53 protein-coding genes and 4 tRNA genes (2 of these 57 cut by a window edge) are annotated in these 56,755 nt (G+C 71.2%); 34 read left to right on the top strand and 23 right to left on the bottom strand.

Annotation, left to right across the window (positions count from 1 at the left end):
* On the bottom strand, positions 1-106 hold the start of the coding sequence (locus tag ACWGUG_RS09100; RefSeq protein ID WP_336396956.1) for an AI-2E family transporter. Its footprint begins 962 nt before the window's first position; the window shows 106 of its 1,068 coding nt (coding positions 1-106); the start codon lies at positions 104-106; its stop codon lies beyond the left edge, outside the window.
* Between the two features lie 174 nt (positions 107-280).
* Here ACWGUG_RS09100 and ACWGUG_RS09095 point away from each other — a divergent pair, with 174 nt between their 5' ends.
* Both ACWGUG_RS09095 and ACWGUG_RS09090 read left to right on the top strand, forming a co-directional pair.
* Positions 281-2,200, top strand: coding sequence for a glycosyl transferase (locus ACWGUG_RS09095; RefSeq protein ID WP_452324471.1), 1,920 nt, complete (start codon positions 281-283; stop codon positions 2,198-2,200).
* On the top strand, positions 2,197-3,141 hold the full coding sequence (locus ACWGUG_RS09090) for a tetratricopeptide repeat protein (RefSeq protein ID WP_452324470.1): 945 nt from the start codon (positions 2,197-2,199) through the stop codon (positions 3,139-3,141). The genes ACWGUG_RS09095 and ACWGUG_RS09090 overlap by 4 nt, the downstream gene beginning before the upstream one ends.
* A 39-nt stretch (positions 3,142-3,180) precedes the next feature.
* Here ACWGUG_RS09090 and glgB read toward each other — a convergent pair whose 3' ends face one another.
* The 3 genes from glgB to glgX all read right to left on the bottom strand — a co-directional run bounded on the left by glgB (position 3,181) and on the right by glgX (position 9,623).
* A complete protein-coding gene (gene glgB / locus ACWGUG_RS09085; RefSeq protein ID WP_452324469.1) occupies positions 3,181-5,358 on the bottom strand; it encodes a 1,4-alpha-glucan branching protein GlgB in 2,178 nt (725 codons plus the stop codon).
* On the bottom strand, positions 5,355-7,439 hold the full coding sequence (locus tag ACWGUG_RS09080) for a maltotransferase domain-containing protein (protein ID WP_452324468.1): 2,085 nt from the start codon (positions 7,437-7,439) through the stop codon (positions 5,355-5,357). Before ACWGUG_RS09080 ends, glgB begins: the two co-directional genes overlap by 4 nt.
* Positions 7,440-7,535: 96 nt before the next feature.
* The gene (gene glgX / locus ACWGUG_RS09075) at positions 7,536-9,623 is read right to left on the bottom strand and encodes a glycogen debranching protein GlgX (RefSeq protein ID WP_452324535.1); all 2,088 of its coding nucleotides are present in this window, start codon (positions 9,621-9,623) and stop codon (positions 7,536-7,538) included.
* A gap of 109 nt (positions 9,624-9,732) precedes the next feature.
* Here glgX and ACWGUG_RS09070 point away from each other — a divergent pair, with 109 nt between their 5' ends.
* The 4 genes from ACWGUG_RS09070 to ACWGUG_RS09055 are packed head-to-tail and all read left to right on the top strand — an operon-like array spanning position 9,733 to position 14,739.
* On the top strand, positions 9,733-10,917 hold the full coding sequence (locus ACWGUG_RS09070) for a cysteine desulfurase family protein (protein WP_452324534.1): 1,185 nt from the start codon (positions 9,733-9,735) through the stop codon (positions 10,915-10,917).
* 9 nt (positions 10,918-10,926) lie between these two features.
* Positions 10,927-12,024, top strand: a complete 1,098-nt coding sequence (mnmA, locus tag ACWGUG_RS09065) for a tRNA 2-thiouridine(34) synthase MnmA (RefSeq protein WP_452324467.1) — start codon at positions 10,927-10,929, stop codon at positions 12,022-12,024.
* 57 nt (positions 12,025-12,081) lie between these two features.
* Positions 12,082-14,415 carry an NAD-dependent DNA ligase LigA gene (gene ligA / locus ACWGUG_RS09060; RefSeq protein ID WP_452324466.1) on the top strand — a complete coding sequence of 778 codons (2,334 nt, stop codon included), beginning with the start codon at positions 12,082-12,084 and terminating at the stop codon, positions 14,413-14,415.
* 15 nt (positions 14,416-14,430) lie between these two features.
* Entirely contained in the window at positions 14,431-14,739 is a 309-nt protein-coding gene (locus ACWGUG_RS09055) for a YciI family protein (protein WP_452324465.1), read from the top strand.
* Between the two features lie 40 nt (positions 14,740-14,779).
* On the opposite strand, the gene ACWGUG_RS09050 is transcribed toward ACWGUG_RS09055, so the two are convergent.
* Positions 14,780-16,480, bottom strand: a complete 1,701-nt coding sequence (locus ACWGUG_RS09050) for a long-chain-fatty-acid--CoA ligase (protein WP_452324464.1) — start codon at positions 16,478-16,480, stop codon at positions 14,780-14,782.
* A gap of 60 nt (positions 16,481-16,540) precedes the next feature.
* On the opposite strand from ACWGUG_RS09050, the gene gatC reads away from it, so the two are divergent.
* The 6 genes from gatC to ACWGUG_RS09020 all read left to right on the top strand — a co-directional run bounded on the left by gatC (position 16,541) and on the right by ACWGUG_RS09020 (position 22,224).
* Positions 16,541-16,840 carry an Asp-tRNA(Asn)/Glu-tRNA(Gln) amidotransferase subunit GatC gene (gene gatC, locus ACWGUG_RS09045; protein ID WP_336396965.1) on the top strand — a complete coding sequence of 100 codons (300 nt, stop codon included), beginning with the start codon at positions 16,541-16,543 and terminating at the stop codon, positions 16,838-16,840.
* Between the two features lie 9 nt (positions 16,841-16,849).
* Positions 16,850-18,370, top strand: a complete 1,521-nt coding sequence (gene gatA, locus ACWGUG_RS09040; protein WP_452324463.1) for an Asp-tRNA(Asn)/Glu-tRNA(Gln) amidotransferase subunit GatA — start codon at positions 16,850-16,852, stop codon at positions 18,368-18,370.
* On the top strand, positions 18,370-19,893 hold the full coding sequence (gene gatB, locus ACWGUG_RS09035; RefSeq protein WP_452324462.1) for an Asp-tRNA(Asn)/Glu-tRNA(Gln) amidotransferase subunit GatB: 1,524 nt from the start codon (positions 18,370-18,372) through the stop codon (positions 19,891-19,893). Before gatA ends, gatB begins: the two co-directional genes overlap by 1 nt.
* Positions 19,894-19,990: 97 nt before the next feature.
* Positions 19,991-21,253, top strand: a complete 1,263-nt coding sequence (locus ACWGUG_RS09030) for a DNA polymerase IV (protein WP_452324461.1) — start codon at positions 19,991-19,993, stop codon at positions 21,251-21,253.
* A gap of 82 nt (positions 21,254-21,335) precedes the next feature.
* Complete coding sequence (locus ACWGUG_RS09025; RefSeq protein WP_336396969.1) at positions 21,336-21,656, top strand: hypothetical protein; 321 nt, start codon at positions 21,336-21,338, stop codon at positions 21,654-21,656.
* Positions 21,631-22,224: a hypothetical protein gene (locus ACWGUG_RS09020; protein ID WP_452324460.1), complete on the top strand. Its 594-nt coding sequence runs from the start codon at positions 21,631-21,633 to the stop codon at positions 22,222-22,224. Before ACWGUG_RS09025 ends, ACWGUG_RS09020 begins: the two co-directional genes overlap by 26 nt.
* A 9-nt stretch (positions 22,225-22,233) precedes the next feature.
* On the opposite strand, the gene ACWGUG_RS09015 is transcribed toward ACWGUG_RS09020, so the two are convergent.
* From ACWGUG_RS09015 to ACWGUG_RS08990, 6 genes are all read right to left on the bottom strand, one after another.
* Complete coding sequence (locus ACWGUG_RS09015; protein ID WP_336396970.1) at positions 22,234-22,728, bottom strand: DUF2017 family protein; 495 nt, start codon at positions 22,726-22,728, stop codon at positions 22,234-22,236.
* Complete coding sequence (clpS, locus tag ACWGUG_RS09010; RefSeq protein WP_378881163.1) at positions 22,725-23,033, bottom strand: ATP-dependent Clp protease adapter ClpS; 309 nt, start codon at positions 23,031-23,033, stop codon at positions 22,725-22,727. Before clpS ends, ACWGUG_RS09015 begins: the two co-directional genes overlap by 4 nt.
* Entirely contained in the window at positions 23,024-23,374 is a 351-nt protein-coding gene (locus ACWGUG_RS09005) for a metallopeptidase family protein (RefSeq protein ID WP_336396972.1), read from the bottom strand. Before ACWGUG_RS09005 ends, clpS begins: the two co-directional genes overlap by 10 nt.
* Before the next feature lie 55 nt (positions 23,375-23,429).
* Positions 23,430-23,505, bottom strand: a tRNA-His gene (locus ACWGUG_RS09000).
* A gap of 37 nt (positions 23,506-23,542) precedes the next feature.
* Positions 23,543-24,169 (bottom strand): oligoribonuclease, encoded by a 627-nt coding sequence (orn, locus tag ACWGUG_RS08995; RefSeq protein WP_452324459.1) that lies wholly within the window; start codon positions 24,167-24,169, stop codon positions 23,543-23,545.
* A 77-nt stretch (positions 24,170-24,246) separates the two neighbouring features.
* Positions 24,247-24,319 (bottom strand) — tRNA-Arg (locus tag ACWGUG_RS08990).
* Positions 24,320-24,426: 107 nt separating this feature from the next.
* On the opposite strand from ACWGUG_RS08990, the gene ACWGUG_RS08985 reads away from it, so the two are divergent.
* Positions 24,427-24,639, top strand: coding sequence for a methyltransferase (locus ACWGUG_RS08985; protein ID WP_378881159.1), 213 nt, complete (start codon positions 24,427-24,429; stop codon positions 24,637-24,639).
* Between the two features lie 39 nt (positions 24,640-24,678).
* Here the strand turns inward: ACWGUG_RS08985 and yczE are convergent, their stop codons facing one another.
* Complete coding sequence (yczE, locus tag ACWGUG_RS08980) at positions 24,679-25,284, bottom strand: membrane protein YczE (protein WP_452324458.1); 606 nt, start codon at positions 25,282-25,284, stop codon at positions 24,679-24,681.
* 61 nt (positions 25,285-25,345) lie between these two features.
* On the opposite strand from yczE, the gene yczR reads away from it, so the two are divergent.
* Complete coding sequence (gene yczR, locus ACWGUG_RS08975; RefSeq protein ID WP_452324457.1) at positions 25,346-26,770, top strand: MocR-like transcription factor YczR; 1,425 nt, start codon at positions 25,346-25,348, stop codon at positions 26,768-26,770.
* An 18-nt stretch (positions 26,771-26,788) separates the two neighbouring features.
* On the opposite strand, the gene ACWGUG_RS08970 is transcribed toward yczR, so the two are convergent.
* Complete coding sequence (locus ACWGUG_RS08970) at positions 26,789-27,052, bottom strand: hypothetical protein (protein WP_452324456.1); 264 nt, start codon at positions 27,050-27,052, stop codon at positions 26,789-26,791.
* Positions 27,053-27,279: 227 nt separating this feature from the next.
* Between ACWGUG_RS08970 and ssb the strand changes: the two genes are divergently transcribed.
* From ssb to ACWGUG_RS08950, 4 genes are all read left to right on the top strand, one after another.
* Positions 27,280-27,831, top strand: coding sequence for a single-stranded DNA-binding protein (gene ssb / locus ACWGUG_RS08965; protein ID WP_452324455.1), 552 nt, complete (start codon positions 27,280-27,282; stop codon positions 27,829-27,831).
* Positions 27,832-27,872: 41 nt separating this feature from the next.
* A complete protein-coding gene (locus ACWGUG_RS08960) occupies positions 27,873-28,427 on the top strand; it encodes a DUF6993 domain-containing protein (protein WP_452324454.1) in 555 nt (184 codons plus the stop codon).
* A gap of 137 nt (positions 28,428-28,564) precedes the next feature.
* Entirely contained in the window at positions 28,565-30,244 is a 1,680-nt protein-coding gene (gene ettA, locus ACWGUG_RS08955; protein ID WP_336396980.1) for an energy-dependent translational throttle protein EttA, read from the top strand.
* Positions 30,237-30,764, top strand: a complete 528-nt coding sequence (locus ACWGUG_RS08950) for an acyl-CoA thioesterase (RefSeq protein ID WP_336396981.1) — start codon at positions 30,237-30,239, stop codon at positions 30,762-30,764. The genes ettA and ACWGUG_RS08950 overlap by 8 nt, the downstream gene beginning before the upstream one ends.
* A gap of 1 nt (position 30,765) precedes the next feature.
* Here the strand turns inward: ACWGUG_RS08950 and ACWGUG_RS08945 are convergent, their stop codons facing one another.
* On the bottom strand, positions 30,766-31,653 hold the full coding sequence (locus tag ACWGUG_RS08945) for an acyl-CoA thioesterase (protein ID WP_336397135.1): 888 nt from the start codon (positions 31,651-31,653) through the stop codon (positions 30,766-30,768).
* Between the two features lie 83 nt (positions 31,654-31,736).
* Here ACWGUG_RS08945 and ACWGUG_RS08940 point away from each other — a divergent pair, with 83 nt between their 5' ends.
* Entirely contained in the window at positions 31,737-32,414 is a 678-nt protein-coding gene (locus ACWGUG_RS08940; RefSeq protein WP_452324453.1) for a hypothetical protein, read from the top strand.
* A 35-nt stretch (positions 32,415-32,449) separates the two neighbouring features.
* Here ACWGUG_RS08940 and ACWGUG_RS08935 read toward each other — a convergent pair whose 3' ends face one another.
* From ACWGUG_RS08935 to ACWGUG_RS08910, 6 genes are all read right to left on the bottom strand, one after another.
* A complete protein-coding gene (locus ACWGUG_RS08935; RefSeq protein ID WP_336396983.1) occupies positions 32,450-34,114 on the bottom strand; it encodes an FAD-binding dehydrogenase in 1,665 nt (554 codons plus the stop codon).
* Positions 34,115-34,143: 29 nt separating this feature from the next.
* Complete coding sequence (locus tag ACWGUG_RS08930) at positions 34,144-34,656, bottom strand: globin (protein WP_378881140.1); 513 nt, start codon at positions 34,654-34,656, stop codon at positions 34,144-34,146.
* Positions 34,653-35,774, bottom strand: a complete 1,122-nt coding sequence (locus ACWGUG_RS08925; protein WP_336396985.1) for a mechanosensitive ion channel family protein — start codon at positions 35,772-35,774, stop codon at positions 34,653-34,655. Before ACWGUG_RS08925 ends, ACWGUG_RS08930 begins: the two co-directional genes overlap by 4 nt.
* A gap of 67 nt (positions 35,775-35,841) precedes the next feature.
* Complete coding sequence (gene pepN, locus ACWGUG_RS08920) at positions 35,842-38,388, bottom strand: aminopeptidase N (RefSeq protein ID WP_452324452.1); 2,547 nt, start codon at positions 38,386-38,388, stop codon at positions 35,842-35,844.
* 112 nt (positions 38,389-38,500) lie between these two features.
* Positions 38,501-40,267: a SulP family inorganic anion transporter gene (locus tag ACWGUG_RS08915; protein WP_452324451.1), complete on the bottom strand. Its 1,767-nt coding sequence runs from the start codon at positions 40,265-40,267 to the stop codon at positions 38,501-38,503.
* On the bottom strand, positions 40,264-40,626 hold the full coding sequence (locus ACWGUG_RS08910) for an ArsR/SmtB family transcription factor (RefSeq protein WP_452324450.1): 363 nt from the start codon (positions 40,624-40,626) through the stop codon (positions 40,264-40,266). The genes ACWGUG_RS08915 and ACWGUG_RS08910 overlap by 4 nt, the downstream gene beginning before the upstream one ends.
* Positions 40,627-40,680: 54 nt before the next feature.
* On the opposite strand from ACWGUG_RS08910, the gene ACWGUG_RS08905 reads away from it, so the two are divergent.
* The 7 genes from ACWGUG_RS08905 to ACWGUG_RS08875 all read left to right on the top strand — a co-directional run bounded on the left by ACWGUG_RS08905 (position 40,681) and on the right by ACWGUG_RS08875 (position 47,855).
* The gene (locus ACWGUG_RS08905) at positions 40,681-41,880 is read left to right on the top strand and encodes a ferrochelatase (RefSeq protein WP_336396989.1); all 1,200 of its coding nucleotides are present in this window, start codon (positions 40,681-40,683) and stop codon (positions 41,878-41,880) included.
* Between the two features lie 42 nt (positions 41,881-41,922).
* The gene (locus tag ACWGUG_RS08900) at positions 41,923-42,471 is read left to right on the top strand and encodes a ribose-5-phosphate isomerase (protein WP_336396990.1); all 549 of its coding nucleotides are present in this window, start codon (positions 41,923-41,925) and stop codon (positions 42,469-42,471) included.
* 4 nt (positions 42,472-42,475) lie between these two features.
* Positions 42,476-43,474: an Fpg/Nei family DNA glycosylase gene (locus tag ACWGUG_RS08895; RefSeq protein WP_452324449.1), complete on the top strand. Its 999-nt coding sequence runs from the start codon at positions 42,476-42,478 to the stop codon at positions 43,472-43,474.
* Between the two features lie 50 nt (positions 43,475-43,524).
* The gene (locus ACWGUG_RS08890; protein ID WP_452324448.1) at positions 43,525-44,166 is read left to right on the top strand and encodes an FMN-binding negative transcriptional regulator; all 642 of its coding nucleotides are present in this window, start codon (positions 43,525-43,527) and stop codon (positions 44,164-44,166) included.
* Positions 44,163-45,668, top strand: a complete 1,506-nt coding sequence (locus ACWGUG_RS08885; RefSeq protein WP_336396993.1) for an amidohydrolase — start codon at positions 44,163-44,165, stop codon at positions 45,666-45,668. The genes ACWGUG_RS08890 and ACWGUG_RS08885 overlap by 4 nt, the downstream gene beginning before the upstream one ends.
* 109 nt (positions 45,669-45,777) lie before the next feature.
* Entirely contained in the window at positions 45,778-47,175 is a 1,398-nt protein-coding gene (locus ACWGUG_RS08880; protein ID WP_452324447.1) for a sensor histidine kinase, read from the top strand.
* Positions 47,172-47,855 carry a response regulator transcription factor gene (locus ACWGUG_RS08875; protein WP_378881113.1) on the top strand — a complete coding sequence of 228 codons (684 nt, stop codon included), beginning with the start codon at positions 47,172-47,174 and terminating at the stop codon, positions 47,853-47,855. The genes ACWGUG_RS08880 and ACWGUG_RS08875 overlap by 4 nt, the downstream gene beginning before the upstream one ends.
* A 49-nt stretch (positions 47,856-47,904) precedes the next feature.
* Here ACWGUG_RS08875 and ACWGUG_RS08870 read toward each other — a convergent pair whose 3' ends face one another.
* The gene (locus ACWGUG_RS08870; protein WP_336396996.1) at positions 47,905-48,387 is read right to left on the bottom strand and encodes a Dps family protein; all 483 of its coding nucleotides are present in this window, start codon (positions 48,385-48,387) and stop codon (positions 47,905-47,907) included.
* 166 nt (positions 48,388-48,553) lie between these two features.
* On the opposite strand from ACWGUG_RS08870, the gene ACWGUG_RS08865 reads away from it, so the two are divergent.
* Together ACWGUG_RS08865 and ACWGUG_RS08860 are read left to right on the top strand one after the other, a co-directional pair.
* Positions 48,554-50,701: an acyltransferase family protein gene (locus tag ACWGUG_RS08865; RefSeq protein ID WP_452324446.1), complete on the top strand. Its 2,148-nt coding sequence runs from the start codon at positions 48,554-48,556 to the stop codon at positions 50,699-50,701.
* Positions 50,698-51,237, top strand: coding sequence for a gamma carbonic anhydrase family protein (locus ACWGUG_RS08860; protein WP_452324445.1), 540 nt, complete (start codon positions 50,698-50,700; stop codon positions 51,235-51,237). The genes ACWGUG_RS08865 and ACWGUG_RS08860 overlap by 4 nt, the downstream gene beginning before the upstream one ends.
* Positions 51,238-51,254: 17 nt before the next feature.
* Here the strand turns inward: ACWGUG_RS08860 and ACWGUG_RS08855 are convergent, their stop codons facing one another.
* Positions 51,255-52,187, bottom strand: coding sequence for an alpha/beta fold hydrolase (locus ACWGUG_RS08855; RefSeq protein WP_452324444.1), 933 nt, complete (start codon positions 52,185-52,187; stop codon positions 51,255-51,257).
* Between the two features lie 100 nt (positions 52,188-52,287).
* Positions 52,288-52,358: transfer RNA gene (locus ACWGUG_RS08850), tRNA-Gly, on the bottom strand.
* Between the two features lie 96 nt (positions 52,359-52,454).
* On the opposite strand from ACWGUG_RS08850, the gene ACWGUG_RS08845 reads away from it, so the two are divergent.
* The 6 genes from ACWGUG_RS08845 to clpX form a co-directional block, all read left to right on the top strand.
* Positions 52,455-52,832, top strand: coding sequence for a nuclear transport factor 2 family protein (locus ACWGUG_RS08845; RefSeq protein ID WP_452324443.1), 378 nt, complete (start codon positions 52,455-52,457; stop codon positions 52,830-52,832).
* 78 nt (positions 52,833-52,910) lie between these two features.
* Positions 52,911-52,984: transfer RNA gene (locus ACWGUG_RS08840), tRNA-Pro, on the top strand.
* 84 nt (positions 52,985-53,068) lie between these two features.
* On the top strand, positions 53,069-54,562 hold the full coding sequence (gene tig, locus ACWGUG_RS08835; protein ID WP_452324533.1) for a trigger factor: 1,494 nt from the start codon (positions 53,069-53,071) through the stop codon (positions 54,560-54,562).
* A 165-nt stretch (positions 54,563-54,727) separates the two neighbouring features.
* Positions 54,728-55,312, top strand: a complete 585-nt coding sequence (locus ACWGUG_RS08830; protein ID WP_336397001.1) for an ATP-dependent Clp protease proteolytic subunit — start codon at positions 54,728-54,730, stop codon at positions 55,310-55,312.
* Positions 55,313-55,343: 31 nt separating this feature from the next.
* Positions 55,344-56,018, top strand: a complete 675-nt coding sequence (locus ACWGUG_RS08825; protein ID WP_336397002.1) for an ATP-dependent Clp protease proteolytic subunit — start codon at positions 55,344-55,346, stop codon at positions 56,016-56,018.
* A gap of 187 nt (positions 56,019-56,205) precedes the next feature.
* Positions 56,206-56,755, top strand: the start of a protein-coding gene (clpX, locus tag ACWGUG_RS08820) for an ATP-dependent Clp protease ATP-binding subunit ClpX (protein ID WP_336397003.1). It continues 719 nt past the right edge of the window; 550 of the gene's 1,269 nt are visible here — the first part of the coding sequence; the start codon lies at positions 56,206-56,208; its stop codon lies off the right edge, out of view.

Raw genomic sequence — 56,755 nt, 5'->3', positions numbered from 1 at the left:
ACAGCAGGATCGTCTGGAGGTTCTGGATGCTCCCGATGAGAAGCAGCCCGAGACCGACGCCGAGGGTGGCGAGCAGCGCGGTGCGGAACGGGTTGTGCAGCTTCATCGAGATCCCCTCCCATCGACGACCGCCGATGCACCAGTCCGCTAAGGATACGCATTCGCGGGCCCTGGACCCGGGAACGGCACCTCCCACGCGCCTCACAGGTCGTGTTCGCTAGTCTGAAATGTCGAATCGAAGGGTGCGGAGTGTCCGCGCACCCCGGAAAGGTGTTTCTTCGTGCGTTTCGTGTGGGCCGTGGCGGCCTTCGTGCTCGCCACCGTGATGATCGGGGCGGGCATCGCCCAGCGGACGATCTTCCAGGGACCCCGGACCGAGACGGCGGCGATCTCGGTCGAGGACGAGGCTCCCTACCTCCTCATCGACGGCGCCGTGCTCAATCAGCTGCCCGGCACCCAGACGCTGCGCGCGCAGGGGGAGGGCGAGCTCTTCGCCTCCTACGGCCGCACCGCCGACATGCAGGCCTGGCTCTCGGATGCCGAGTACACGCACGTCACGCTGGGCGATGAGGGAGTGCTCGACTCGACGCTGGTCGAGCCGGCTCCCGATGCCGTCGCCCCCGACGACGAGGCCGCCGCCGAAGACGCAGCCACCGACGAGGCCGCCGCTGACGAGGCGGCCGCCGCAGACGCGGCGGACGATGCCGCGGCGGACGATGCCGCGGCGGATGACGCGGCTGCCGAGGAAGCGGCGACCCCGGGGCGCAGCCCCATCGGGTCGGACCTCTGGCTCGACGAGTACCAGCAGACCGACCTCCTCATCGCCCCGCTGCAGCTCCCGGAGGGCATGAGCGTGCTCGTCGCGGCGGACGGCACGGCACCGGCACCCGACCGGGTGACGGTGACCTGGCCGCTGCAGACGTCCACCCCCTGGGCGGGCCCGCTCATCGTGTTCGGCGGCCTCCTCATGGCCGTCGGCGTCTTCCTCTACATCCTCGGCATCCGCCACGCCCGGCGGAAGCGCGGGCCGCGCCGCAAGGGGCTTCCGCTTCCGGTGACCGAGCCGATCAACATCGCCATCACCGATCCCGACGGCAAGGGCGTCATCAGCAACGGCCAGGCCACGACGCGCCGGGCCGTCTCCAGCGGTCGCCGCGCGTTCGCCGTCGTGCCGGTCGTCGCGGTCTCCGCGCTGCTGTTCAGCGGCTGCTCCGCCGACGCCTGGCCGCAGTTCGCGGCGTCGCCGACGCCGTCCCCGACCGCGACGGTGATCGCGCCCGAGGGGCAGCAGGCGCCCGCTGTGACCAAGGCGCAGGCGGAGCGCATCCTCACCCGCATCGCGGCGACGGTCGCGGACGCGGATGCCGCGATGGACGGCGATCTCGCCGAGACCCGTCTCGAGGGCGCGGCCCTGGCCGCGCGAGACACGAACTACAAGCTGCGCTCGGCGATCGCCGACTACGCGGTTCCCGCACCGATCCTCGCGAAGCCGCTCGAGATCATTCTTCCCCAGGCGTACGACGGCTGGCCGCGCTCGGTCATCGCCGTCGCCGACGACGAGGAGTCGAAGACCTCGAGCATCATGGTCATGACCCAGAAGGACGCCTGGGCCGACTACAAGCTGTCGTACATCGCCAGCCTCGAAGCCTCGACGACGCTTCCCGACCTCGCACCCGCCTACATCGGGGCGCCGCAGGTGGAGCCTGATTCGCCGTTCCTGCTTCTCGCGCCCGACCAGGTCGCCGCGGCGTACTCCGACGTGATCAACAAGGGTGAGGACAGCGAGTTCTACGACCTCTTCGAGGTCGAGGGCGACCAGCTCCGCGCCAGCATCACCGCCGATCGTCAGCGACGCCTCGATGAGTTCAACAAGACCGCGTCCTCCACGGGAAGCCTCACATTCAGCTCGGCTCCCGGGCCGCAGGCGCCGTTCGCGCTGCAGACGGTCGAGAGCGGAGCGATCGTGGCGGTCAACGTCAACGAGATCGACACCGTGAAGCCGACGAACGAGGATGCCGTGATCAAGGTCGACGGCAACCTGACCGTCAAGTCGCTGGCCGGCGTCGACCAGTCCGCGACCGGCTTCGCCACGACGTTCAGCGATCAGGTCTTCTTCTACGTGCCCGGCCCGGGCTCCAGCGAGAAGATCCGCCTGCTGGGCTACTCGTCCGACATCCTCGATGCGAAGGTTCTCTCGTGACCGATCCCACCCTGGGCGCCGCGGTGCGCGGCGCCGTCGATCTCTCGGCTCTCCGCAACCGCCCCACGACCGGCGCTCCCGATGGCGAGCAGGCCGCCGACGGCGCCGGTGGAGTCGTCGTGCCGTCCCTCGTGCTCGACGTCACCGACGAGACCTTCCCGCAGGTGCTCGAGCTGTCGCGCACCGTTCCCATCGTGATCGACCTGTGGGCCGAGTGGTGCGGACCGTGCAAGCAGCTGAGCCCCGTGCTCGAGCGCGTCGTGACCGAGCTGGGCGGCCGCCTCGTCCTGGCGAAGGTCGACGTCGATGCGAACCCGCAGCTGTCGCAGGCCTTCCGGGCGCAGTCCATCCCCATGGTCGTCGCGCTCGTCGGCGGCCAGCCGGTCCCGCTGTTCACCGGCGCGGTGCCCGAGCAGCAGGTCCGCGAGGTGTTCGCACAGCTGCTCCAGCTCGCCGCGCAGAACGGCGTGACGGGCACGGTCTCCGTCGACGGGGAGCGCGCGGAGGAGGCGCCTGCCGAGCCGCCCCTGCCGCCGCTCCACGCGGAGGCCTTCGACGCGATCGAGGCGGGCGACTACCCCCGCGCGATCGCGGCGTACGAGAAGGCTCTCGCCGAGAATCCGCGCGACGCGGAGGCGCGCGCGGGACTGGGGCAGGTGCGCCTCCTCGACCGCGTGCAGGGCCTCGATCTGCAGGCGGCCCGCGCCGCGGCGGCCGCTGCACCGACGGACGTCGCCGCGCAGCTCGCGGTCGCCGACCTGGACGTCGCCGGCGGGCACGTCGAGGACGCGTTCGGCCGCCTCCTGGACCTGTTCGCCCAGCTTCCGTCGGACGCGCGCACGCCGGTGCGGGAGCGGCTCCTCGAGCTGTTCGCCCTCATCGGCGACGGTGATCCCCGCGTCATCGCGGCCAGGGGTCGCCTGGCGTCGCTGCTCTTCTGAGCAGCCCCGGCGCCGGGAGCCCCGGCGCCGAGGGCGAGGTCAGCCCTGCGTCGGCGAGGGGATGTGCGCCTGCGTTCCGTGACGCAGCCAGAGCACGCCCAAGGGCGGCAGCACCAGTGAGGCGCGGCCTCCTGCGCCCGCATGCACGACGCCCAGGTTGCCGACCCCGGATCCGCCATATGCCTCGGCGTCGGTGTTGAGGATCTCGTGCCACACCCCGCTCTCGGGCAGGTCGAGCTCGTACGAGCCGATCGTCGAGCCCGAGAAGTTCGCCACGACGACGACGGTGTTCCCGTGCCAGTCGCGCCGTGCGAACGCGATGACGTTGGGGTTCCACTGCGGGCCGCCGAGCCGCGCGAAGGCGGCGCCGTCGCTGTCACGCGCCCAGAGCGCGGACTGGTCGCGGTAGACCCGGTTGAGCGTGCCCACGAAGTACTGCAGCTGGGCGTGCGCCGGCTGGTCCAGCAGCCACCAGTCGAGGGAGCGACCCTCGGACCATTCCGAAAGCTGCCCGAACTCCTGTCCCATGAACAGCAGCTGCTTGCCCGGGTGCCCCCACATGTAGGCCAGGAACGCCCGCATGTTCGCCAGCTGCTGCCAGTGATCGCCTGGCATCCGGCCGAAGAGGCTGCCCTTGCCGTGGACCACCTCGTCGTGGCTGATCGGGAGGACGTAGTTCTCGCTGAAGGCGTAGACGAACGAGAACGACATCTCGCCCTCATGGTGGGAGCGGTAGAGCGGATCGCGCGCGATGTACTGCAGCGAGTCGTTCATCCAGCCCATGTTCCACTTGAACCCGAAGCCGAGACCGGCCTGGCTGGTCGGGGCGGTGACGCCGGGGAAGCTGGTCGACTCCTCGGCGATCATCGCGATGCCCGGGTAGCGCTTGTAGGCGGTGGCGTTGACCTCCTGCAGGAAGCGGATGGCCTCGAGGTTCTCACGCCCGCCGTGCACGTTGGGCGCCCATTCGCCCTCGTTGCGGGAGTAGTCGAGGTAGAGCATCGAGGCGACGGCATCCACCCGCAGACCGTCGACGTGGAACTCCTCGAACCAGTACAGGGCATTGGCGACGAGGAAGTTGCGGACCTCGTTGCGGCCGTAGTCGAAGATGTACGTGCCCCAGTCGCGGTGCTCGCCGCGCCGCGGATCCGGGTGCTCGTACAGGGCCTCGCCGTCGAAGCGGGCGAGCGCGAAGGCATCCTTCGGGAAGTGGCCGGGGACCCAGTCCATGATCACCCCGATGCCCGCCTGGTGCAGGCGGTCGATCAGGTAGCGCAGGTCGTCGGGGTCGCCGTACCGGCTCGTCGGCGCGTAGTACCCGGTGACCTGGTAGCCCCAGGAGCCGCCGAACGGATGCTCGGCGAGGGGGAGGAACTCCACGTGGGTGAATCCCTGCCCGGTGACGTAGTCGATCAGCTGGTCCGCGGCATCCCGGTACGACAGGCCCTGCCGCCAGCTGCCGAAGTGCAGCTCGTAGACCGACATCGGCCGCGACACCGGGGTGGTCTTCGCGCGCTGCGCGAGCCACGCGTCGTCGCCCCACGTGTACGAGGAGCGAGTGACGACGGATGCCGTCGCCGGCGGCACCTCGGCGAACCGCGCCATCGGGTCGGCCTTCAGCACCCACTGCCCGTTGCGGCCGAGCAGCTCGAACTTGTAGGCGGTGCCCTGGCCGATGCCGGGGACGAAGAGCTCCCAGACGCCGCTGTCGCCCATGGAGCGCATCGAGTGGCCCTGTCCGTCCCAGCCGTTGAAGTCGCCGACGACCCGGACGGCGCGGGCGTTGGGGGCCCACACGGTGAACGCCGTGCCGGATGCGCCCTCGTGGTCGCGCTCGTGCGCGCCCAGGACGCGCCAGAGCTCCTCATGCCGGCCCTCGCGGATCAGGTGGAGATCGAGCGCGCCGATCGTGGGGGAGTGCCGGTAGGGATCCTCGGCGACGTAGTCCGGGCCGTCCTCGTATCCGGCGACGAGCTGATATCGGCCCGGCGCCCCGGTGCGCGTCCCCTCCCAGATCCCGGCGCGGACATGCTCGAGGGGAACCCGCGTGCCGTCCGCGAAAACGGCCGTCACGCTCCGCGCCAGAGGTCGCCGCGTACGCACGATCCAGGTTTTCGTGCCCTCGGCATCCGTGTCGGGGTGGATGCCGAGCACGGCGTGCGGGTCGTGGTACGAGCCGGTGGCGACGGTGTCGAGGAGCTCGTCGGAGGGCATCATCGGGACTCCTTCACGTGGAGGATGTGGACCGGCTCGGTGAACGCGTCGAGCATCACGAAGTTGTGATCCGACCACGTCCACGTCGCGCCGGTGACGAGGTCCTCGACCTCGTACGGAGTGCCCGGCTCGACTCCCCACACGCGGGTGTCGAGGTGGACCATCGTCTGACGCACCGAGTGGGGGTCGGTGTTGACCACGACGATGACGGTGTCGCTGCGTCCGTCGGGGGACACCGCCGCATCCAGGTGCTTCGCGTAGACCAGGATGGCGTCGTCGTCGCTCCAGTGGACGCTGAGGTTGCGCAGCTGCCGGAGCGCGGGATGGGCGCGCCGGATCTCGTTGAGCCTGGTCAGGAAGGGCGCCAGCGAGTCGCCCCGCTCGACGGCACCCGCCCAGTCGCGGAACTTGTACTCGTACTTCTCGTTGTCGATGTTCTCTTCCGACCCCGGCCTGGCGACGTTCTCGTAGAGCTCGTAGCCCGCGTACACGCCGTACGTCGGGGCGGCCGTCGCCGCGATGGCGGCGCGGATCCGGTACGCCGGACGGCCGCCGTACTGGAGGTACTCCGTCAGGATGTCGGGCGTGTTGACGAAGAGGTTCGGGCGGAGGAAGTCGGCGGTCTCGTGGGCCAGCTGCGAGAGGAACTCCTCGAGCTCGGCCTTGGTGTTGCGCCACGTGAAGTACGTGTAGCTCTGCTGGAAGCCGGCCGATGCGAGGCTCTGCAGCGGAGCGGGCCTGGTGAAGGCCTCCGCCAGGAACACGACGTCGGGGTTCTCCGCGTTGACCGTCCGGATGAGCCACTCCCAGAACTGCAGGGGCTTCGTGTGCGGATTGTCCACCCGGAAGATGCGCACGCCCTGGGCCACCCAGTGCCGCACGATGCGCAGCACTTCGGCGCGGATGCCGGCGGGGTCGTTGTCGAAGTTGACCGGATAGATGTCCTGGTACTTCTTGGGGGGATTCTCGGCGTACGCGATCGAGCCGTCCGGAAGGGTCGTGAACCACTCGGGGTGCTCGGCGACCCACGGGTGGTCGGGTGCGGCCTGCAGTGCGAGATCCAGTGCGACCTCGAGGCCCTCGGCCCCGGCAGCCCGGACGAACGCCCGGAAGTCCGCGAGCCCGCCGAGGTCGGGATGCACCGCGTCGTGGCCCCCCGCCGCCGAGCCGATCGCCCAGGGGGACCCCGGGTCGCCGGGTCCGGCGTCGAGGGTGTTGTTCGGTCCCTTGCGGTTGAGCGTGCCGATGGGGTGGATGGGCGGCAGGTAGAGCACCTCGAACCCCATGGCCGCGACGCCCGGGAGCCGCTTGGCGGCAGTGCGGAACGTGCCGCTCTTGACGGTGCCGTCCTTGAGCCGGCGCGCGCCCTCCGAGCGCGGGAAGAACTCGTACCACGCGCCCACTCCGGCACGCTCGCGCTCCACGAGGAGTTCCAAGTCGTCCCCGAGCGTGACGAGCGACATGACGGGGCGTTGACGGAAGAAGCCGGCGATGGTGGCGTCGGTCACGATCTCCAGCGCGCCGGCGTCGTCGACGCCGGCGTCACGGAGCGACGCGGCAGCAGTCGCCAGCGCCTTCCGCTCCGCCGCCGGGCGGTCCTTCTCGGCGCGCGCACGGTCGAACAGGAGCGCCCCGATCTCGCGCATGAGCGCCGCATCCACCCCGGCGGCGATCTTGAGGGCGGCGGCGTGCTCCCACGTGGCGAACTCGTCGCCGAACGACTCGAACCGGAAGCGCCAGACGCCCTGCTCCAGCAGCGCGACCTCCGTCCGCCACCGGTCGAATCCGTCTTCGAGGGGGTCCAGGCGGTGCAGCGACTCGTCGCCGGAGGGCGAGAACAGGCGCAGCTGCACACCGATGCGGTCATGCCCCTCGCGGAACGACGTCACGACGAACGGGACGACCTCGCCTACGAACGCCTTCGGCCGGTAATCGCCCCACGGCACCGCCGGGGACGGCTTGGCGAGCGGGACCCGGCGCGACGCCGTGTCGGACTCCGGCTGCCGGGCGGGGACAGGGCGGACGGGAAGGGCTGCGGCGCTCCGCCACGGGCGGGGGCGCTCTGAGCGCGTCGACGTGACCACGAGTCGAACCTATCGCGCGCCCGTCGAACAGCACAGCGAGGTGACGACCGGCGCCGGATGCGGTAGCGTGCGTCCCCGCCGCGGGCGGGAGCTCGTCTACTCGGCGCGGAAGAGGCGCATGGACGTCCCGGGGAGCCGGACGATCTCGCCCGGCGCGTACGCGGTCTCCGTGGCCGCGGAGGGGACCTCGTCAGCGCTGGACCACAGCGACGTGAACCTCGTCACACCGTCGATGTCGGGCAGCGTCACATCGATCGGCCGCTCGGTCCCGTGCACCATGAGCAGCACGCGGTTGAAGCCCTCGAACTCCGGCGTCGAGGCCGCGACGTACTGGAGCGTCCGGTGCGCGGGGTCGGTCCAGCGCTCGCCCGACATCGTCCGGCCGTGCTCGTCGTACCACTCCATGACGGACGCCGACGGCGTGTGCTCGCCGAGACGGGCGAAGCGGCTCGGGCGAAGGGCCGGATTGTCCCGCCGCAGTCGCAGCAGGTGGCGCACGTGCGCGTAGAGGTCGCGCTGCCACGGCGCGTGCTCCCAGGACAGCCACGTGAGCATCGAGTCGTGGCAGTAGGCGTTGTTGTTCCCGCGCTGAGTGCGCGCGAACTCGTCGCCGGCGGTCAGCATCGGGACGCCGGCGGACAGCAGCAGGGTCCCCAGCAGGTTGCGCATCGCCTTGCGTCGCGTGGCCAGGATGGCCTCGTCGTCGGTGGGTCCTTCCGCGCCGTGGTTGAACGACCGGTTGGTGTCGGCGCCGTCGCGGTTCTGCTCGCCGTTCCCGTGGTTGTGCTTGACGTCGTACGACACCAGATCGCGCAGGGTGAAGCCGTCGTGCGCGGTGATGAAGTTGACGCCGGCGAGGGGGCCGCGCTCCTCGACGAAGGTGTTCGCGGATCCGGCGAGGCGGGTGGCGAATCCACCGACGCCGACCGGCGAGGTCGACGCGCGACGGGCGTAGTCGACGTCGCTGAGCCAGAAGTTGCGGACGCGGTCGCGGTAGCGGTCGTTCCACTCGCTCCAGCCTTCGCCGAAGCCGCCGGTCTGCCAGCCGCCCAGGCCGACGTCCCACGGCTCGGCGATCTTCTTCACGCCTTCGAGGGCGGGGTCGTCGAGGATCGCGCGCAGGAGCGGGTGATCGGGGGTGAACGTATGCGCCGCGTCGCGCCCCAGCGTCGCGGCGAGATCGAAGCGGAAGCCGTCGACCTGGACGTCGTCTGCCCAGTACCGCAGCGAATCCAGCACGAGCCGGGCCGCGGCATCCGTCGACGTGTCCAGCGAGTTGCCGCAGCCGGTCACGTCGATGTAGGCGCCGTCCGCCTGCTGCCGGTAGTAGGCGCGGTTGTCGATGCCCCGGAGGCTGGACCGCGGACCGCCGATGCCCTCTTCGGCGGTGTGGTTGTACACGACATCGAGGATGACCTCCAGGCCCGCCTCGTGGAGCAGCTTCACCATGCCCTTGAACTCGCGCAGCACCGCGTCGGGTCCCTGGCGGCGGGCGTCCTCGGTGGCGTACGCCGCGTGCGGCGTGAAGAAGTTCAGGGAGTTGTAGCCCCAGTAGTTGGTGAGGCCGTGCTGGAGGAGGCGGGGCTCCGTCGTGAAGGCGTGCACCGGAAGCAGCTGGATGCTCGTGACCCCGAGGTCGAGGAAGTGGTGCACCATCGCCGGGTGCGCAAGTCCCGCGTACGTGCCGCGCAGCGCGCCCGGGACATCCGGATGCCGCTTGGACAGGCCCTTGAGGTGTCCTTCGTAGATCACCGTGCGGTCCATGGGCACCCGCGGCTTGCTTGCGCCCGCCCAATCGAACGATCCGTCGACCACCGCCGATCGCCAGCCGTCGTAGCCCGTGCGCACGAGGCCCCGCGTGTACGGGTCGAGCAGGAGCGCGCCGTGATTGAACATGTTGCCCGGCCCCTGGGGGCCGTCGACGCGGATCGCGTAGCGCACGCCGGGGCGGAGCAGGGGAGAGGTGACCTCCCAGACGCCCCCTCCGACGTGAGCGAGGGGCTCGGTCGCGGTGATCCAGTCGAGGTCGGTGTCGTCGAAGATGACGAGATCCACTGCGTCCGCCGCTCCGGACCACACGCGCAGCCGGCCGCCCCCGGGCACGAGCACCACGCCCAGCCCGTCGAGCTCCGGGCTGAGCAGTCCCGGGACGGGAGGCGAGATGACGGACTCCGGGCTGACCATGCGGACTACGATAACCATGGTCGGAGTCGGGGATGTTACGGGACTCGGTCCCATGTCCTCCGGCACTCGGGCGCACGACGACCGCAGATCGATCGCGAAGGAGGTCCGCGTGCAGATCTACCTCGACCACGCCGCGACCGCTCCGCTGCGACCGGAGGTGCGCGAGGCCTGGATCGACGCCGCCTCGAGCGTCGGGAACGCCTCGTCGATCCACGGTGCCGGCCAGCACGCCCGGCGCCTGCTGGAGGAGGCGCGAGAGCGACTGGCGGCGGTCCTTGACGCCGACCCGATCGAGGTGGTGTTCACCTCGGGGGGCACCGAGGCCGTCAACCTCGCCGTCAAAGGCCTGTGGTGGGCTCGCGGCCCGGAGCAGGACTCCGTGGTGCTGCCCGACGCCGAGCACCACGCCACGCTCGATGCCGTGGCGTGGCTGCAGTCGCAGGGTGCGCACGTGCGCCACGTGGGCGTCGACGCCGAGGCGCGCATCCGCCTCGACGAGCTCGCCGCGCGCATGCCGGGGGCGGCGCTGGCGACCGGCCTGGTCGCGAACAACGAGTGCGGCACCGTCAACGACGCCGCCTCGATGTCGCGAGCGGCGCTCGACGCCGGGGTTCCCCTGCACCTGGACGCCGTCGCGGCCTTCGGTCACGTGCCGGTGTCGTTCCGTGCGTGGCGAGCGGATGCCCGGGGAAGGGCGGGCCTGGCAGCCCTGAGCGTCTCGGCGCACAAGATCGGCGGGCCCGCCGGCGTCGGCGCCCTCCTGGTCGCCCGCGGCGCCGAGCTCACCCCCCTCATTCACGGGGGAGGCCAGCAGCGGAGCCTCCGCCCCGGCACGCAGGACGTGCCGGGGGCCGTCGGCTTCGCGGTGGCGGCCGAGCTGGCCGAGGCCGAGCGCGAGGCCGAGGCGGGGCGGCTGGCCGCGCTGTTCGGACGGCTGGTGGGCGGCATCCGTCACTCGATCCCGGACGCGGTGCTGCTGGGCGACCCCGTCGACCGCATCCCCGGGAACGCGCATGTCCTGTTCCCCGGAGCATCGGGCGAGACGCTGCTCTTCCTGCTGGACGTCGCCGGCATCGCGGTCTCGACCGGGTCGGCGTGCCAGGCCGGCGTACCGGAGCCGTCGCACGTCGTGCGGGCGATGGGGCGGACGGATGCCGAGGCCCGGCAGGTGCTCCGCTTCACGATGGGTCGCACCACGGCCGACGAGGACATCGATGCGGTGCTGGCCGCACTGCCGGACGCGGTCGAGCGCGCCCGGGCCGCGTCCGGGTCCCGGTCAGGCTCGCGTTCGTAGACTGGACGCATGCGAATCCTTGCGGCCATGAGCGGTGGCGTCGATTCCGCCGTCGCGGCCGCGCGCGCCGTGGACGCGGGTCACGACGTCGTCGGCGTGCACCTCGCGCTGTCCCGCGCCGGCGGCACGCTGCGCACCGGCAGCCGCGGGTGCTGCACGATCGAGGACGCGATGGATGCGCGACGCGCGGCCGACCGGCTCGGGATCCCCTTCTACGTCTGGGACTTCTCGGAGCGCTTCCGCGACGACGTCATCGACGACTTCGTCGCCGAGTACCGCGCCGGGCGCACCCCCAATCCGTGCATGCGCTGCAACGAGAAGATCAAGTTCGCCGCGCTGCTCGAGCGTGCGCTCGAGCTGGGCTTCGACGCCGTCTGCACGGGCCACTACGCCACGCTCGTCGAGGGACCGGGCGGACGGGAGCTGCACCGCGCGTCGGATGCCGCGAAGGACCAGTCGTACGTGCTCGGCGTGCTCACTGCCGAGCAGCTCGCGCACACGTACTTCCCGCTCGGCGCGACGCCCTCCAAGGCGGTCGTACGCGCCGAGGCGGAGACCAGGGGGCTCACGGTCGCGCACAAGCCCGACAGCCACGACATCTGCTTCATTCCCGACGGCGACACGCGCGGCTGGCTGGCGGAGAAGGTGGGCGCCGAGCGCGGCGACATCGTCGACCGGACAGGCACCGTGGTCGGCGCGCACGACGGTGCGCACGCCTTCACGGTGGGCCAGCGCCGCGGCCTTCAGCTCGGCATGCCCGCGCCTGACGGCAAGCCCCGCTTCGTGCTGGAGGTCCGACCCGTCACCAACACGGTCGTGGTCGGTCCGAAGGAGGCCCTGGCGACCGCCGAGATCGCCGGAGAGCGCTACACCTGGGCAGGGCGCGCGCCCGGGACCGGCGCGTTCGCGTGCGATGTGCAGATCCGTGCGCACGCCGACCCCGTGCCGGCCGCCGCCGTTCTCCGCGAGGGCGTGCTGACCGTCGTGCCGACGACCCCGTTCGACGGCGTCGCGCCCGGCCAGACGGCCGTGCTCTACGACGGAACCCGCGTCATCGGGCAGTTCACGATCGACCGAACCGTGTCGGCCGTCCCCGTGGGCGCCTGAGCGGCGGAAGATCCGCAAGCACCTCGTGCTGTCGGACCCCACTCCTAGACTGACGGGGTGACGGATGCCGTACTTCCCGCAGACGCCGGTCTCGAGGCCGCGCGAGCCGAAGCCCAGGAACTGACGGATCGCATCCTCGACGCGCGGGACGCGTACTACGGCCGCAACGCCGAGATCGTCGACGACGCGACGTACGACGCCTGGATGCGGCGCCTCGAAGAGATCGAGCACATGCACCCCGAGCTGCAGGGGCAGGACTCGCCCACGCAGACGGTGGGCGCGGCCGAGAGCTCGATGTTCGCCCCGGTCGAGCACGCGGAGCGCATGCTGAGCCTCGACAACGTCTTCAGTCCCGACGAGCTGCACGACTGGTGCGTCAAGACCGAAGCGGCCGCCGGGCGCAGGGTGCGGTGGCTCACCGAGCTCAAGATCGACGGGCTCGCCATCAGCCTCCGGTACGAGCGCGGAGTGCTCACCTCCGCCGCCACCCGCGGCGACGGCCGGATCGGCGAGGACGTCACGATGAACGCGGCGCGTGTCGCCGGCATCCCGCACCGCCTTGCCGGCACCGGGCACCCCGACCTCGTGGAGGTCCGCGGCGAGGTGTTCATCCCCGTTGCCGCCTTCGAGCGGCTCAACGCGTTGCAGGCCGAGATGCGCGATCGCGCCGTCGGCGAGACGCGCGCCCGGAGCCGGGCTTTCGACGAGGCCAAGGCCCGCATCAGCGCGGAGCGTCGCTTCCCCTCGTTCGCCAATCCCCGCAACGCCGCCTCCGGCGGCCTCCGCCAGCAGCTCGACAAGAAGGACGGCCTCGAGCGCGAGGCCGGTCAGGCGAGGCTGGACTCCCTGCGCCTCTTCGTCCACGGCATCGGCGCGTGGAGCGACCCGCCGGTCGGCTCGCAGAGCGAGACGTACGCCCTCCTGGCCGAGTGGGGCCTGCCCGCGAGCCCGTACTTCCGCACCGCCGACGACGTCGACGGGGTGCTCGACTTCGTCGCCCACTACGGTGAGCACCGCCACGACGTGGAGCACGAGATCGACGGGGTCGTGGTCAAGATCGACGAGCTCGCGCTGCATGACGAGCTGGGCGCGACGAGCCGTGCGCCGCGCTGGGCGATCGCGTACAAGTACCCGCCCGAGCAGGTGAACACGAAGCTGCTCGACATCGTCGTGTCGGTGGGGCGCACCGGGCGCGCCACCCCGTTCGCGGTCATGTCGCCCGCACGCGTCGCCGGCTCCGTGGTGCGACAGGCGACGCTGCACAATCAGGACGTGGTGCGCGCCAAGGGCGTGCTCATCGGCGACACCGTCGTGCTGCGCAAGGCCGGCGACGTCATCCCCGAGGTCCTCGGCCCCGTCGTCGAGCTGCGCGACGGGTCCGAGCGCGAGTTCGTGATGCCCGCCCACTGCCCGGAGTGCGGATCGCCGCTCGCGCCGGCCAAGGAGGGCGACATCGATCTGCGGTGCCCCAACACCCGCGCCTGCCCGGCGCAGGTGCGGGGCCGGGTCGAGCACATCGGCTCGCGCGGCGCCCTCGACATCGAGGCGCTGGGCGAGGTGACCGCGGCGGCCCTCACGCAGCCCTCAGTGCCCGAGGAGCCCCCGCTCGACACCGAGGCGAGCCTGTTCGACCTCACCCTCGATCAGCTCGTGCCGATCGAAGTCGTGGTGCGCGACGCCGAGACGGGCGAGCCCCGCGTCGACGAGAAGACCGGCGAGCTCGTGCGGCGGGCGCCGTTCCGCCGCAACCCCTCGGCGGCCGAGAAGAAGGCGGGCCTGACCGGCCCGCAGCCCTCGTCGCAGGCCCTGACCCTGCTCGATCAGCTCGAGCGGGCGAAGACCAAGGAGCTCTGGCGATTCCTCGTGGCACTGAACATCCGGCATGTCGGTCCCGTCGCCGCGCGCGCGCTCGCCCAGTGGTTCGGCTCGGTGGCGGCCATCCGCGCAGCGTCGCGCGACGAGCTGGCGGGGGTCGAGGGCGTCGGCGGCATCATCGCGGACTCGCTGAGCGACTGGTTCGCCGTGGATTGGCATCGCGAGATCGTGGAGCGCTGGGAAGCAGCGGGCGCGCGGCTGGCCACGCCCGGTCACCCCGGGCCCGGCGGCGCGGTGGCCGGCGGCGGGGTGCTCGACGGTCTCACCGTGGTCGCCACCGGCTCACTGGAGGGGTACACGCGTGAGGGAGCGCAGGAGGCCATCATCCAGGCCGGCGGGAAGGCCGCCTCCAGCGTGTCGAAGAAGACCGACTTCGTCGCGGCGGGTCCCGGCGCAGGCTTCAAGCTGGCCAAGGCCGAGGAGCTCGGCATCCGGATCCTCGACGCCGCGCAGTTCCACGTGCTCGTCACCCAGGGGCCCGAGGCGCTGGAGCCGCTCGCCCCGGATGCCGGATGAGGGCATGATGGCGCCATGGCCCAGTGGCTCTACCGCATCGTGCCCTCCCGACCGGAGATGGTCGCCGACGCGACCGACGACGAGCAGCGCATCGTCGCGGACCACTTCGCGTATCTGGTCGACCTGCGCGACCGCGGCATCCTGATCCTCGCCGGGCGCACGCAGGAGGGCGAGGGGACGTTCGGCGTCACGATCTTCGAGGCCGACGACGAGCAGGCCGCCCGGGCGGTCATGGCGGCCGACCCAGGGATCTCGGGGGGAGTGTTCCTTGCGACCCTCCACCCCTATCGCGTCGCTGTGGCGCGGGACGGCCTCGCCGACTGACGCCGGATCTCCCGGCGACGGAGACCGACCCCTCTGCTGATCAGGAGCCGCTGTTGAGCGCCAGCAGGCGTTCGCGCACCTGACGGCGGAGCACCTTGCCGATCAGCGACTTCGGCAGCTCATCGACCACGAAGACGCGGCGCGGCACCTTGTAGGGCGTGAGGATGCCCCGGGCGAACTCGCGCACGGCGTCCACGTCGACCTCCTGACCGGGAGCGGCCACCACCGCCGCGACGACCTCCTCGCCGGAGTGGTCGCTGGGAAGGCCCACGACGGCGGCATCCTCGATCTGCGGGTGCTGCCGCAGCGCGTTCTCCACCTCGGTCGGGGCGACGTTGAAACCGCCGGTGATGATGAGCTCCTTGATGCGGTCCACGATGCGCACGAAGCCGGCGTCGTCGATGGTGACGATGTCGCCGGTGCGGAACCAGCCGTCGGCGAAGACGGCCTCGGTCTCCTCCGGCTTGCCGTAGTAGCCGCTGAAGACCTGCGGGCCGCGGACGACGAGCTCGCCCCGCTCGCCTGCGGGGACGTCGGCCGTCGGGTCATCCGGGTCCACGACCCGGCACTCGGTGCCCGGCAGCGGAAGGCCGACGGTCCCCGGCACGCGGTTCTCGGCGACGGGATTCGCCATGAGCACGGGCGAGCACTCGCTGAGGCCGTAGCCTTCGACGAGATAGCCGCCGGATGCCTCCTCGAACGGGACCACGAGCTCATGCGGCAGCGCCATCGCCCCCGAGATCGCGACCTGCGTGCCCGCGAGCGAGACGCCCTTCTCGCGCGCCGCCGCGAGCAGGCGGTCCGCGATGGGCGGCACCAGCGGGAGGAACGTCGCGGGATGCTTCTTCGTGACCTCGAGCACCATGTCGGGGTCGAAGCGCGGGAACAGCACGAGACGCGCGCCCATGGACATCGCGAAGGTCAGGCACAGCGTGAGCCCGTACGCGTGGAACATCGGCAGGACCGCGTAGACGACGCATCCGTCGCCCCGCACGATCGACGGCACCCACGCCTGGGCCTGCGCCGCGTTGGACAGGAGGTTCCGATGGGTCAGCGCCGCGCCCTTGGGTGCGCCCGTCGTGCCGCTGGTGTACTGGATCAGGGCGAGGTCGTCGGTGCCCGGGCGCGGGTGCGATGCGGGCAGCGGCGACGCGCCCACGACCTGCGCCCACGGCACGGTGCCCGAGACGCGCTCGGCGAGCGCCCCCCGCGCCTCGCGGGCCTTGGCGATGGGAAGCGTCAGGGCCACGCGCATGCGCAGCGGCATCGCCTTGACGACGTCCACCGAGATCAGGCTCGACACGGCGACGTCGGCCGGGAACTCCTGCACGGTCTTGACGACCTTGGTCCACACGATGGCGTGCTTGGCGCCGTGGTCCTCGAACTGCTTGCGCAGCTCGCGCGGCGTGTAGAGCGGATTGTGCTCGACGACGACGGCCCCGAGTCGCAGGATCGCATAGAAGGCGACGATGTGCTGGGGGCAGTTGGGCAGCACGATCGCGACCGGGTCTCCGGCCTTCACGCCGAGGTCGCGCAGCCCCGCGGCCGCGCGCTCGATCTGCTCGTGGAGGGAGCGGTACGACGTCTCGCGACCGAAGAACTGCAGGGCCGCGGCATCCGGATAGTCCCGCGCCGACGCGTCGACGATGTCCACGAGCGATCCGGTCACGGGAGCGAGGTCCTCCGGAACCCCCTCCGCATAGCTGGCGATCCAGGGGCGAGGCGGGTCGTACGTCGTCACGCGCTCAGCCTACGCCGCACGCGCCACGGGCCGGGGGTGCGGCCCCGGTAGGCTGTGGGGGTGTCTGAAATCACCCCCGATCTCGTGCGCCATCTCGGTGTGCTCGCCCGGATCCAGCTCAGCGACGAGGAGGTCGGGCGCCTGACAGGGCAGCTCGACGCGATCGTCGACAACATCGCCAAGGTCTCCGAGGTCGCCACCCCCGACGTCCCGGCCACCAGCCACCCGATCGCGCTGCAGAACGTGTTCCGCTCGGACGTTGCCGGTGAGCAGCTGACCCGCGCGCAGGTGCTCCAGAACGCACCGGATGCCGCCGACGGCCGCTTCCGCGTCACCGCGATCCTCGGCGAAGAGCAGTAAGGGGCCCCCGTGACCGATCTCACGAAGCTGAGCGCCGCCGCGCTCGCAGACAAGCTCACCGCCGGCGAGGTCTCCAGCGTCGAGGCGACGCAGGCCCACCTCGACCGCATCGCCGCGGTGGATGCCGACATCCACGCCTTCCTGCACGTCAACGCGCGCGCGCTCGACGTCGCCGCCGACGTCGACCGCCGTCGCGCCTCCGGCGAGGAGCTCGGCCCGCTCGCGGGCGTGCCGCTCGCGATCAAGGACGTGCTGGTCACGACCGACATGCCCTCCACCAGCGGATCGAAGATCCTCGAGGGGTACATGTCGCCGTACGACGCCACCGTCGTCGCACGGTCCCGCGCCGCCGGACTCGTCCCGCTCGGCAAGACGAACATGGACGAGTTCGCCATGGGGTCCTCGACCGAGCACTCGGCGTACGGACCGACCCGCAATCCGTGGGACCTCGAACGCATCCCCGGCGGCTCCGGCGGTGGCTCGGCCGCGGCTGTCGCCGCCTTCGAGGCGCCGCTCGCGCTCGGCTCCGACACGGGCGGATCGATCCGTCAGCCGGCGCACGTCACGGGGACGGTGGGGATCAAGCCCACCTACGGGGGCGTGAGCCGGTACGGTGCCATCGCCCTCGCCTCGAGCCTGGACCAGGTCGGTCCCGTCACCCGCACGGTGCTCGACGCCGGGCTCCTTCATGACGTGATCGGCGGCCACGACCCGCACGACTCCACCTCGCTCGCGCACGAGTGGCCGTCGTTCGCCGCGGCCGCGCGGGAAGGCGCGAGCGGCGACGTCCTCAAGGGACTCAAGGTCGGCGTCATCCGGGAGTTGCCCGACAGCGGCTTCCAGGCCGGCGTCTCGGAGTCCTTCCGGTCCGCGCTGGCGGCGATGGAGGCGCAGGGCGCCGAGATCGTCGACATCAGCGCACCGCACTTCGAGTACGGGGTCGCCGCGTACTACCTGATCCTCCCGGCCGAGGCGTCCAGCAACCTCGCCAAGTTCGACTCGGTGCGCTTCGGGCTCCGCGTCGACGTGCCGGGCGGCACGGTCGAGGATGTCATGGCCGCGACCCGCGACGCCGGCTTCGGCGACGAGGTGAAGCGTCGCGTCATCCTCGGCACCTACGCCCTCTCCGCGGGGTACTACGACGCGTACTACGGATCGGCGCAGAAGGTGCGGACCCTCATCCAGGGCGACTTCGCCGAGGCGTTCTCGCAGGTCGACGTCATCGCCACGCCGTCCGCTCCGACCACCGCCTTCAAGCTCGGCGAGAAGATCGACGACCCGCTGCAGATGTACCTCAACGACGTCACCACCATCCCCGCCAACCTCGCCGGTGTCCCGGGCATCTCGATCCCGTCCGGCCTGGCCCCCGAGGACGGCCTGCCGGTCGGCATCCAGTTCCTGGCCCCCGCCTACGAGGATGCGCGCCTGTACCGCGTCGGCGCGGCGCTGGAGGCCCTGCTCGTCGACTCATGGGGCGGTCAGCTCCTCGACAGGGCGCCCGCGCTCGGTGTGAACGGAGGAGCCCGCTGATGGCGAAGGACAAGCTGATGGACTTCGACAGGGCGCTCGAACTCTTCGAGCCGGTGCTCGGATTCGAGGTGCACGTCGAGCTCAACACCGAGACCAAGATGTTCTCCGGCGCGGCGAACCCGGCGAACTCCGCCAACCACGGCGCCGAGCCGAACACGCTCGTGGCGCCGGTGGACATGGGCCTGCCCGGCTCGCTCCCTGTCGTGAACGAGACTGCGGTGCGGTACTCGATCAGCCTGGGTCTCGCGCTCGGCTGCTCGATCGCACCCTCCAGCCGGTTCGCGCGGAAGAACTACTTCTACCCCGACCTCGGCAAGAACTACCAGATCTCCCAGTACGACGAGCCGATCGCGTTCGAGGGGCAGGTCGAGATCGAGCTGGCCGACGGCACGGTCGTCGAGGTGCCCATCGAACGGGCGCACATGGAGGAGGATGCCGGCAAGCTGACGCACGTCGGCGGCGCCACCGGTCGCATTCAGGGCGCGGAGTACTCGCTCGTGGACTACAACCGCGCCGGCGTCCCGCTCGTCGAGATCGTCACCAAGCCGATCTTCGGCGCCGAGCACCGCGCGCCGGAGGTGGCGAAGGCGTACGTGCAGACGATCCGCGACATCGTGATCGGCCTCGGCATCTCGGAGGCGCGGATGGAGCGCGGCAACCTGCGGTGCGACGCGAACGTGTCGCTGCGGCCCCGTGGCCAGGAGAAGCTCGGCACCCGCACCGAGACGAAGAACGTCAACTCCATGCGCTCGGTCGAGCGCGCGGTGCGCTACGAGATCCAGCGGCAGGCGGCGATCCTCGCGGCCGGCGGAACGATCACGCAGGAGACCCGCCACTGGCACGAGGACACCGGCACGACCTCGCCTGGTCGGCCCAAGTCGGATGCCGACGACTACCGGTACTTCCCGGAGCCGGACCTGCTCCCGGTCGCCCCGGCACCCGAGCTCATCGAGCAGCTCCGCGCGGCGCTGCCCGAACCGCCCGCCGCCCGTCGCCGGCGTCTGAAGGGGGAGTGGGGCTTCAACGACATCGACTTCCAGGGTGTCGTGAACGCCGGGCTCCTGGCCGAGGTCGAGGCGACCGTGGCGGCCGGTGCGTCGCCTGCTGCCGCCCGCAAATGGTGGATGAGCGAGATCAGCCGTATCGCGAACGCGGAGAACCGCGAGCCCGCCGAGCTCGTCACCCCCGCCCAGGTCGCCGCCCTGCAGGCGCTGGTGGACGCGGGCACACTCACCGACAAGCTCGCCCGCCAGGTGCTCGAGGGCGTCATCGCCGGTGAGGGCTCGCCGCAGGAGGTCGTCGACAAGCGCGGACTCGCGGTCGTCTCGGACGACGGCGCGCTCATCGCCGCCATCGACGACGCACTGGCCGCACAGCCCGACGTGCTGGAGAAGATCCGCGACGGCAAGGTGCAGGCCGCCGGCGCCGTGATCGGCGCCGTGATGAAGGCCATGAAGGGGCAGGCGGATGCCGCGCGCGTGCGTGAGCTGATCCTGGAACGCGCGGCCGCCACCGGCGCCTGAGCGCCGCGCCGCAGCACGCCGGCTGCGCCCGCGGCCGGTGTCTGCGGCGCACCCACGCTCCGGCGTGCGGTGCCGCGATTGCTGGAAGAATCGACGCATGGGTCGTGGCGACGGGAGCGGCAGAGTCGTCTCTGCGGATGGTGCCGACGACTCCGGCACCGGCATCCTGCACGTCGACATGGACGCGTTCTACGCCTCCGTCGAGCAGCTCGACGACCCGTCGCTGATCGGCAAGGCGATCATCGTCGGGGCGCCCGACGGCAGATCCGTCGTCTCGAGCGCATCGTACGAGGCGCGACGCTTCGGTGTGCGCTCGGCCATGCCGGTCGGCCAGGCGCTCCGGCTGTGCCCGACCGCCGTCGTGGTGCGGCCTCACTTCGAGCGGTACCTCGCGGTGTCGTCTCAGGTCATGCGGATCTTCCGCGACATCACGCCGCTCGTCGAGCCGCTGTCGATCGACGAGGCCTTCCTGGACGTGCGCGGGGCGCGTCGGCTGTGGGGGAGTCCGGGGCACATCGCCCTCATGCTGCGGCAGCGCGTGCGGGACGAGACGGGGCTCACGTGCAGCGTCGGCGTCGCCGCGACCAAGCACGTCGCGAAGATGGCCTCGACGCTGAGCAAGCCCGACGGGATGCTGATCGTCGCGGCGGCGGACACCGAGGCGTTCCTCGCCCCGCGGTCGGTGCGGGCGCTGTGGGGCGTGGGCCCCAAGGCCTCGGAAGCGCTCGAAGGCCGCGGCATCCGCACCATCGCGGACGTGCTCGATGCGCCTCGCGAGGTCCTCGACCGCGCGCTCGGGCCCGCGATGGGCGACCGCGTCTGGCATCTCGCCCGCGGGATCGATGCCCGGGAGGTCGACACCGAGCGGGTGGAGAAGAGCGTCGGCCACGAAGAGACCTTCGACCAGGACATCGGCGACGCCGTCGTGCTGCGGTCGGAGCTGCGGCGGCTCGCGGATCGTGTGGGCGCGCGCCTGCGGGCGAACGGGTGGGAGGCGTCGACCGTGGCGATCAAGGTCCGGTTCTCGGACTTCACGACGATCTCGCGGTCGCAGACCCTCGCGGAGCCCACGGCCGTCGGTCAGCGGATCGGGGATGCCGCGCACGAGCTGTTCGGGTCGGTGGAACGCGCGCTTCCGGTGCGGCTCATCGGCGTGCGCGCCGAGAGGCTCCGTCCCGCCGGGGTGGCGGCGCCCACGCTGTGGGACGACGACGCGGGCTGGCGGCGCATCGAGGACGCCCTGGACGGGGCGACGGCGAAGTTCGGCCGCGGAGCCGTCACGCGCGCGACGCTGCTGGGCTCGCGGGGCGGCGGATCCGTGCCGACGAGCCCTCCGGCGCCGCGTTTCGACCACGGCTGACACGAGGCCGCCTCGGCAGCGTGACGCACCGGCCTTGCGGTGATGACTGTGCCTGCGGGCCCGCGCCCGCTAGCGTGGAGCCATGCCCAACATCGCACTCGAACTCGGCAGGCAGTCCGCGTCCTTCGGCGTGAAGAGCGCCTACGGCGAGCAGCAGGACGTCGACGGCGTCCGCCTGATCCCGGTGGCACTGACGTGGTCCGGCTTCGGCGGCGGATCCGACGAGGCGGGCAACGGCGGCGGCGGCGGTGGCGGGTGGGCCATCCCGGTCGGCGCATACATCCGTCGAGGCGACGACGTGCGGTTCGAACCGAACCTCGTCGCGCTGGTGGCCGTCGCGGTCCCGTTCGTGTTCTTCGCCGGTCGCGCGCTCAGCCGTGTCATCCGCGCCCTCAAGAAGTAGCTCGGACGCGGTCGGCTCCTCCCTGGCTTTCGCTGTCGCGCGCATCACGGCGGCGGTCGCCGACGTGGCGGCATCCAATCCGGTCGTGCTCATCGACGGCCGCAGCGGTGCGGGGAAGTCCTCGCTGGCTCGCGCCCTCGTCGCACGGTGGCCGCTCCGCGGACGCGTGCAGCTCGTCGCGCTCGACTCGATCTACCCAGGATGGAACGGGCTGGAGGAGGGCGCGGAACTCGCCCGTCAGCTGATCCTCACGCCGCATGCGCGCGGCGTCATCGGCGTGTGGCAGCGGTGGGACTGGACCGCGGGCGAGCCGGCTGAAGCGCACGCCGTGGACCCCTCGCTGCCGCTGATCGTCGAAGGAGCGGGACTGCTGACCCCGGCCAGCGCGAAGCTCGGTGACGTGCGCGTCTGGCTCGAGTCGCCCGCGCCATCGCGGCGGCAGCGGGCGCTGGATCGCGACGGCGAGACCTTCCGCCCGCACTGGGAAGGGTGGGCCCGCCAGGAGCAGCGGCACATCACGCGGAACGAACCGATGCGGCTCGCGACGCACGTCTTCGACGTGCCGTGACGCGAACGCTCAGTCGTGCGGGTCGAGCGCGCCGACCAGTCCGTCCAGCCGGTAGCCCAGCCAGTCGTAGATGCCGAAGCGCGGATCGGCGGAATCATGGTCATCGGCCTCGGCGACGCCCAGCCGGGTGGCGAGCACCAGCCTCACCGCAGCCAGCGTGCGCAGCCAGGCCTGGGCGGCGGCCGGATCGAGCCGGATCTCCGTCTCTTCCAGGAGCGCCGGGTCCTCGGGGTCGTCGGGGATCTGCGAGGCCTCGCTGAGCGAGGCCAGCACGACGGCGGCATCGGCACTGCGGCGGTCCAGCAGATCGGACTGCGTGAGCGCGCGGAACTCCCGTGCGGCCTCCTCGTCGTCCGAGTACGCGGACGGCACCAGTCGCGCGATCGCCGGATCGCCGTCGTCGGGTCCCGACTCGCGGAGCAGGTCCGCGAACTGGCCGACCAGGCCCGAGAGGTGCGCCGCCTCCAGGCGGGTGATCTGCATCACGACCGTCCGCGCGCTCACAGCGGAGCCCGTCGAACGGTGGCCCACAGCCCGTAGTCGTGCATCGCCTGCGCGTGCAGCTCCATCTGCTCGCGGGCGCCCTGCGAGACGACGGCATGACCCTCGTGGTGGACGGCGAGCATGAGGCGCTCCGCCTCGGCGCGGGCGAGTCCGAAGTACTCGCGGAAGACGTGGGTGACGTAGCTCATCAGATTCACCGGGTCATCCCACACCACCGTCTGCCACGGCGCATCGGGATCGACGCGTGTGGCCTGGTCGGTGTCCTCCCAGGTGCCGGGCGTCGTCAGCGCCGTCATCATGCCCACCCGAGTTCGTGGAGGCGGTCGTCGTCGATGCCGTAGAAGTGTGCGATCTCGTGGACCAGCGTGGTGTGGACCTCGCTGCGCAGCTCCTCGTCGCTCTCGCACGCCGCCAGATGAGGTTCGCGGTACACGATGATGCGGTCGGGCAGCTCTCCGACGCCGTAGCGCTCGCGCTCGGTGAGCGCCCACCCGTCGTACAGCCCGAGCAGGTCGAGGCTGCCGTCCTCGGGGCGGTCCTCGACCACGAACACGACGTTGTCGAGCCCCTCCACCATGTCGTCGGGGAGGAGGTCCAATTCGTCGATCACGAGCTGCTCGAAGGTCGCCGCATCCATCTCCATCATGATGCCCCGCTCCGACGCGAATGGGGCGCGATTCGCGCGCCCCATTCGAAGGAATTGGGGTGAGTAACGGGACTCGAACCCGCGACATCCGGCACCACAAGCCAGCGCTCTACCAACTGAGCTATACCCACCATGTCTCCCGCCTGCGCGGGCAACCAGAAGATTCTCTCACACCTCTGGGGCAAACGACGACACGGCGGCGGCGGCCGCCGCGCGGGCCCCGTCGCTGGTCGGGCCGGGCTCGGGAACGAACACCGCCTGGCGGTAGTACGCGAGCTCGCGGACGGACTCGAGGATGTCGGCGAGCGCCCGGTGGCCGCCCTCTTTCGCCGGCGCATGGATGTACGCGCGGGGGTACCACCGGCGGGCGAGCTCCTTGATGCTGGACACGTCGACGTTGCGGTAGTGCAGCCACCGGTCGACGCGCGGCATGTACTTCGCCAGGAACATGCGGTCGGTGCCGATGGTGTTGCCCGCGAGGGGCGCCTTGCCCTCGAGCGGCACGAAGCGCTGGATGTACTCGAGGACCTGGAACTCGGCGTCCGCGAGGCTCACCCCGTGCGGGATCTCATCGAGCAGGCCGGACGTCCGGTGCATGTTCGTGACGAACTCGTTCATGTTCGCCATCGCGGAGTCGTCGGGCTTGATCACGACGGCGAAGCCCGGGTCGAGTGGTCGCAGCTCGAAGTCCGTCACGACGACGGCGATCTCGACGAGCTCATCGACACCGAGATCGAGCCCCGTCATTTCGCAGTCGATCCACACCAGACGGTCGTTCTGGGATGCCCCCACCATGTGCTCCATCCTTGTGCAAGGTCCAGACATCCCACGGGCCTGGACGCGAGTCCCGGCTCCCACGCCGAGACCCCGTGCCCCTCCGGGAGGATTCGAACCCCCGACCTTGCGGGTAGAAGCCGCTCGCTCTGTCCCCTGAGCTACGGAGGGAAAGGTCCTGCCCAGACTACTAGGTGGCGCCACGCCCTCGCCGACGCTGGCGCTGGGACGCCGCCCGGCGTAGCGTCAGGGGCGGAGGCATCGAAAGGAGTTCACCGATGAGCACCACGGAGACGCACCACCCCCTCTGGGTCGCCTACGGCGCGTCCGGCGTCGCCGGAAGCATCCGGAAGGACGACGACGGCTACACCGTCACGATGGCCGGCGCAGACGCCCCCGCGGGCACCTATCCGTCGATGGAGATCGCCAAGAGCGCTCTCCACGCGAGGATGGCGCCGGGCAGCGAATGGCCGATGTTCCGGGAGCACTGAGGCAGGCGCCCACGCACCGGGTCGTCGTACCGCCGGGCGTCAGACCGATCGCCCGGCGGTCGGCGTCGGCTGCTTCCTCGTGTCCAGGAGCGGCAGCGCGACATGGACCAGCGGACCGATCAGGAACGCGAACAGCACCGTGCCGACGCCGACTGTGCCGCCGAGGAGCCAGCCGACGGCCAGCACCGACAGCTCCACCAGCGCGCGGCACATCCAGATCGGCCATCCGAGGCGGGCGTTCAGGCCCGTCATGAGCCCGTCCCGCGGGCCGGGGCCGAAGCGCGCCCCGATGTAGAGGCCGGAGGCCAGCGCGACGACGAGGATGCCGCCGAGGAGCATGGCGACCTGGGCCGCCAGGCCGGAGATCGGGGGCACGACCCCCAGCACGATCTGCATGCTCGTCCCGACGAGGAGGATGTTCGCGACCGTCCCCACGCCGGGGCGCTGGCGCAGCGGGATCCACAGCAGGAGCACGAAGAACCCGATGATGTTGGTGATCCAGCCGATGCCGATGCCGGTGCGCAGGGAGAGGCCCTCCGCGAACACGGTCCACGGGTCCACCCCGAGTCCGGCTTCCACGGTCAGCGCGCACCCTGCGCCGTAGAGGAACAGGCCGACGAGGAGCTGGGCGATGCGGCGTGGCATACAGCCATCCAATCGCATGATTGGCATGCCGGATGCAGTCCAATGCGGCTACTCTGGCCCCATGGACTCCCGCGTGTCTGCCCGCGCTCTCGCATCGGCGCTCGGCGGGTGGCGCTCGCGAGAACCGGCCTACGAGGCTCTCGCCGACGGCATCCGTCTCCTCTGCCTCGACAACCGCCTGGCCCCTCGAACGACGCTTCCGGCCGAGCGTGAGCTCGCCGCCGCCCTCCACCTCAGTCGCAGCACCGTGGCGGCGGCGTATCGCAGCCTGCGTGACACCGGACACATCTCGAGCCTTCGGGGTTCGGGGAGCGTGACGCTCCCGCTCGCGCGCCGCGACCCCGGGCGGGTGGCGGCGGCGGACGGCATGATCGACCTGCAGCAGGCCAGTCCTCCCGCCTGGCCCGGCCTGGCCGGCATCATGGCCGAGGCCGCCGCGAACGCGTCGGCGCTGCTCTCGCGCGCCGGATACGACGTGCTCGGACGCATCGAGCTGCGCGAGGCGATCGCCCGGCGGTACACCGAACGGGGGATCCCCACGCACCCTCAGGAGGTGCTGGTCACCACGGGCGCGCAGAGCGCGATCCACCTGGTCTCGTCTGTGCTCGTCGGACGCGGAGACCGCGTCCTCATGGAGACCCCGACCTATCCCCACGCGGTCGACGCACTCAGGCGCGCCGGAGCCCGCCTCGTGGGCGTCCCCGTGACGACGGAGGCCGGGTGGGACGTGGACCGGGCCGAGCAGGCTTTCGCCCGGACTCTGCCCGTGATGGCGTACCTCATGCCCGACTTCCAGAACCCGACGGGACGGAGCATGACCGCTCTCGAGCGCGCAGCCGTCCTTGCCGCGGGCGAGCGCGCGGGCTCCGTCCTCGTCCTCGACGAGACGACCGCCGATCTGGACATCGACCGCGGCGCCGTGGCGCCGGGATTCGAGGCGTCCGAGCCCGGCACCGTCGTGCGGATCGGGTCGCTGGGCAAGACCGTCTGGGGCGGGCTGCGGCTGGGCTGGGTGCGAGCCGACGGCGACCTGATCCGGCGCCTCGTCGCGGCGCGACCCGCACACGACCTCGGCACCCCCGAATTCGAGCAGGCGCTCGCCACGAACCTGCTCGCACGCTTCGACGACGTGGTCGCCCAGCGGTCGGAGCTGCTGAAGGCCGGCCGCGACGCGGTCGTGCAGGCGCTCGGCGCACAGCTGCCGTCATGGGACATCCCCGTCGCACACGGGGGAGTCTCACTGTGGATCGAGCTGGGCGCACCGCTGAGCTCCGCCCTGGTGATGGAGTCGCGCTCGCGCGGCGTGCTGCTGAGCGCAGGGCCGCGGTTCTCGGTGGACGGCGGGCATGACCGGCATCTGCGGGTGCCGTTCACCTCGCCGCCGGACGAGATGACGCGTGCTGCCGGCCTCTTGGCGGATGCCTGGGCGGCCGTGCGGGCGGGTGCGCCGTCATCGGCCGTCGAGGCGGCGGGCGCCGTCGTCTGAGTCGCGGGCGCGATGCCCTCACCGTCCGAGGCGGAGGCAGTCGATCGCATCCTCGGCGCTCCAGAAGTCGCCCACATCGCGGAATGCGCGCGACGCCGGGTGATACCTCCGGGCCCGGAAGCGCGTCCCGCCTGCCTGCGCGACGGCCTGCAGGTGCCCGACGACCCGGCCGGTGGCGTCCTGCACCCTCCACAGGGACGGCGCAGCGCGGATCAGGCGCACGTCCCGCCGTACGGCGGGCTCGGGTGTGACGAGGACTTCGGACATGGTCTGCCGGCTCATCGACTCTCCTCTCCATTCGAACATACGTACGGGTTCCGACATCGCAGCGGCCCTCACCCCACGGCGGCTCCTCCCCAGCCGGCGTGCGGGGCCGTTCGTCCCCAGAAGGGCCGATCCCCGTCCAGGCGAGCGATGCCGGCGGCCATGCTGAACCCACCGCCGGCGCCTTCGGGCACGGGCGCCGGCGGTTCCGAGGAGAGTCCTCGCACGCAGAGAAGGGATGCGACATGAGCGATATGGGCGACATGATCACCGTCACGGGCAACGTGGGCACCACCCCCGAGCTGAAGCGCACGAACGCGGGCGTGGCCGTCACCACGTTCCGCCTCGCCAGAGGGCTGCGCCGATTCGACCGCGACGCCGCGGCGTGGTCGGATGCGGGGACGAGCTGGTACACCGTGTCGGTCTTCCGGGACCTCGCCGACCACGCCTTCACGTCACTGCACAAGGGCGACAGGGTGATCGTCACCGGTCGGCTGCGTGTGCGTGACTGGGAGACCTCGTCGGCGAAGGGCACCGCGGTCGAGATCGACGCGGAGGCGATCGGGCACGATCTGCGCTGGGGCACCACGACGTTCGTCAAAGCCGCGCGGCCGACGGCTCACGTCGGCAGCCGTACCTCCGCCGGGCCCGAGGACGCGTGGGCGGCGCCCGGCCTGGACGCGGGCGAGCACGAACTCGGCGCGCCGCACTCCGCCGAAGCGCCGCAGCCGCCGGCACTCCTCGAGGAGCGCACCGGTGAGGGCGGGGCGGAGCCGGAGCCGGAGACGCCGTTCTGAGCCGTTCCGAGGCTCCACCGGTGGCCGTCTAGACTCTCTCCGTGCGCCGTCACCTCGCCTCCCGCTCGTCGCTGCGGGGGTCGTCCCGCCGCACGACCGGGATGGTGGCCGTCGCCGCCGTCCTGACCGTCTCCCTCGCCGCCTGCACCCCGGGTGGCCCCGCGACGGCCCCGCCGCCGGCGGCGAGCTCGCCGGTCGCCGCACCCAGCGCGTCGAGCGCGCCCAGCGCGTCGAGCGCGCCGGAGGACTCGGAGCCGAGCGCGCCGCCGCTGGTCCCGGACGGCACGGCCGCAGACAACCTGCCGGCCTTCGCCGCGGTGACGGCGGCCGTCTGGGCCACCGATGACCGCGTCGCGGGGCGCGCCTACGTCGACGCGCTGGTGCAGGCGGGGTTCGACAGGTCCGCGATGCAGGTGACGCACGACCGCTCCACCGTGGGCGACCCGGCCGAGAGCATCCAGTTCTCCGTCCGATGGGATCAGGAGTGCCTCATCGGGCAGGTCGGTCCGGCGACCGGCGAGCCGGTGACCACGGTCATGCCCGTCCTCGCGGAGGGCACCTGCCTCGTCGGCAACACGCGCCCCATCGACTGGTGACCGGCACCGCGGACGGCGGCGGCAGTCCCGCGGTCCTGCCGCGAGCGGACGCGACGGCGCGGGCCCACACGCCCGCCGCACCGGCGGCCGGTAGGCTGGGACGCTGACGTCCGACTCCAAGGAGAACTGAATCCCGCATGGCTGAGTACATCTACTCGATGGTCCGCGCCCGCAAGGCCGTTGGAGACAAGCTGATCCTCGACGACGTCACCATGGCGTTCCTGCCCGGGGCGAAGATCGGCATGGTGGGCCCGAACGGCGCCGGAAAGTCGACGATCCTCAAGATCATGGCGGGCCTGGATCAGCCCTCGAACGGCGAGGCGAAGCTGACTCCGGGCTACTCGGTCGGCATCCTCATGCAGGAGCCGGAGCTCGACGAGACGAAGACGGTGCTGGAGAACATCCAGGACGGCATCGCGATCAAGCCCAAGCTCGACCGCTTCAATGAGATCTCGGGTCTGATGGCCGACCCCGACGCCGACTTCGACGCACTGCTGGCCGAGATGGGCACCCTGCAGGAGGAGATCGACGCAGCGGACGCGTGGGACCTCGACTCCCAGCTCGAGCAGGCGATGGACGCGCTGCGGACCCCGCCGGGCGACGCCGAGATCGGGCCACTGTCGGGCGGTGAGAAGCGCCGCGTCGCGCTCACGAAGCTCCTGCTGCAGAAGCCCGATCTGCTTCTTCTCGACGAGCCCACGAACCACCTCGACGCCGAGAGCGTGCTGTGGCTCGAGCAGCACCTGCAGAAGTACCCCGGCGCCGTGATCGCGATCACCCACGACCGGTACTTCCTCGACAACGTCGCCGAGTGGATCGCCGAAGTCGACCGTGGCCGCCTGATCGGCTACGAGGGCAACTACTCGACCTACCTCGAGAAGAAGGGCGAGCGTCTCGCGATCCAGGGCAAGAAGGACGCGAAGCTCGCCAAGCGACTCGCCGAGGAGCTCGACTGGGTGCGGTCCAACCAGAAGGGTCGTCAGGCCAAGTCCAAGGCGCGCCTGGCCCGCTATGAGGAGATGGCGGCAGAGGCCGACCGCACGCGCAAGCTCGACTTCGAGGAGATCACGATCCCCCCGGGCCCGCGCCTGGGAAGCATCGTCATCGAGGCGAAGAAGCTCCAGAAGGGCTTCGACGGGCGCTCGCTCATCGACGGGCTGACGTTCAGCCTGCCGCCGAACGGCATCGTCGGCGTCATCGGCCCGAACGGCGTCGGCAAGACGACCCTCTTCAAGACGATCGTCGGCCTGGAGCCGCTCGACGGCGGAGATCTCAAGATCGGCGAGACCGTCAAGATCAGCTACGTCGACCAGTCGCGCTCGAACATCGATCCGAACAAGACACTGTGGGAGGTCGTGTCGGACGGGCTCGACATCATCACGGTCGGCAAGACCGAGATCCCCTCGCGCGCCTACGTGTCGAAGTTCGGCTTCAAGGGTCCCGATCAGCAGAAGAAGGCCGGCGTGCTCTCGGGCGGCGAGCGCAACCGCCTCAACCTCGCGCTGACCCTCAAGGAGGGCGGCAACCTGCTGCTCCTCGACGAGCCCACGAACGACCTCGACGTCGAGACCCTGCAGTCGCTCGAGAACGCGCTCCTCGAGTTCCCCGGCTGCGCGGTGGTCATCACGCACGACCGGTGGTTCCTCGACCGCATCGCGACGCACATCCTCGCGTACGAGGGGACCGACGAGGACCCCGACCGGTGGTACTGGTTCGAGGGCAACTTCGAGGCCTACGAGGCGAACAAGGTCGAGCGGCTCGGACCCGATGCGGCGCGTCCGCACCGCACGGCGTACCGCAAGCTCACCCGTGACTGACGGCGGCGACGCGACGGTCGCGGCCGCGGCCGCGGCTCGCGACCGTCGCCTGCACATCCCCATCCACCTGAGATGGGGTGACCTCGACGCGTTCAACCACGTCAACAACACGTCGATGCTGAAACTGCTCGAAGAGGCCCGCGTGCGGGCGTTCTGGGTGCCCGAGCCTGGAGAGGACGCCCCGTCCACGGCCGTGCTCGATTCCAGCATCTTCAGCGGGATGCTGACGCTCATCGCCCGGCAGGAGATCGAGTACCTCGCCCCGGTGCCGTATCAGCGGCATCCGCTCGACGTGCAGATGTGGTTCGGCAAGCTCGGCGGCTCGAGCATCGAGGTGTGCTACGAGGTGTGCAGCCCGCTCGCGACCGCGGAAGCGAGTCAGACCGTATACGCGCGGGCCACGACGGTCATCGTCAAGGTGGATGCCGAGAGCGGACGGCCGATGCGGCTGACGACGCAGGAGCGGGAAGCCTGGGAGCCGTACCTCGGCGAGCCGATCCTCTACGCCCACCGGCGCTGACTCAGCCCTCCGGAGAGTCCTCGTCCGGCACCCGGACCATGATCTCCTGCGCGACGCTGGCCATCAGCGTGCCGTCGGCGGAGTAGATGCGCCCGGTGGCCAGTCCCCGCCCGCCCCGCGCGCTCGGGGACTCCTGCACATACAGCATCCACTCGTCCACCCTCCCGAAGCGGTGCCACCACATCGCGTGGTCGAGGCTGGCGACCTTGAGCCCACGCGTGGACCAGGCAACCCCGTGGGCGCGCAGGATCGATTCCTGGATGGTCAGGTCGCTCAGGTAGGCCAGGGCCGCACGGTGGACCGACGGCGTGTCGGGGATCGGCCGTCGCACGCGCATCCACACCGCCTGCCGGGGCACCCGTTCACCCGAGACCGTCGCGTAGATCGGCGAGGGGATGTGCCGCAGGTCGACGGGCCGATCGGTGAAGAGCCGCTTGGACATCGGATGCAGCCCCTTCAGGTGCGACTCGACGTCGGGCAGATCGTCCGGCGCGGGGACGCCGTCCGGCATCGGCGCCTGGTGATCCAGGCCGGGGTCGTCGTCCTGGAACGAGGCGATCATGGAGAAGATCGGCACGCCCTCCTGGAACGCCTGAGTGCGGCGCGTCGAGAACGAGCGGCCGTCGTGTATGCGATCGACGGAGAACGTGATGCCTTCGGTGGAGTCGCCCGGCCTGAGGAAGTACCCGTGCATGGAGTGCACGACGCGTTCCTCCGGGATCGTCCTCGACGCGGCGACGATCGACTGCGCCAGCACCTGGCCGCCGTAGACCCGGCCCAGCGGCATGTGCTGCGAGGTGCCCGTGAAGATGTCCTCCGTGGTGCGGGCGTCCGATGCGCTCAGGTCGATCACCGACAGCATCGAGGCGACGGGATCCGCCTCCGGCATGGCCTCGGCGTTCCGGTCCTGGTCCACGCTGCTCCCTCCCGGGGCGTCCGCCGCCCGCAGGTCCGCTTGGTAGCTTAGGGGCGATGTCTCCGCGCCTCCTGCTCGCCGATCCCGACTCCGCCGCCGACGCCCTCACGTTCGCCGGACGCGCCGCCCGGTTCACGGTCGAAGGGGTGAGGCTGGCCGCATCCGGCGGCGTGCTCGCCATGACGGCGGCGGCGCTCGCTCCGCGCGGCTTCGGCGATCTGACGCCCACGGTGCTCGCTCTGCGCACGCTCGCCGCCGACCCCGAGCTCGTGTGCGACCTGGTGGTGGAGGCATCCGCTCTGTCCGCGGCGGACGACGACCCGCGCGCGCTGAACCTTCCCGAGACCGCCCTGTCGCCCGCCTGGGCGGGCATCACCCCGCCGCGGACCGGCTGGGACGCCCGGCCGGGGATCGAGGCGTCGACCCTCGCCGCCACGGCGCAGGGCGGCATCGCCCGCGTCTCGGATGCGGTTCCCACGGACTCCGGCGAGGACGTCGTGCGCGCGGTGCGCGCCGCGGTGTGGGGCGCCCCCGACGAGGAGCTCGGGGGCCTGCCCGCCGGCGTGGCCTTCGCGGCCCTCAGCCTCGGCTTCATCAGCGGCGCCGAGACGGCGCGCGTGTTCGCCAGCGGTCCCTGGACGCGGGTGAGCCTCACCAGGGGTCACGTGCTGGTTCGCGGCCCGGTGGCCACCGGCCTCACGGCCGTGCGCAGAACCGGCTCGGCGTCGAGCTGACCGGACGCGGCCGATCACCGGCGCCGGGAGGCCGTTCAGACCGCCGCCGCTGCCGCACGCCCTGCGATGCGCCCGGAGAAGAGGCATCCGCCGACGAAAGTGCCTTCCAGCGCGCGATAGCCGTGGACGCCGCCGCCGCCGAAGCCGCTGGCCTCGCCCGCGGCGAACAGTCCGGGCACCGGCTCGCCGCCGGCTCCGAGGGCCCGCGACGACAGATCGGTCTCGATGCCGCCGAGCGATTTGCGCGTCAGCACGTGCAGCTTCACCGCGATGAGCGGCCCGGACTTCGGATCCAGGATGCGGTGCGGAGCCGCGGTGCGGATGAGCCGGTCGCCGCGGAAGGCGCGCGCCGACCGCAGCATGGCGATCTGCGCATCCTTGGTGAAGTCGTTCTCGACCTCGCGGTCGCGTGCCTCGACCTCGAGCCGCACGCGATCGCCGTCGAGCACCTCGCCGCCGGGAAGGGCGCGCATGCCGGCGATGAGGTCGTCCAGGTCGTCGCGGACCACGAAGTCCGCGCCCCGGTCCATGAAGGCCTGCACGGGTCCGGACGCCCCCTTGCCCAGTCGCGACGAGGCCAGCAGCCGGAGGTCTTTGCCGGTGAGGTCGGGGTTCTGCTCGCTGCCCGAGAGGGTGAACTCCTTCTCGATGATCCGCTGGGACAGCACGAACCACGAATGGTCGTACCCCGTCGCGCGCAGGTGCGAGAGGGTGCCGAGCGTGTCGAAGCCGGGGAACAGGGGCACGGGCAGACGCGAGCCGGTCGCATCCAGCCACAGCGACGAGGGGCCGGGGAGGATCCGGATGCCGTGACCCGGCCACACCGGGTCCCAGTTCTGGATGCCCTCCACGTAGTGCCACATGCGGTCGCCGTTGATGAGCCGGGCGCCGGCGGCCGACGCGATGGGCTGCATCGAGCCGTCGACGTACGCCGGGACGCCGGTCACCATCGTCTGTGGCGCGGCACCGAGGCGCGCGGGCCACCACCGGCGCACGAGGTCGTGGTTGCCGCCGATGCCGCCCGAGGCGACGATCGTCGCGCCCGCCGTGACGGCGAAGGAGTCCACCACGTCGCGGGAGCTCGCGACCCCGCGGGCGGCGCCGGAGGGCGCCAGGACGTCGCCCGTCGCACCCGTGACGACGCCGTCCTCGACGGTGAGCGAGACGACGCGGTGACGGGGGAGGATCGTGACCCTGCCGTCCGTCTCTGCGGCCTCCACCTCCGCCTGGAACGGGGCGACGAGCCCCGGGCCGGTTCCCCACGTGACGTGGAAGCGCGGCACGGAGTTGCCGGGGCCCGTCGCGGTGTAGCCGCCGCGCTCGGCCCATCCGACGATGGGGAAGAACCCCACGCCCTTCTCGCGCAGCCAGGCGCGCTTCTCGCCGTGGGCGAAGTCGAGGTACGCATCGGCCCAGCGGCGCGGCCACAGGTCCTCGTCGCGGTCGAAGCCGGCGGTGCCGAGCCAGTCCTGGCGGGCCAGCTCGATCGAGTCGCGGATGCCGAGCCGGCGCTGCTCCGGCGAGTCGATGAAGAACAGCCCCCCGAACGACCACCACGCCTGCCCGCCGAGGTTCGACCGCGGCTCCTGGTCGACGATCGTCACGCGTTTGCCCGCGGACGCGGCCTCGGCCGCGGCCACGAGGCCGGCGAGGCCCCACCCGATCACGAGGACGTCGGTGCGGTGGCTGGCAGTGGGCATGTCGACTCCTTCGTCGGCGGTGGCCTGGGTCAGCGGGACGGGTCGGGGTCCGCCGGGGGAGCGGCCGTGACGGGAAGCGATGTCGCCGCCCGCGCACCCGCGGCCGGTCCGATGCCCGACGGCTGGAAGGTGTTCACCATCGCGTGCGCCGCCCGCTGCAGGTAGTCCCACAGCGTCGCCTCGTGCAGCGGCGGCAGGTCGAGCTCGTCGACGGCCACCCGCATGTGGGCGAGCCAGCGGTCGCGCGCATCGGGATCGACGTGGAACGCGGCATGGCGCATCCGCAGCCGCGGATGCCCGCGCTGGGCACTGTACGTCGTCGGGCCGCCCCAGTACTGCTCCAGGAAGAGCGTCAGCCGCTCCTTGGCGGGCCCGAGGTCCTCCTCGGGGTACATCGGGCGCAGCACCTCGTCGTCGGCGACCCCTCGGTAGAAGGCGTCCACCAGGCGGACGAACGCCTCGTGCCCGCCGATCTCGTCGTAGAAGCTCAGCGGGACGGCCGAGGGCTCGGCGGGAGCGGGGCTGACGGGTTCGTCGGTCATGACGTTCCTCCGGGGGCGCTGCCGTCCTCGGCGTCGCCGGGCTGCGGGTTCTTCTTGGGGGTGCGCTTGGGCTTCCACACCGGTCTCTCGGCCGCAGGGGGGACCGGGGTCGGCTTGGTCTTCGGCGGGTTGGCGCCGCGCACCCGCTGCGCGCCCTCGATGCCCGTCGGCATGACGGCGGTCAGCGCGGGAAGGCTGATGCCCATCTCATCGATGGTGTGCTTGAGTCGCATGCGCAGCTCACGCGCGACGTCGTCCTTCGCGTTGGCCCGCGTCTTCATCACGAGCCGGATCACCAGTGCGTCGCCCGAGATCGACTCCAGACCCCATACCTCGGGCTGCTCGAGGATGCGCGTGCGCCACTTCGGGTCCTTCGCCAGCCCCTTGGCCGTGTCGAGCAGGGCCTGCTCGACCTCGGCGATGTCGGAGTCGACGGCGACCGAGAGGTCGATGATGACCCGCGACCACCCCTGGGAGAGGTTGCCGATGCGGGTGATCTCGCCGTTGCGCACGTACCAGAGCGTGCCGTTGACGTCCCGGACGTGCGTCACCCGGACGCTCACGTACTCCACGATCCCGGTGGCCAGGCCCAGGTCGACGACGTCGCCGATGCCCACCTGATCCTCGGCGACGATGAAGATGCCGTTGAGCACGTCCTTGACGATGTTCTGCGCACCGAACCCGAGGCCTGCGCCCACGGCGGCGGTCAGCAGCGTCAGCGACCCGAGGGCCGTCGGCGCGACGACGTTGATGACCAGCAGGATCGCGATCACGACGATGGTGACGTTGACCACGTTCTGCAGGATCGAGCCCAGCGTGCGGGTGCGCTGCACCAGCCGCACCGACGCGAGCGGGGAGCGTTCGAGCGCCTGCGTGTCGTCGACGTTGGCCTTGGACTTCGCCCCGTTCACGATCCGGTTCACGACGCGGCGGATCACGAACTTGAGGATCCAGCCGAGGATGAAGGCGCCGAGGATGATGAGCGCGATCGACAGCACGTTCCAGCCGGCGGCCACGAAGAAGTCACCGATGCCCGTCCAGAATGCGGCGTCGGTGATGCCGGGGCTTTCGGGGGCGGGGGTCTCGCCGGTGCCGGCGGCGTGGGGGGCGCTGATCATCGTGACGATCCTAACGACGGATGCCTCGGCCCTGCCTGAGAGCGGGGCCGAGGCATCCGATCGGGAACTACTGGGCGTCGCGGTCCTGGACCGACAGCGCGCGCTCGACGCCGGCGAGGTTCTCGGCGACGAGGCGACGCAGCGCCGGTGCGGCGTCGGTGTTCGCCTCGAGCCATGCGCGCGTCGCGTCGCGCAGAGCCACGTCCGCGAGGGGCGCCGGGTACAGCCCCACGATGAGGTACTGCGCGATCTGATACGTGCGCGAGTCCCAGATCGGCAGGAGCGCCTCGAAGTACTGCGGTACGAACTCTCCGAGGAGATCGCGGCTCGCCGGGTGCACGAAGCCGAGGGCCGCCGAGCGGACGATGGTGTTGGGGAGGTCGTCGCTCTCCACCAGCGACGACCACGCCGCGGCCTTGGCCGCTGCGGTCGGCAGCGCCGCCTTGGCCTGCGCGGCGAACTCGCCGCCCTTCGCGGTGTTGTCGGCGGCCAGCGCGGCCTCGATGTCGGCCTCGGTCGCGATGCCTCCGGCCGCGAGCGACACGAGCAGCTGCCACGACAGGTCCGTGTCGATCTCGAGGCCGTCGAGGGCCGCCTCGCCGTCACGCAGCCGGCGCACCGTGTCCCACTGACTCGGCGTGGCCGCCCCGGACGCGAACGCGGTGACGAACTGCAGCTGGCTGTCGCTGCCCGCCTCGGCACGCTGTGCGAGCGCCCACAGGGCGTCGGCCACCTTGGCGCGCGTCGCCTCGCGCTTCTCGGGCGCGACGTACGCGTTGGCCGCGAGCAGCAGCTGGGCGAGCGTCGTGCGCACGGTGGTCGACTCCGTCTCGGCGCCGATGTTGCGCAGCACCAGGTCGACGTAGTCGGAGGCGGATGCCTCGGCGTCGCGGGTCTGGTCCCACGCGGCGCCCCACACCAGCGAGCGGGCGAGCGGGTCGCTGATCTTGCCGAGGTGGTCGATCGCGGTCTGCAGCGACTGGGCGTCGAGGCGGATCTTCGCGTAGGCGAGGTCTTCATCGTTGAGCAGCACGAGCGCGGGACGCTTGGTGCCCTTGAGCTCCGGCACCTCGGTGAGGTCACCGTCGACGTCCAGCTCGACGTGGTGCACGCGCACCAGCGCGTCGCCCTGGAGGTCGTAGAAGCCGACGCCGAGGCGGTGGGGACGGATGGTCGGGTAGTCGGCCGGGGCGGTCTGCACGATGGCGAAGCGCGTGATCGTGCCATCGGCATCCGTCACGATCTCGGGTGCGAGCGTGTTGACGCCCGCGGTCTCGAGCCACTTCTTGGACCACGTCGACAGTTCGCGCCCGCTCGTGACCTCGAGCTCGGCGAGGAGGTCCGACAGCTCGGTGTTCGACCACTCGTGCTTCTTGAAATAGGCGGCCACGCCGGCGAAGAACGCCTCGATGCCCACCCAGGCGGCCAGCTGCTTGAGCACGGAGCCGCCCTTGGCGTAGGTGATGCCGTCGAAGTTGACCTGCACGTCCTCGAGGTCGTTGATCTGCGCGACCACGGGGTGCGTGGAGGGGAGCTGATCCTGGCGGTACGCCCAGGTCTTCTCCATCGCGTTGAAGGTGGTCCACGCCTCGGTCCACTCGGTGGCCTCGGCGGTGGCGATGGTCGAGGCCCACTCGGCGAACGACTCGTTGAGCCAGAGGTCGTTCCACCACTTCATCGTGACCAGGTCGCCGAACCACATGTGCGCGAGCTCGTGCAGGATCGTGACGACGCGACGCTCCTTGACGGCATCCGTCACCTTCGAGCGGAAGACGTACGTCTCGGTGAACGTGACCGCACCGGCGTTCTCCATCGCGCCCGCGTTGAACTCCGGCACGAAGAGCTGGTCGTACTTCGCGAACGGGTACGCGTAGTCGAACTTCGCCTCGAAGTAGGCGAAACCCTGGCGCGTCTTGTCGAAGATGTACTCCGCGTCGAGGTGCTGCCACAGGCTCTTGCGACCGTAGACGCCGAGCGGGATGACGCGGCCGGAGGCGCTCGTCAGCTCCGAGAACGTGGCCTCGTACGGACCGGCGATGAGGGCGGTGATGTAGGAGGAGATGCGCGGCGTGGGCTCGAAGCGCCAGGTCGCGCTGCCGTCGCCGTGCTTCTTGGGCTCGGGGGTGGGGGAGTTGGACACGACCTTCCACGGCTCGGGCGCGGTGACCGTGAACTGGAACGTCGCCTTGAGGTCGGGCTGCTCGAACACCGCGAACACGCGGCGCGAGTCCGGCACCTCGAACTGCGAGTACAGGTACACCTCGCCGTCCACGGGGTCGACGAATCGGTGCAGGCCCTCGCCGGTGTTGGTGTAGAGGCAGTCGGCGTCGATGACGAGCTCGTTGTCGGCGGCCAGGTCTCCCAGGGCGATGCGCGAGTCGGCGAACGCCGTCGCAGGATCGAGCGCGCGGCCGTTGAGGGTGATCTCGCGCACCTCGCGGGCGATCAGGTCGATGAACGTCGAGGCGCCGGGTGTCGCGGTGAAGCGCACGACGGTGCGCGATCCGAAGACCTCCGCGCCCTTCGTGAGGTCCAGCACGACCTCGTACGACTGCGTGTCGACGATCGCGCGGCGCTCCTGCGCCTCGATGCGGGTGAGGTTCTCTCCAGGCACTGCTTCGGCTCCCGTGGGTGAGGATGACGGATGATGTCTTGGGCCCGTTGTGCGGACACACGGTCCGGCGGACGCCGCCAGCGCTGCTGGCGCCGGCGACAACCGGTCCAGCCTACGCGGTGTGCGCGCCTGATCGCCGTCGCACGTGGCTGCGCGCGTGCTCCAGCGCGGATTCGAGCTGCGTGAACAGGTGGTTCTGGTGGCGGAGCGAGGCCAGCACGCCCACGGTGCGGAACAGTTCCTCGTGGCCGGGCTGCACGCCCTTGATCAGCACGGTGACGCCGCGGCGCTCGAGCGTCTGCACGATCTCGGTCAGCACACGCGCGCCCGTCGCATCGACCAGCTCGAGTCTGGACATCCGCAGGATCACGACGGATATCCCGCTGAGGCCCGTGATCGCCGCCGAGACGCGGTCCGCCGTGGCGAAGAAGAGCGGTCCGTCCAGCCGCACCACGGCGATGTGCTCGTCCTCCGGCATCGGCTCGCCCGGCGGCGGCTCCCGGTGCGCCGACGCCGAGCGGGACAGGGAGCGCAGCGCGAAGACGCCCGCGCACACCACGCCGATCGCGACGGCGACGATGAGGTCGAACGACACCGTCACGAGCGCGGTGATCCCGAAGGCGAGCGCGTCGGAGCGCGTCGAGCGCAGGATCGCACGCACCGTCCCCGCGTGCACCATGCGCACCGCCGTCAGCATGAGCACGCCCGCGAGGGCGGCGAGCGGGATCGCGCCGACCGGTCCTGCCGCGACGAGGACCACGCCCAGGAGCACGACGGCGTGCACGAGCGAGGCCAGCCGGGTCCGGCCGCCCGAGCGCACGTTGACGGCCGTGCGGGCGATCGCACCGGTGGCGGGCATGCCCCCGAACAGGCCCGACCCCAGCGAGGCGATGCCCTGGCCCACGAGCTCCCGGTCCGGGTCGTAGGCGCCGGTGTCGGCGAGGGAGGCGGCCACGCGGGCCGAGAGCAGGGATTCGATCGCCGCGAGGGCGGCCACTGTCACGGCGGGGGCCACGAGGTCGCCGAGCACTGCGGGGTCGAGGGAGGGCAGCGCCGGGGCGGGAAGCGATGCGGGGAGAGCGCCGATGGCGGCGAGCGGTGTCGGCAGCAGCACGGTGAGGACCGTGACGATCACGATGCCGACGAGCGAGCCGGGGATGGCGGGGTGCACGCGGGGAGCGGCGATCATGCACGTGATCACCAGGCCGGCCGCGCCGAGCGCCCACGGGACGTACGCCCAGTCCGCCGCGGCGACCGCCTCGACGGCGGCGGCGACCGCGTTGGCACTGTGCTCGCCCGCCCCTGCCGGCGCGGCCGAGACGAGGAGCGGCACCTGCTGCAGGAAGATGATCACCGCGATGCCCAGGGTGAACCCCTCGATGACCGGCCACGGGATGAACGACACCGCGCGCCCGAGCCGCAGCACGCCGGCGAGGAGGACCAGGACGCCCGCCATCACGCTGACGGCGGCCACGGCCGCCGGTCCGTGTGCGGCCACGATCGGCACGAGCACGACCACCATGGCTCCGGTCGGCCCCGAGACCTGCACGTTCGAGCCGCCGAACACCGCGGCCAGGACGCCCGCCACGATGGCCGTCACGAGGCCGGCCTCCGCCGTCAGGCCCGCGCTCACCCCGAACCCGAGTGCCAGCGGCAGCGCCACGATGCCGACGGTGACCCCCGCGACGAGGTCCGCGCTCACCCCGAACCCGAGTGCCAGCGGCAGCGCCACGATGCCGACGGTGACCCCCGCGACGAGGTCCGCGCGCCAGCTCCGCCTCAGCCCGCGGTAGTCCGCGGCGGACGGCAGGAGCGCCCGGAGGACGGCACCCGCCCGCCGGCGTGGGCGCGCCGGCGTCGCGGCATCCGCCCCGCTCATCGGGCGGGGAGGGTCGGAAGCGAGCCGGCGTCGGCGAGGAGGTCGCGCTCGGATGCCAGCACGTCCAGGAGGAGCGCACGGGCGACCGCGAGCAGCTCGGCCACCTTGTCGTCGGCGAGCCGGTAGTACACGCGGCTCGCGCGGCGCTCGGAGTCCACCAGACGGTGGCGTCGCAGCACGGCGAGGTGCTGCGAGAGGTGCGACGGCTCCAGCCCGGTCTCGGTCTGGAGCTCGGCGACCCCCACCTCGTCGGCGGCGGACAGGATCTCGAGGATGCGGATGCGCAGCGGATGGGACAGGCCTTTGAACAGGCCCGCCTTGACCTCGTAGAGCGGACGCTGCTGACGTGTTAGCGGCATGATGAATTCATCATATCGCGCTGGGGGCCGCGCCCGCGGTGTCAGGATGGACGGGTGACGTCCTCCGAGCAGCACGTGGTCCCGTTCGCCTCTCCCGCCGCTGCGCCGGGCGCCCCGTGGGTGGAGCAGCCGGTCGCGTACGACGCCCTTCTCCTTGCGGGGTTCGGCGGCCCCGAGGGCCAGGACGACGTCATCCCGTTCCTGCGCAATGTCACCCGGGGGCGCGGCATCCCCGACGAGCGCCTCGAGGAGGTCGCGCACCACTACCGCCATTTCGGCGGGGTGAGCCCGATCAACGCGCAGAACCGCGCGCTCAAGGCGGCGCTCGAGGCGGAGCTCGCCCGCCGCGGCATCGACCTTCCGGTGTACTGGGGCAATCGCAACTGGTCGCCCTATCTGGCCGAGGCGGTGACGGATGCCGCGGCCGCCGGTCACACGCGCCTCCTCGGGCTCGCCACCAGCGCCTATTCCTCGTTCTCGAGCTGCCGGCAGTACCGCGAGGACTTCGCGCGCGTGCTGACCGAGACCCAGCTGGCGGACACGGTCACGATCGACAAGGTGCGTCAGTTCTTCGACCACCCCGGCTTCGTGCAGCCGTTCATCGACGGCGTGCGCGACGCGGTCGCCGCCTTCCTCTCCGACGGCCACGCGCCGGAGACGGTCCGCGTGCTGTTCTCGACCCACAGCATCCCGACGGCGGATGCCGAGCGCTCCGGCCCCCGCGCGGGAGACGAGCGGCACCGCGACCTGGGGGAGGGCGGCGCGTACGCCGCCCAGCACCTGGCGGTGGCGGAGGTCGTCATGGCGGCGGTCGCCGCCGAAGTGCCGGGCGCCGAGCGCATCGGGTGGGAGCTGGTGTACCAGTCGCGCTCCGGCCCGCCCACGCAGCCGTGGCTCGAGCCCGACGTCAACGACGTGATCTCCGGTCTGCCCGCGGCGGGCATCGAGGCCGTGGCGATCGTGCCGCTGGGCTTCATGAGCGACCACATGGAGGTGCTCTGGGACCTCGACACCGAGGCGATGGAGGCCGCCGCCGAGGCGGGCATCCGCGCCGTGCGCACGCCGACTCCGGGAGTGGACCCCGTCTTCGTGTCGGGGCTGATCGACCTCGTGGAGGAGCGGCTCCAGGGAACCCCCGCGACCGCCCGCGCGCACCGCACCGACCTCGGCCCGTGGTTCGACGTGTGCCGGCCCGCGTGCTGCGAGAACGTCCGGGCCGGCTTCAAGCCCGCCGCGGCGGGCATCGCCCCCTGAGGCGCGTCTTCCCGCCTCGCGTGGCTCTCTAGGATGGAGCCCATGCGCATCCACATCGCGACCGACCACGCCGGCCTCGAGTTCTCGACGCAGCTCCAGCACCACCTCGCCGCCGCCGGTCACGAGGTCGTCGACCACGGCCCCATCGAGTACGACCCGCTCGACGACTACCCGGCGTTCTGCATCCGCGCCGCCCAGGCGGTCGTGCGCGACCAGGCAGACGGCATCGAGTCCCTCGGCGTCGTGTTCGGCGGGTCCGGCAACGGCGAGCAGATCGCCGCCAATAAGGTCGTGGGGGTGCGCGCCGCCCTCGTGTGGAGCGTCGCGACGGCCGAACTCGCTCGTGAGCACAACGACGCCAATGTCATCGCGATCGGCGCCCGCCAGCACACCTTCGCCGAGGCGGCGTCGTTCATCGACCGATTCATCGCGACCCCGTTCTCGGGCGAGGAGCGCCACGCGCGGCGGATCGCCCAGCTCGCGGCCTACGAGCAGGACGGCGCGCTCGAGCCGGATCCGCGCGCCACCGCACCCGGACAGCCCGACGTCCTGGCCGCCGACGACAGCTCGTTCGACCCCGAAGCCGGCTGACCCGATGCCCGAGGGCCATTCCGTCCACCGCATCGCTCGTCAGTTCGATCGCAACGTCGTCGGCCGGCCCGTGCAGGCCTCCAGCCCGCAGGGTCGCTTCGTCGAGGGGGCCGCAGTCCTCGACGGCCGCACGGCGACCTCGGTGCGGGCCGTCGGCAAGCAGATGTTCCTCGAGTTCGACGACGACCTGTGGCTTCGCGTGCATCTGGGCATGTACGGCGCGTGGGACTTCGCGGGCGAGATCCTCGTCGACCCGACCATCGCCTCCGCGAACGGCCGCATGGGGCAGACCAACCAGCGCGGCACCGACGTCGGCGAGCCGATCCTCGACGCCGCGGGCGAGAACTCGCTGACGTCGATCGGAGCGCCCCGCCGCACGCGCGTGCACGTGCGCATGTCGGAGCAGACCACCGGGCTGGCCGACGAGGGCGACAGCTGGCCGCCGCCCGTCGTGGGGCAGGTGCGGCTCCGCCTGCTGACCGACGTCACCTGCGCCGACCTTCGCGGCCCCACCGCCTGCGAGTTGCAGACACCCGACGAGGTCGCCACCACGATCGCCAAGCTCGGACCCGACCCACTGGTGGACGACGTCGCCGAGGGGGAGGAGCGGTTCACCTCGGTCGTGCGTCGCAAGCCGACCGCGATCGGGCTGCTCCTGATGGATCAGGGCGTCGTGAGCGGGATCGGCAACGTCTATCGCGCCGAGCTGCTCTTCCGTGCGCGTCAGAACCCGCACACACCGGGCCGCGACGTGCCGGAGGAGATCGTGCGCGCCATCTGGCAGGACTGGGTGCGGCTGCTCGCGATCGGCGTGGAGACCGGTCAGATGATGACGATGGACGACCTCGACGAGCACGCCTATCGCAGGGCGATGGCCAGCCGCGACGACCGCCACTGGGTGTACCACCGCGCGGGTCTGCCGTGCCGCGTCTGCGGCACGGCGATCGTGGTCGAGGAGGCCGCCGGCCGCAAGCTCTACTGGTGCCCGGCCTGCCAGCGCTGACCGCCACGGCGTCGGGCGTCGCGCCGCGAGCGCGCCCATAGGCTGGAGCCATGCGTCAGAACCCGAGCTTCGCGATGACGGATGTGGGCGAGATCCGCCGGCTCATCGAGCACAACCCGTGGGTCACGATCGTGAGCGCCGCCGACGGGGGGCTCGTCGCCTCCCACTACGCGGTCCTGCTCGATGCCGGGCGGGACGACCTCACGATCGTCGGTCACGTGGGCAAGCCGGACGATCTCGTCCACGGTCTCGGGGACCGTGAGCTGCTCGTGGTGGTCCAGGGGCCTCACGGCTACGTCTCGCCCGGGTGGTACGGCGACACCCCGAGCGTCCCGACCTGGAACTTCGTCTCGGCGCATCTGAGCGGCATCCCGGAGCTGCTCACCGCGGAGGAGAACCTCCAGGTGCTCGAGCGGCTCGTCGCGCGATTCGAGAGCGGGATGCCGCAGCCGAGGATGATGTGGGCGCCGCCGAACGACCCCGACTACGTGCGCCGTCTCGAGCGGGGCACCGTCGGATTCCGGCTCACGCCCACGCGGGTCGTCGGCAAGCGCAAGCTGAGCCAGAACCGCCCCGACGAGATCGTCGAGAACATCATCACGCAGCTCGAAGCCGGTGGCGGCCCCTATACCGACCCGCGGCTGCCGGGCGAGATGCGCCGCGACCTCGAGACCCGTAAGGCCGCCCGGTGACGGCGGGCCGCGGCGACGTTCCCCACGTCATCGCGAATGCCCGGCTCACCGGCGCCGACCGCACCGATCCGTTCGGCGACGAGCCCGTCGACGTCCACCTCGCCGACGGCGTGGTGGCCGACATCGCCCCCGCCGGCGCCCTGCCCCGCCGCGGCCCGGTGCTCGACGCCGACGGTGGGTTCGTCGTCCCGGGGCTGTGGGACCACCACGTCCACACGGTGCAGTGGGCCCTGTCGGCGCAGCGCGCTGCTCTCGGCGACGCGGCATCCGCCGCCGAGGCTGCCTCGCTCATGAGCGCCGCAGACGTCCTCCCGGACGGACGCCGGGTGGGCGGCGGCTTCCGCGACGCGTTCTGGCCGGACGCCCCGGATCTGGCCGTGCTCGACGCCGCGACCGGCGACGTGCCGACCTACCTCGTCAACGCCGACGTGCACAGCGTGTGGCTCAACTCCGCCGCGCTGCGCCGTGAGGGCTTCGAGCCGGACGGCGTCGGCATCCTGCGCGAGGAGCCCGCATTCGAGATCTCGCGGCGCCTCAACGCCGTCGACGCGTCGGTGTCCGATCCTCTCGTCGCGCGGATGGCGCAGGATGCCGCCGCGCGCGGCGTCGTCGGGCTCGTCGACCTCGACATGGCGTGGAACGAGGACGCGTGGGTGCGTCGCCTGGCCGGTGGGTTCGACGCGCTGCGCGTCGCGTTCGGCATCTACCCGGAGTTCCTCGACCGGGCCGTCGCCGAGGGGCTGCGGACCGGCGATGCCGCGCGGGGCGCGGCATCCGATCTGGTCCGCGTGGGTCCTCTCAAGGTGATCACCGACGGATCCCTCGGCACCCGGACGGCCGCGTGCTCCCACGCCTATCCGGGCGATCCGCACGATCACGGTCTCCTCACCGTCGATCTCGCGACGCTGGTCGATCTGATGAGCCGCGCCACCGCCGCCGGCATCGCCTCCGCCATCCACGCGATCGGCGACGTCGCGAACGCGCGCGCCCTGGACGCATTCGCGGCGACCGGCGCCTGGGGCACGGTCGAGCACGCGCAGCTGGTCGCGCACGCCGACCTCCCGCGCTTCGCCCGCCTGGGCGTCGGCGCCAGCGTCCAGCCCGTTCACGCCCTCGACGACCGCGATCTCACCGACACCCTGTGGGCCGGCCAGACCGCGCAGCCCTATCCGCTGCGGGCGCTGCACGAATCGGGAGCGAACCTGCTGTTCGGATCGGATGCCCCGGTGTCGCCGCTCGACCCCTGGGCGGCGATGGCGGCGGCGGTCTTCCGGACGCGCGACGGTCGGGACCCGTGGCAGCCGCAGCAGCGGATCGACGCCGCGACGGCGCTCGGTGCCTCGACCCGCGGCGGATCCGCCGAACCCGCCCGCATCGCCCCGGGCGACGTCGCGGACCTCGCGATCTGCGAGCGCGACCCTCTGACGGCCGACGAGGCGCAGCTGCGCGGCATGCGGGTCGCCGCGACGGCGGTCGGCGGGCGCCTCACGCACATCGCGTGACGCGGGCACTCATCGGGGGTCTTCCCCCGTACGTCTTCGGGTGGATGTCGGATGCCGCAGCGCCGGCCGCGCCGGGAGGCTGGGATCATGACTTCCGAGGGAGACTCCCATGAGCACCACGATCATTGAATCCGCGCCGTTGCAGCCGCCGGCCGCGACGGCGGTCGGCAGCGGCTTCTGGGCGTCCTACGGCCGCGCGTGGGCGCGGACGCCGGGCAGCGCGCTGTACCTGCTCGTGGTCTTCGTCCTCGCCATGCTCTCGCTCAGCATCCTCGCGGTGCTCTTCTCGACGAGCGTCGGCCTCCTGATCCTCGTCGTCGGACTGCCGCTCGCCGTGCTCACCCTTCTCATCGCGCGCGGCTTCGGCGTCGCCGACCGCTTCCTGCTCCGCCTCACGGGTCTGCCCGCGATCGCAGAGCCCGAATGGAACCGCGACAGGACCGATGCGACCGGTTTCTGGATGACGCTCACACGTCCGCTCCGCAACGCGCACTACTGGGTGTACCTCGTGCACGGCATGGTCGTCAGCCCGATCATCAGCATCGTGTCGTTCGCGCTGACCACCGTGTGGCTCAGCGTGGGGCTCGGCGGCCTCACGTACTGGTTCTGGGGGCTGTTCCTGCCGCGCGACGACAGGTCGGGCCAGTGGGGGCAGTACGTCGCCGACTACCTGCCGGGGCTGTTCGGCGGCTGGTCGAGCTGGGTCCTGGAGGTGACGCTGTATCTCATCGCCGGCATCGTGTTCACGGCCACGATGCCGTGGGTGCTGGGAGGCCTGGCCCGCGGGCACCACGCCGTGGCCGCGGGCATGCTCGGCCGCTGGGACTCCGACGATCTCGCCGCGGAGGTCCGCGCCGAAGCGGCTGCGCGAGGCGCCGCGGTGCACGCCGAGGATCTCGGGCTGCGCCGCCTCGAGCGCGACATCCACGACGGGCCGCAACAGCGCCTCGTCCGACTGCAGATGGATCTCGCGGCCCTCGAGCGCCGCGCCGAGGCGGGAGACGCGGATGCCGCGGCCGACCTCGCGCGCGAGGCACGGGGGCACGCGCAGGCGGCACTGGACGAACTGCGCGCCCTGTCCAGCGGCGTCGCCCCGCCGCTGCTGCAGGATCGCGGACTCGCCGCGGCGCTCGACGCCCTCGCCGCGGGTTCGCCGCTGGCCGTCCAGGTCGACGTCGACCCCGCCATCGACCGGGCGGTGAGCCAGGAGACGGCACGAGGCGTCTACTTCGTGGTGGCCGAGCTGATGACGAACGCCGTCAAGCACTCCGGCGCCACCGCCGCGACCCTGCAGGCGTCGCTGCGGCGCGCGGCGGGCGGTGCTGCGACGCACCTGGACGTCTGGGTGGTCGACAACGGGCGCGGGGGCGCAGTGGTCACGCCGGGCCACGGCCTGGAAGGTCTTCGTGAGCGCGTCGCGGGCCTGCGGGGCGTGCTGGACGTTCGCAGCCCGATCGGCGGGCCGACATCGGTCGGCGCCCACGTCCCCCTGGCGGGCACGCCGTGACCGCTTCGGCCTCTGAGGCGACGGGCGCCTCCGGCCCGCTCCGCGTCGTGCTGTTCGAGGACTCGCTCCTCCTGCGCGAGGGCCTGGTGAGACTCTTCGACGAGGCCGGCTACCTCACCGCCGGGGCATGGGGCGACGCGCAGGATGTGGTGGCGCGCGTGCGCGACGCGCAGGCGGATGTCGCGATCCTCGACGTGCGCCTGCCGCCGGGGTTCCGCGATGAGGGCATCCGGGCTGCGCTCGACGTGCGGGCGGCGCTTCCCGGTGTCGGCATCCTGGTGCTCAGCCAATACGTCGAGGCGGTGTACGCCCGCGAGCTGCTGGCCGGCGGCGAAGGGGGCGTCGGCTACCTGCTCAAAGACCGGGTGACCTCGCTCGAGGAGTTCACCGACGCCGTGCGGCGCGTGCGGGAGCGGGGCACCGTGCTCGATCCGGTCGTCGTGCAGGCTCTGCTGTCCGCGCGTCCCGACCCGCTCTCGAGCCTCACGCCGCGGGAGCGGGACGTGCTGACGCTGATGGCCGAGGGACGCAGCAACGGGAGCATCGCCGAGCGTCTGTTCATCGGGGTGGGCGCTGTCGAGAAGAACATCAGCGCGATCTTCGCCAAGCTCGGCCTGGAGGAATCGGGCACCGAGCACCGGCGGGTGCTCGCCGTCCTCGCGTTCCTGCAGAGCCCCTGACGACGAGAGCCCCCGGGAATCCCCGAGGGCTCTCGTCACAGGTCCGGCGTCACTCGGCGAGGTGCGCGAAGAGGAACCAGCGGTCCTTCTCGAGCGACTCCTTGATGCCGATCGCGATGTCCTGGCTCGTGAGGTCGAACTCGTCCAGGCCGTCGATCGCCGCCTGGACGTCGGCGATGACGGCATCCATGTCGGTGATGACGTTGCGGATGAGCGCCTCCCACTGCGTGAAGCCCGCCGGCACCGCGCTGGCGGTCTTCTGCGCCACCGTGGCGACCCGCGCGTCGATCGGCAGCCCCAGGGCGACGATCCGCTCGGCGGCCTGGTCGGCGCCGTCCTGCGCGTGGGCGACCACGGAGTCGAGCAGCTCGTGGATCGCGATGAAGTTCGCGCCGCGCACATTCCAGTGCGCCTGCTTGCCGTTGACGGCGAGCGCCTGCAGACCCAGTACGACGGGAGCGAGGAACTGCGCGGTCGCGGCGGCGACGTCGGGGTTTGCAGCGGTGGCGGGGGTGGTCTGGGTGTTCGACATGTCTGGCCTCCATCGTTCGGAGGGTCGCTCAGCTGGGCGATCGGCCTCCAATGACTGCAACGGTACTCAGCGGGAGTCATTCCGCAAGCAAGTGAAGGCTGGGCTAAACAGCTGCCTCCGGGCCCGTCGGTTCGGGTGCGGCGACCACAGCGGCTAACGTCGATTCGTGCCTTCCGCCGATCACGACCTCGGACCGCAGCATCTGGGCGATCCCGCCAAGACCGTGACGCGCGAGCCGCGCGACCGCTGCCCGGAGCACGCGGAGCCGTCGCGCTTCCTGCCGCACGTGCAGGGTCTTCGCGCGATCGCCGTGCTCTGCGTCGTGCTCTACCACTTCTGGCCCGGCCGTGTCACCGGCGGCTACATCGGCGTCGACATCTTCTTCGTCATCTCGGGCTTCCTCATCACGTCCCACTTGATGCGGGAGCTCACGGCGACCGGCACCGTCCGTCTCGGCCAGTTCTGGGCCCGCCGCGCAAGACGCCTGCTCCCCGCATCGCTCCTGGTGCTGCTGTTCTGCGCCGTCGTGGTGATGTCGCCGTACCTCATGCCCACGTCGGCGCTGCCGAACGAGGTGCGAGAGATCCTGGCGTCGACGTTCTACGTCGAGAACTGGTACCTGGCGCTCAACTCCGCCGACTATCTCAACCACGGCGGCGATCCGACGACGGTCCAGCACTACTGGTCGCTGTCGCTGGAAGAGCAGTTCTACGTGATGTGGCCGCTCATCATGCTGCTGGCCGCCTGGGTCGCGGTGAAGTGGTTCCGCGGCGCGCGTCGGCGGGCGATCATCGTGGCGCTCGGGCTCGTGACGGCCGTCTCGTTCGTGTTCTGCGTCGTCTTCACGATCACCGACCCCGCACCTGCCTACTTCGTGACGTTCGGCCGCATGTGGCAGTTCGGCGTCGGCGCGCTCATCGCCCTCGTCCCGCTGCTGCGCGTGCGCCACGCCGTCGGGAGCTTCCTGCTGGGCTGGGCGGGCATCGCCGCGCTCCTCTACGCGACCTTCACATTCGACGGGCAGACGCCCTTCCCCGGCTATATGGCCGCTGTTCCCACGCTCGGCGCTGCGGCCGTCATCGCCGCGTCCAACACCGACCGCTGGTGGTATCCGACGAGGATCCTCTCGATCCGTCCCGCTCAGTTCGTCGGCGACATCTCGTACTCGCTGTACCTGTGGCACTGGCCGCTCATCGTCATCGCGCCGTCGGTGCCGTTCTGGGGACTGACGATCTACCACCGCGTGTCGCTGCTGGTGCTGTGCTTCGTGCTCGCGTGGCTCACGAAGCGGTTCGTCGAGGATCCGGTCCGCGGCTGGAAGGTGCTCACGCGGCGTCCGGCGCGGGTGACGCTGTGGTCGTCGCTGGCCGGCATGGTCGTCGTCGCCCTGGTCGCGGGCACCGCGTGGTTCGCGAACGCACCGCTGTACGAACGGGGTACGCGCGACATCGCCGAGCTGCAGCAGAATCCGCCGGAGTGCTTCGGTGCGGCATCCGTCCTCGATCCCTCGTGCGCGGACGCCGCGTTCGGCGACACGATCCTGCCGGCACCCGGCTTCGCGGGCATCGACCGGCCGGCCGACGAGCAGTGCTTCGTGCAGCTCACCGACTCGCGCCCGGTGTCGTGCACGTTCGGCTCGGACGACCCAGACGCTCCGCAGGTGGCGCTGATCGGCGACAGTCACGCCTATCAGCTGCTCTCGACGTTCCAGCGGATGGCGGAGGACAACGGGTGGCAGCTCGTCACCTGGTTCAAGGGGGCGTGTCCGTGGAACACGACCCCGCTGTCGACCCCCGGCGCCTTCGGCGCCGCGTGCACCGAATGGCGGGAGCGCGTCCAGCGGGCGATCGACGACGCAGACCTCGACGCCGTCTTCACCGCGGCCATCGCGACGACCCCGTATTCGCCGGCCGGCTTCGACTCGGCCCACGACGCGGCCGTCGCGGGCTACCGCGACGCGTGGAGCACCGTGACGGAGCGCGGCATCCCCGTCATCACCGTCGTCGACAACCCGGTGTGGGAGACGGATCCGAACAAGTGCCTGCGCACCCGCGACACGTCCGAGTGCGACGCCGCCCGATCGGACGTGCTGGTGGCCGACGATCCGCTCCGCGACGCGGCATCCGGCCTCGACGCGGTCACGCTGCTCGACTTCACCGACGTCTTCTGCGCGTCGGAAACCTGTGCACCGGTCGTCGGCGGTGCGAACGTCTACCGGGACCAGGATCACCTCACGGTGACCTTCGCCGACACCCTCGCGCCCTGGTACACCGAGGCCATCCAGACGGCACTGGCCAATAGGGTCGGATCATGACGGTCGCACCCGGAGCATCAGTCCTCTCTGCCGCGGGCAGGACGCCCGACCTGCACCCCACCGCCTTCGTCGCCGCCGGTGCACGCGTCGTCGGGGGAGTCACCCTCGCCGAGGGCGCGAGCGTCTGGTACAACGCGGTCCTCCGCGCCGACGGCGACACCATCACGGTCGGGCGCAACAGCAACCTGCAGGACAACGTGTCGGTCCACGTCGACGCCGGCAGGCCCGTCGTGATCGGCGAGAGCGTCTCGGTCGGCCACAACGCCGTCGTCCACGGCTGCACGATCGGCGACGGCTCGCTGATCGGCATGGGCGCCGTCGTCCTCAACGGCGCGAGGATCGGCGACGGATGCCTCGTCGCCGGCGGCGCCGTCGTGCTGGAGGGCTCCGAGATCCCCGACGGCTCGCTCGTGGCCGGCGTGCCGGCGAAGGTGCGCCGCGCGCTCACCGCCGAGGAGCGCGCCGGACTGCTGCGCAACGCCGAGCATTATCTCGCCCACGTGGAGGAGCATCGCGACGCGACCCCCGTCGGCTGACGGGTCGAGGCGACGGCTCAGCTCTTCGCCGGCGGGTGGTGCGTGCCGCGGTGCACCTCGTACAGCCGCACGTGTCCCGGCCACTCCGGGTCGTTCTCGATCGGGAGGTCGTCCATGAAGAGGCGGATCACGTGGGCGAGCTGGCCGGGGTGGCTGAAGTTGATCGCGTGCGCCGCCCCCTCCAGCAGCACGATGAGGACGTGACTGTCGGTCTGGCTCGCGATCTCGTCGATGCGATGCGCGTGGGGCAGCAGCGGGTCGCGCTGACCGAGCACGACCAGCGTCGGGATGCGGAGCTCGAGCAGGCGCTCGAGCGACGGGTACTGCGTGAGCGCGCGGAACATGCGCATCGTGCTGGGCACGCCGAAGCGCACGTAGTCCGGCACGGCGACCCGCGCCATGCGGGTCGGCTCGCGCGGCGCGTCGGCCGACAGCTGCCGGATGGCACGGCGCAGCGGCTGATTGAACAGTCCGCCGGCGGGGGACACCAGCACCGCGCGGTCGACACGCTCGGGGTAGCGGTGCGCACACTCGATGATCACGGGGCAGCCCATCGAGTTGCCGACCAGCGTGGCCTTCCGGACGCCGCGATCATCGAGGAAGTCGACGGCGGCGCGCGCGAGATCGGGGATGTCGAGCATGTCCCGCCGCTTGCCGCTGCGCCCGAACCCCGGCAGGTCGGGGACGTACGTGTGGAACTCGTCCGCGAGCCGCTCCGCCGTCGGGAGGAGGTAGCGCCCCGAGAGACCGAAGCCGTGGATGTGCGCCATCACCCGGGCATCCGGCGGTGCATGCGGCGACTCGCGGTAGAACACGTCGACGTCGTCGATCCGCGTCCACCGCTCGGCGAGCGTCGACGCGGGCCGGCGGGGGAGCTTGCGCGCCTGCGGCGACTGTGGCGTCGACCTGCGGTTGCCCATCGCGCCTCCTGAGCGGGGAACGGTGCTCATGCCAGTCTGCCCCTGGGCCGGACGCCCGCGATAGCGCAGATCGCGTGAATGCAGAAGCCCCGAGCACGGCAGGCTGTCGGCCGACCGCTCGGGGCATCGGAGGGGATGACGGGAATCGAACCCGCACCATCAGTTTGGAAGACTGAGGCTCTACCATTGAGCTACATCCCCGTGCGCCCGCTGACGGGCACCGACCAATCGTAGTACATCGCGATGGACATCCCGTTCCGAGTCGATCCAGACGCGCGGCCGAGAGAGGACGCCGCGATGGAGCGCACGGGCAGACAGGTGGTCGAGGATCTCGTCGCGACGTTGAACGCGGGCGTGGTCGCCGGCATGGACGATCTGTTCCACGACGATGCCGTCATGGAGTGGCCGCAGTCGGGGGAGCGGATCGTCGGGGCGGACAACCGGCGTGCGGTCTACGGGTCGTTCCCGCGGCTTCCGGCGATCTCGCCGCGACGGCTGGTGGGCGACGGCGACCTGTGGGTGCTGCAGGCCGACCTGGACTACGGCGACGGCGATCCGTACCAGACGGTGTTCGTGTTCGAGATGCGCGACGGCCGCATCGCGAAGGAGACCGCGTACTGGACGAAGCCCTTCCCTGCCCCCGACTGGCGGGCGCAGTGGGTCCAGCGGATGTGAGGGCTGCGCAGGAACCGACCGGCTCGGTCGGCTAGACTTCTCGGGGCCGAACGGCGCGCGCACGCGTGCGAACCCGCCCGGGGCGTAGCTCAGCTTGGTAGAGCGCCCGCTTTGGGAGCGGGAGGCCGCAGGTTCAAATCCTGTCGCCCCGACATCACGGCCACGGAATTTCCGAACCCAGACCTTCAGCCCGCCGCGTCCTCGCGCGGTCCGATAGAGGAGAAGTAACAGGCATGGTGAACAGCACCGTCGAGAAGCTCAGCCCGACCAGGGTCAAGCTGCACATCACGGTCAGCCCCGACGAGCTGGGGCCCTCGATCAAGCACGCGTACGAGCACATCGCGCAGGACGTGCAGATCCCCGGCTTCCGCAAGGGCAAGGTCCCGGCGCCCATCATCGACCAGCGCATCGGCCGCGTGGCCGTGCTCGAGCACGCCGTCAGCGAGGGGCTGGACACCTTCTACCGCGAGGCCGTCGCCGCCAACGAGCTGCGCGTCCTCGGGCGGCCGTCGGCCGAGGTCACCGAGTGGCCGAACGAGAAGGACTTCTCGGGCGACCTCGAGGTCGAGGTCGAGGTCGACGTCCGTCCCGAGTTCGAGCTGCCGTCCTTCGAGGGCACGACGGTCGAGGTCGACGCGGTCGAGGTCGACGAGGCCGCCGTCGACGAGGAGCTGGACCGCCTGCGCGCGCGCTTCGGCACGCTCGTCACCGTCGACCGCCCCGCCGCGACCGGCGACTTCGTGGAGCTCGATCTCGTCGCGACCATCGACGGCGCCGAGATCGACCGCGCCGAGGGCGTGTCGTACGAGGTCGGCTCGGGTGAGCTCCTCGAGGGCATCGACGAGGCCATCGACTCGCTCACCGCGGGCGAGGACACCACGTTCCGCTCCAAGCTCGTCGGCGGCGACCACGCCGGCGAGGAGGCCGAGGTGTCTGTGACGGTCAAGGCCGTCAAGGAGCGCGAGCTTCCCGAGGCGGACGACGACTTCGCCCAGATCGCGAGCGAGTTCGACACCATCGGCGAGCTGCGCGACAGCCTCAAGGAGCGCGTCGGCCAGCAGGGCGCCTTCACGCAGGGCTCCGCCGCGCGCGACAAGCTGATCGAGACGCTGCTGGAGCAGGTCGAGATCCCCGTGCCGCCGCAGCTCATCGAGGACGAGGTGCACAACCACCTCGAGGGCGAGGGCCGCCTCGAGGACGACGTGCACCGCGCGGAGGTCGCCGAGGCGAGCGAGAAGCAGTTCAAGACGCAGATGCTGCTCGACAAGATCGCCGAGACGGTCAACGTGCAGGTCTCCCAGGACGAGCTCACGCAGTACCTCGTGCAGTCGGCAGCGCAGTACGGCATGGCTCCGCAGGATTTCGTCAACGCGCTGCAGGAGGGCAACCAGCTTCCCGCCATCGTCGGCGAGGTCGCCCGCAACAAGGCGCTGGCCGTCGCCCTCGGCAAGGTGAAGGTCGTCGACACGAACGGCGAGCCGGTGGACCTCACGGGCTTCGTGGCTGTCGAGGACGAGGCGGAAGGCGAGGACGAGGTCGCCGAGGAGCAGGCGACGACGGATGCCGACGCCGAGGCCGCCGAGAAGCCGGCCAAGAAGGCCCCCGCGCGCAAGACCGCCGCCAAGAAGGCCGACGCCGACGCCGAGAAGGCTCCCGCGAAGAAGGCACCGGCCAAGAAGGCTCCGGCCAAGAAGGCTGCCGCAGAGAAGGCTGCCGCAGAGAAGGAGTGACGCCCGCTCCTCTCGGTGCTCGCACCGAGACCGGGTGACGAGGAGGACGGATGCCGCGGCATCCGTCCTCTTCTCGTTCCGCCCGATCTGCCCAGGGCGAACACGCGCGGGTCGCTCGCGGCGCCCCGGTAGATTCGATGGCGACCCAAGGAAACAGGAGTACACATGGCCGAACCACTTGTCGCGACCAGCGTCTTCGACCGGCTGCTGAAGGACCGCATCATCTGGCTGGGGTCGGAGGTGCGTGACGACAACGCCAACGAGATCTGCGCCAAGATCCTGCTTCTCGCCGCGGAGGACTCCGAGAAGGACATCTACCTCTACATCAACTCGCCGGGTGGCTCGATCACCGCCGGCATGGCGATCTACGACACGATGCAGTTCGTGCCGAACGACATCGTCACCGTCGGCATCGGCATGGCGGCCTCGATGGGCCAGCTGCTGCTCACCGCAGGCACCAAGGGCAAGCGCTACATCACCCCCAATGCCCGCGTGCTGCTCCACCAGCCGCACGGCGGCTTCGGCGGCACCGCCAGCGATATCCAGACGCAGGCGCAGCTGATCCTCGACATGAAGAAGCGCCTCGCCGAGATCACCGCCGCGCAGACCGGGAAGTCGGTCGAGCAGATCAACGCCGACGGCGACCGCGACCGCTGGTTCTCGGCCGAGGAGGCGCTCGAGTACGGCTTCGTCGACCACATCCGCGAGTCCGCCACCGATGTCATCGGCGGCGGCGGCACGGCGAACTGACGGCTTCGAAGGCGAAAGAGAGAGAACCCGAATGCAGACCCCCACCTTCGGACCCAGCGCCCCGCAGGGGCTCCAGATGCCCGGCAGCCGCTACATCCTGCCGCAGTTCGAGGAGCGCACGGCCTACGGCTACAAGCGCCAGGACCCGTACAACAAGCTCTTCGAGGACCGCGTCATCTTCCTGGGTGTCCAGGTCGACGACGCGTCAGCCGATGACGTGATGGCCCAGCTCCTCGTGCTCGAGAGCCAGGACCCCGATCGCGACATCATCATGTACATCAACTCGCCCGGCGGCTCGTTCACGGCGATGACCGCGATCTACGACACCATGCAGTACGTGTCGCCGCAGATCCAGACCGTGGTGCTCGGCCAGGCCGCGTCCGCTGCGGCCGTGCTGCTCGCGGCCGGCGCGCCGGGCAAGCGCCTGGCGCTGCCGAACGCGCGCATCCTCATCCACCAGCCCGCGATGGGCGAGGCCGGCCACGGCCAGGCGTCGGACATCGAGATCCAGGCGCAGGAGATCATGCGCATGCGCACCTGGCTCGAGCAGACGCTCGCGAAGCACTCGAACAAGTCGGTCGAGGAGGTCAACAAGGACATCGACCGCGACAAGATCCTCTCCGCCGAGGAGTCGGTCGCGTACGGCCTCGTCGACCAGGTGCTCACCACGCGCAAGCGGGGTCAGCAGGCCGCGCTCACGAAGTAGGGCTGCGTTCCGCGCCGGGCGCCCCGCCATCCGCACGTCGGGTGGCGGGGCGCTTCGTCGTCCGGTGTCCGCTGAGCGCGAACCGCGGCCGTCCACAACGTGCGTCGCAATGCCGCCGCTTGTCGGCCCCACCTATTAGGCTCGGAGACAGCTGGGGGCTTCCCCGGCGGTGACGAGGAGGAGCCGCATGGCACGCATCGGTGAGAGCGCCGACCTGTTCAAGTGCTCCTTCTGCGGCAAGAGCCAGAAGCAGGTCCAGCAGCTGATCGCGGGTCCCGGCGTCTACATCTGCGACGAATGCGTCGAACTGTGCAACGAGATCATCGAAGAGCGCATGGCCGAGTCCTCGTCGGGCGTGGTCGCCGACTTCGATCTGCCGAAGCCGCGTGAGATCTTCGCGTTCCTCGAGGAGTACGTCGTCGGCCAGCACGACGCCAAGCGGGCGCTGTCGGTCGCGGTGTACAACCACTACAAGCGCGTGCGCGCGCATGGCACCATCCAGTCGGCCGAGCAGCGCGCCGACGAGATCGAGATCGCCAAGAGCAACATCCTGCTGCTCGGGCCCACCGGCTGCGGCAAGACCTACCTCGCCCAGACCCTCGCCAAGCGCCTGAACGTGCCCTTCGCGGTCGCCGACGCCACCGCGCTGACCGAGGCGGGCTACGTCGGCGAAGACGTCGAGAACATCCTCCTCAAGCTCCTGCAGGCCGCGGACTTCGACACGAAGCGCGCCGAGA

This window comes from Microbacterium sp. NPDC055455 (assembly GCF_053619935.1).
Note: the sequence above shows the minus strand (reverse complement) of the source record. Positions and strands in the feature narration are given on the sequence as shown.

Bases quoted from the DNA above. Each gene is read 5' to 3' on its own strand.
- glgB (WP_452324469.1), bottom strand. From the start codon at position 5,358: ATGATGCCCTCCGACGAGCTCCTCGACACCGTCGCCACCGGCTCGTAC.
- glgX (WP_452324535.1), bottom strand. From the start codon at position 9,623: ATGGTCAGCCCGGAGTCCGTCATCTCGCCTCCCGTCCCGGGACTGCTC.
- mnmA (WP_452324467.1), top strand. From the start codon at position 10,927: ATGCGAATCCTTGCGGCCATGAGCGGTGGCGTCGATTCCGCCGTCGCG.
- ACWGUG_RS09055 (WP_452324465.1), top strand. From the start codon at position 14,431: ATGGCCCAGTGGCTCTACCGCATCGTGCCCTCCCGACCGGAGATGGTC.
- gatB (WP_452324462.1), top strand. From the start codon at position 18,370: ATGGCGAAGGACAAGCTGATGGACTTCGACAGGGCGCTCGAACTCTTC.
- ACWGUG_RS09030 (WP_452324461.1), top strand. From the start codon at position 19,991: ATGGGTCGTGGCGACGGGAGCGGCAGAGTCGTCTCTGCGGATGGTGCC.
- ACWGUG_RS09025 (WP_336396969.1), top strand. From the start codon at position 21,336: ATGCCCAACATCGCACTCGAACTCGGCAGGCAGTCCGCGTCCTTCGGC.
- ACWGUG_RS09005 (WP_336396972.1), bottom strand. From the start codon at position 23,374: ATGATGGAGATGGATGCGGCGACCTTCGAGCAGCTCGTGATCGACGAA.
- orn (WP_452324459.1), bottom strand. From the start codon at position 24,169: ATGGTGGGGGCATCCCAGAACGACCGTCTGGTGTGGATCGACTGCGAA.
- ACWGUG_RS08985 (WP_378881159.1), top strand. From the start codon at position 24,427: ATGAGCACCACGGAGACGCACCACCCCCTCTGGGTCGCCTACGGCGCG.
- yczE (WP_452324458.1), bottom strand. From the start codon at position 25,284: ATGCCACGCCGCATCGCCCAGCTCCTCGTCGGCCTGTTCCTCTACGGC.
- yczR (WP_452324457.1), top strand. From the start codon at position 25,346: ATGGACTCCCGCGTGTCTGCCCGCGCTCTCGCATCGGCGCTCGGCGGG.
- ACWGUG_RS08970 (WP_452324456.1), bottom strand. From the start codon at position 27,052: ATGAGCCGGCAGACCATGTCCGAAGTCCTCGTCACACCCGAGCCCGCC.
- ssb (WP_452324455.1), top strand. From the start codon at position 27,280: ATGAGCGATATGGGCGACATGATCACCGTCACGGGCAACGTGGGCACC.
- ettA (WP_336396980.1), top strand. From the start codon at position 28,565: ATGGCTGAGTACATCTACTCGATGGTCCGCGCCCGCAAGGCCGTTGGA.
- ACWGUG_RS08945 (WP_336397135.1), bottom strand. From the start codon at position 31,653: ATGCCGGAGGCGGATCCCGTCGCCTCGATGCTGTCGGTGATCGACCTG.
- ACWGUG_RS08940 (WP_452324453.1), top strand. From the start codon at position 31,737: ATGTCTCCGCGCCTCCTGCTCGCCGATCCCGACTCCGCCGCCGACGCC.
- ACWGUG_RS08935 (WP_336396983.1), bottom strand. From the start codon at position 34,114: ATGCCCACTGCCAGCCACCGCACCGACGTCCTCGTGATCGGGTGGGGC.
- ACWGUG_RS08930 (WP_378881140.1), bottom strand. From the start codon at position 34,656: ATGACCGACGAACCCGTCAGCCCCGCTCCCGCCGAGCCCTCGGCCGTC.
- ACWGUG_RS08925 (WP_336396985.1), bottom strand. From the start codon at position 35,774: ATGATCAGCGCCCCCCACGCCGCCGGCACCGGCGAGACCCCCGCCCCC.
- ACWGUG_RS08915 (WP_452324451.1), bottom strand. From the start codon at position 40,267: ATGAGCGGGGCGGATGCCGCGACGCCGGCGCGCCCACGCCGGCGGGCG.
- ACWGUG_RS08910 (WP_452324450.1), bottom strand. From the start codon at position 40,626: ATGCCGCTAACACGTCAGCAGCGTCCGCTCTACGAGGTCAAGGCGGGC.
- ACWGUG_RS08900 (WP_336396990.1), top strand. From the start codon at position 41,923: ATGCGCATCCACATCGCGACCGACCACGCCGGCCTCGAGTTCTCGACG.
- ACWGUG_RS08895 (WP_452324449.1), top strand. From the start codon at position 42,476: ATGCCCGAGGGCCATTCCGTCCACCGCATCGCTCGTCAGTTCGATCGC.
- ACWGUG_RS08890 (WP_452324448.1), top strand. From the start codon at position 43,525: ATGCGTCAGAACCCGAGCTTCGCGATGACGGATGTGGGCGAGATCCGC.
- ACWGUG_RS08880 (WP_452324447.1), top strand. From the start codon at position 45,778: ATGAGCACCACGATCATTGAATCCGCGCCGTTGCAGCCGCCGGCCGCG.
- ACWGUG_RS08870 (WP_336396996.1), bottom strand. From the start codon at position 48,387: ATGTCGAACACCCAGACCACCCCCGCCACCGCTGCAAACCCCGACGTC.
- ACWGUG_RS08860 (WP_452324445.1), top strand. From the start codon at position 50,698: ATGACGGTCGCACCCGGAGCATCAGTCCTCTCTGCCGCGGGCAGGACG.
- ACWGUG_RS08855 (WP_452324444.1), bottom strand. From the start codon at position 52,187: ATGAGCACCGTTCCCCGCTCAGGAGGCGCGATGGGCAACCGCAGGTCG.
- ACWGUG_RS08845 (WP_452324443.1), top strand. From the start codon at position 52,455: ATGGAGCGCACGGGCAGACAGGTGGTCGAGGATCTCGTCGCGACGTTG.
- ACWGUG_RS08830 (WP_336397001.1), top strand. From the start codon at position 54,728: ATGGCCGAACCACTTGTCGCGACCAGCGTCTTCGACCGGCTGCTGAAG.
- ACWGUG_RS08825 (WP_336397002.1), top strand. From the start codon at position 55,344: ATGCAGACCCCCACCTTCGGACCCAGCGCCCCGCAGGGGCTCCAGATG.